Consider the following 54,652-nt stretch of genomic DNA (forward strand, 5'->3'; position numbering starts at 1 on the left):
GCTCATCCAGGGGAAACACGCCTTGTACTCGTAGCTGGCTGATCGCTGGGCTGACTCGGATATAGCCCCGGCAATAGGGGCGCAGCGCGGCAATGACCTGCTCGAGGGAGTCATCCAGCACGCTCAAGCGGCCGTTGAGCCAGTCGCCACGGTATGCCTGGTCCTGCGCCAGCAGTTCGATCCGCCCAGGATGCAGCAGTGCGGCCTGGCCTTGCTGCAAATCCTGTTCATGGCCGGTTCGCAGGCGCAGGCGCACCGAGTGTTCCTGTACCACGATCCGGCTCGCATCGGTTTCCTGGCTCACCAGGAAGCGTGTGCCCAGGGCCTGGACCTGGCCCTGGAGGGTTTGCACCCGCAGGGGGCGCCGGGAATCGCTGGCCACCTGGATCAGCAACTGCCCGTGACGCAGGACCAGCAGCCGTTGCTGGTCGTCGAAGCTCAGGTCCACGGCACTGTCGGCATCCAGGCTCAGGCGGCTGCCGTCGGCCAGGGTGAAATCCCGGCGCTGGCCGCGGCCGGTGCTGAGGTCCGCCAACAGGGTTTCACCATAAGGTGTGCGAGCGCCCAGCCACAGGCCGCTACCCAGCAGGCCGAGTCCGACCAGGCCGCGTAGCAGTTGCCGGCGCGAGGCGTGGGGGCTGAGCAGCAACTGCCGTGCTTCGCCCGCTTGCCCTGGCAGGCGCTGGTCGAGGGTACGCAAGGTATTGAACGACGTCCCCAGCTTGGCTTGCAGTTGCTGCCAGGCTTGGGCGTGGGCAGGATCGCTGGCCAGCCAGGCGGCCAGTTCCTGCTCCAGGCGTGGGTCGGCGTCGCCAGCGCGCAAGCGCACCATCCACTCGATGGCCTGCTCGATCTCCGGGTCCAGGCGTTGTCGGCTCACAGGCCCAGCTCACTCAGGTAGCACTGGCGCAAGGCCTGTTTCATGTAGCGGCTGACGGTGCGTTCGGACAATTGCAGTTTGTTGGCGATTGCCACATAGCTCAGGCCATCGAGCTGGCTGTAGAGGAAGGCGGTCTTGACGATTATCGGCAGGCCATCCAGCGCACGATCGATCGCCACCAGGGCCTCGATCAGCAGCAATTGTTCTTCGGGGGAGGGCGCGAGTAATTCCGGCAGGGCGCTCAGGCGTTGCAAGTAGGCCTGCTCCAACTGGCGCCGACGATGCCGGTCGAATACCAGGCGCCTGGCGATGGTGGACAGGTAGGCCCGAGGTTGTTCGATGCTGTCCGGGTCGACCTGGGCGCTGAGCAACTGGCAGAAGGTATCTGCGGCGGTGTCTTCGGCATCGGCACGGTTGCCCAGGCGTTTTTGAATGTGTTGCAGCAACCACCGGTGATGGTCACTGAAAAAGAAGCCCAGCTTGTTGCTCGAAGATGAGTGCACCGTTGGCCGCCGAGATGTGAGTGTGAATCGTTCTCAATAGTACAAGGGCGTCAAACAGGACTGCAATCGTCGCATGAGGGCACTATGGCCCTCACCGATTGGCACGGCATGAGAGGAACGGTTTCAGCTTTCACGGCCGTGGGCCGCGTCGGCCAGCTGCTGGGTATCGACCCGCACGAACAGTGAGTCGCCGATGGCCGTGAGCACGTCGCCGGCATACACCTCGCACACCACCCGGCTCTTGCGCGCCACTTCACCTTCGACCCGGGCCCGCAGGGTCAGGGGCACGCCCATGGGGGTCGGCTTGATGAACTTGATCCCCAGATTGCCGGTCACGCAGTCGATGCGCGGCAGGCTGCCCGGGGCCCGCTGTTCGTTGCGGTAGTGATAGGCCATGGCGGTCCAGTTGGAGTGGCAGTCCACCAGCATGGCGATCAGGCCGCCATACACCAGGTCCGGCCAGCCGCAGTACTTGGCCTCCGGCAGGTGCTCGGCGATCACGTGGATACCGTCCTCGTGCCAGTGGCTCTTGATGTGCAGGCCGTGGTGGTTGCTGCTGCCGCAGCCGAAGCAGACGCCCTCGGGCGCGGTGGTGTCTTGCAGGGAGAGATTGTGCATGGGGGATCCAGAGACATCTTTATTGTTGTGACCAGGTACGAGCGCAGTGCCAGGCGCTCCGAGGTTCGGCTCCGGCGAGGTCGCAAAGTGCCGAACCTGGGATTTGGCAGCTTGCGACCTTACTCTGTTTTACCGCTGGAAAAAACCGCCGAAAAACCGCTTGGCAGAGCCGGTGGCGTGAACTGCGGCACCTGCATTGCGCAGGCATTTGTCAGCGGCGTCGGTGGCGAGGAGCGGTAGTCCGTGACAGACAAGGGGCGGTCGGCTTCCTGTTCAAATGCAATAAGGCCGTTGGGAGGGATCCTGGCAGTGGTCAGGCTCCTGTAGCCGATATTCAGCCCAGCGCCGGCAGGCGTCAGGTCCAGGTTCAAACCGACACTCTGCACCGTTGTCGACAGGGTGTAATCGGTCGCTTGTGAACGGATCGAGACCCAGCCGATGTAACGATCCTCGCCGGCGCTGTCGATGTAGTGCAGTGAACAGGCACTTTGCGTACAGAGCAACAGTACGATGAGGGACCTAATTGATGCAGCCGGCATAGTTCTTGTCCCCACCGTTGAGCCTCGGCGCTTCCTGCGAGGCCTTGATCAGCGCTGCGGTTCCTGTGGCGAAGACATAGACATTGCGTGCTCCACCTATATGAGTCTTGGGGGCCACCGTGTCGGAGGTGGTGGTGTTGATGGAGACATTCGCGTAGACCGCCCCTACCTGGTCGTTGACGATAGGCAACTTGACTCCCACGCCACGCTTGTAGCCAAAGTTGATCCCGGTTGCGGTGGCCTCGCCCCAGCTCAGGTCGAGCAATGACCATGAGGTATAGGCTCCGAATATGACCGGGCCCACGGCAGGCGGCTGAGGGTCGTTCAGGCTCCTGATCTTTGCCAATGCCTGGGGCGCGACACTTGGGTTTTTCATCGCCGCACATTTTGCGGCGTCCCCGACGGCAACCACTTCGTTGATCACCACGTCGGTATACGCAAGGTCTATGTCGGATGTGCCAAGTACATCGAATGCACTGCCATCTTTCTTGGGGGGCGTGACGTTCAGCGTCGCATTCTTTACACCGATACCGGCTCCGTCGCTCGAGGCATCGATGCCCACGCGGGTATAGGTTCCAAAATACAGCGAGTGTGACGTGCAGCCCGTGAGGGCAAAGGCTGTAATGAGTGCAGTTATTTTCATCATGCACCTGCAAAGTAAGGTCCCGTTCCTGCGCCGCTTTGTTCTCGACATGACAAATACCTGGAAAGATCGTCGAGCAGGCGGCGCAAGGTTCTTGGCTCAGAGTTCCTTGAGGTAGGCCGAGGCGGCGAAACCGTCAATCAGCCCGTCGCCATGCAGATCGATGCTCGACCATTCCTGGTTGACGGCTGTGGCCACTACTTGTTGGCCGGATTTCAACCTGTCAACGACGCTGTAGCTCGTCCCGGGACCACCGCGAAGCATCAGGTCGCTGCGGGATATCACTTCATGGTTGAACGGCAGATGGACATTCAGAGGCTCGGGTGCAGCGTGGGCGAGGGTAAATGCGCCGAAGTCGCTCTGTTGTGGATTGCTCTGGTTGTAGTCGATACCGAGGCCGCACAAGATGGCCGAGGGGGCTCTTTGCAGGAGGTTGTAGGTACCCTTGGCCAAGGCATTTTGGGTACCGTTGAATTTTGCCGACATGGAAAGCCATATCAGCGAACACAGTTGAAGCTGAAACAATGTGCTGCCGGTTGCCCCGGAACCATAGACGCCCACACGATAGTCCGGCTGGCCGTTCGAAAGTTGGTTGAATGCCCGTTGCACACCCTGGAAGTACGGGACGATATGGCCGTGGATCTGATCGTCATCGGCGTCGAAGTCCACCGAAAAGTAGATGGCCGAGCCCTTGGGTTGGCCAATGTCATTCATCGCATAGCGGTAGGCTTTCAGACCTGCTTCGTAGCCTTGGTAATCAGAGAAGTCCCCGACGCTGTTCTGGTTTTGTTGAAAGACAACGGCGATGTTCATTCCCGCTTCACATATCGACTGTGCCTCTATAAGGGTCAGGCATTTGTCGGGAAATTTCTTCGAGTTACTGAAGTTGTAATATCGAATAACGGTTCCTATGTTGTTTTTCTGTAGGGCGGAAACTTTTGCAGTGGTGTTGTAAGGTGTGTCGACTATCAACATGGTGAACTCCTGTGTCGAAGTGTGCGACGAGTTTCCAGTGAAGCGTCTGATGGGACTGGCTAGTGTGTCTTTCTTGCAAACTAATTGCCGATGTGGTTAAGGTGCCCTGCTTTTTTGCATTGAACTTTCAAGGTTGTTCATTCGGTCTTTTAGTTCATCGATCCTGAGTTCGACTCCCTGTGGTGTTAATCCGGTAAAAGTTTGTTTTTTCGGTTGTTTGATAATGGTGCACGGCTGGCCTCCACAGAGGTTCTGCACAGTCGTCAGGTCAGGTACTGCAACCGGATTCGGCTTTTTAACCACTTCTCTGGCCTCGGCCACGCGCAAATTCACTTCAGGGCAATCCTGAGTGGGTTCGCCTATGTAGATGATCGCCTTGGCAAACGCGACCTGCGTATCGGCGGAAGACGTGCTGTTGAACTGGCTCAGGATCTTGTCTATGAGCTGAATGGCCGAGGAGCAGGTTATTTTTGCCGAGCCGTTGTCATTGGCAGCGCAGGGAAGTGCGATCAGAACAGGTAATAGGCATGAACAAACCAGCATCGACTTAGTCATGGGGTTGCTCCTTGGGTGGACTTAGTTGCTGAAGTGCCTCTTCCTTTGACCTGAAGCCAGGATGCTGCTGCACTGCAGGCGAACTGGCGTCCTGGGCAACCTGATGCGCTCCGGTTCCCAGGTAGCTGATGGTGGTAGTGGGCGAGGAATAGGAGTGTTCGGTTCGGGCGAGGATCGCGGTCACGATAATCACCGCGCCGATGAAGAGGCCGAGAATCCCTGGTGAGTAGGTCGACAGGGCGAAATTCCCGGAGAGGGCGGCTGTGTCCTTGAGGTCTCCGGAAAAGGTGGTGGCGTTCTTGTGGGCAAAGAACGAGACCGCCAGGCCGGCAAAGGCGATGGAAGCCCCCACCAGAATGCAGAGCAGGCGCAGCAGCGTCAGGTCGATCAGGGCAATGCAGGAAAAGATGAAATCCAGGTCGTTGCCGCCTTCAAGTTGCATGACGCCGACCAAGGTGGAAACGGTGTAGGCGACAAATGAAAGCAACAACATCAGGAACAATAACAAGCCACCTCCGGCACCAAACCAGATATAGCGTTGCCAATGATGAGTTTCGCTATTTTGGCTTTTGTCTGAAGAGGTGTTCTTTATTGCTCCAGCAGCTTCATGAGAGGCATCCATTATTTGGGGTTCTCCCTGGTGTGTGGCAATCGGCTATTAGCGGTTTAGTCGTGGTTTCGGCAGGCGTCAATGAGTGTTTAAAGTTATTTTTCTGGATGTAACATGAGTGGAACAACCAAATTGTTAGTTGGCTAATTTGTTTAAATTGTTGCTTTGCGTGCTAACTTGTTTTTGCGCATTGAAAGTTCTTGATCAGCTCGGCCGGTAGAGGACAGCACTGACGAGTTCGCTGTCGGATCGAGCGCTCTGAGTTGTGGATGTGACCCATGGCCAGTGTGAGTTGTCGCAAGAAACGGCTGAAACTGAGTGGATTTAAGGTCGTGCCCGGTCCAAGACAGGCTGATGCCGTAATGATATTCTTGCGCTGAATCGGTTCATCGTTTGTGCAAAAATATGCCCCCTGTGCTTTGCTTCAAATGGCCTGATCGGGTCCTTTGCAAGCGTGCGGGTGTCTCTGGCAAAACCGCCGAGCGTAATGTCAGGCAGTGTCCATCCACCTTCCTTGGTGGAATCCGACCCTTTTTCCCTGCTGGTTCCCGCGAAGGCGGGTACCGCCATTGCCCGTCGATTCGGCGCCAGCGGAATATGGAAAGGAGCAGGGTGGCTGCCTGTCGGCTGCGTCCCGTGACGAGCCCCGAGTAACAAGTGTCACTCATGTAGCTGAGCCAACAACGACAAGAAGTCAGCACCGGAGCGATATAAAACTGAGGTCGAGCGCGTTTCGTCGGCCTTGTGTGCCCACCCCCCAGTTCTCATGAATGCGTTCATCCGGGACCTGCGAAATGCCTGTTTCGCACCCTCCGGGATTCACAGGATCGAGGATCGGGCGGCGGATGGCGTTCTATCGTAGGTACTACAGAATGTTGAAGAAAGTGAACACGGCCCTCATCGGGCTGGCGATGTCGATAGGTCTGACGACCGCCCATGCGGCTGAGCCGAAGAAAGTGGATGTGCTGCTGATCGGCGGCGGCATCATGAGTTCGACCCTCGGGGTCTGGCTCAACGAGCTGCAGCCGGACTGGTCCATGGAGATGGTCGAGCGCCTGGATGGCGTGGCCGAGGAAAGCTCCAACGGCTGGAACAACGCCGGTACCGGTCACTCGGCCCTGGCCGAGCTGAACTACACCCCTGAAGGCAAGGACGGCAAGATCGAGATCGCCAAGGCCATCGAGATCAACGAAGCGTTCCAGATCTCCCGCCAGTTCTGGTCGTGGCAGGTCAAGACCGGCGTCCTGAAGAACCCGCGTTCGTTCATCAACTCCACGCCGCACATGAGCTTCGTCTGGGGCGATGACAACATCAAGTTCCTCAAGGCTCGCTACGAGGCCCTGCAAGCCAGCCCGCTGTTCAGCGGCATGCAGTACTCCGAAGACGCCGAGCAGATCAAGAAGTGGGTTCCACTGATGATGGAAGGGCGTGACCCGGCGCAGAAGATCGCTGCGACCTGGAGCCCGATCGGCACCGACGTCAACTTCGGCGAGATCACCCGCCAGTTCGTCGCCCACCTGCAGGCCCAGCCTAACTTCGCCCTGAAGCTGTCCAGCGAAGTAGAAGAAATCGAGCGCAACCAAGATGGCTCGTGGCGCGTGACCTACAAGAACCTCAAGGACGGTTCGAAAACCGAGACCGACGCCAAGTTCGTGTTCATCGGCGCTGGCGGCGGTGCCCTGCACCTGCTGCAGAAGTCGGGTATCCCCGAGGCCAACGAATACGCCGGTTTCCCGGTGGGTGGCTCGTTCCTGGTAACCGACAACGCCAGCGTTGCCGAGCAGCATCTGGCCAAGGCCTACGGCAAGGCTTCGGTCGGCGCGCCACCGATGTCCGTACCGCACCTGGACACCCGCGTGCTGGATGGCAAGCGCGTGATCCTGTTTGGCCCGTTCGCTACCTTCTCCACCAAGTTCCTCAAGGAAGGTTCGTACTTCGACCTGCTGACCAGCACCACCACCCACAACATCTGGCCGATGACCAAGGTGGGCATCGAGCAGTACCCGCTGGTGGAATACCTGGCTGGCCAGCTGATGCTGTCGGATGACGACCGTTTCGCGGCGCTCAAGGAATACTTCCCCAACGCCAAGCAGGAAGACTGGCGCCTGTGGCAGGCCGGCCAGCGCGTGCAGATCATCAAGCGTGACGAAGAGAAGGGCGGCGTGCTGAAACTGGGCACCGAGATCGTCGCTTCCCAGGACGGCAGCATCGCCGGCCTGCTGGGCGCTTCCCCGGGCGCTTCGACCGCCGCGCCGATCATGCTCAGCGTGCTGCAGAAAGTCTTCAAGGACCAGGTCGCCACTCCAGCCTGGCAGGAGAAGCTGAAGCAGATCGTACCGAGCTACGGCACTGCCCTGAACGACAGCCCTGAGCGTGTGGCCAAAGAGTGGGCCTACACCGCCGAAGTGCTGCAGCTGACCACGCCGCCACCAGTCAAGGGTGCGGCTCCTCAAGCGCCGGCCAGCATGGCCAAGCCTGAGAGCAACCCAGCGGCCGACATGGCGCTGTAAGCCCCGCTCCCGCCCGCGTTCGCCGGGCGGGACATCGCCGATGCCCTTGGCATCGGCTGGCTGTTCCGATTGCGGTGGCGTGTCGCCGCCGCAATGGGGCAGCAAATTCCCCAAGCCTTCCCAATCTTGCCTTGCCATGCGGCAGTGCGCCCCTGCGCCTGTGTGAAGGGGTATCATGGCGCGCCCGCTCCTGGCGGACATGCCCCAACCCTCGGAGTCACCACCCAGATGTCCAGCATCACCCTGTTCCAGGCCCCGCCCGCCGAAGCCATCCAGAGCCAGATCCAGCAGATGGTGGTGGACTACATCACCGACATCAGCGCGGTCGCCATCGCTCCCAGCAATCCGCTGTACAACCTCTACCAGTACGGCGTCGGCTACGAGGTGCACCTGTACCTGCAGGCCATGGACGGTTCCCGGGATCTTGCCGTGGAGCTGCTGGTGGCCGGCGACCCGCTGGACCCGGAGCAGGTACAGGGCTTCTTGCTCTACCTGCCGCTCAAGGACGACCCCGAGGCTTGCGCCGTGGCCTATATGGCGGTCCGCCAGGACCTGCGCCGCCAGGGTATCGCCCGGCAAATGCTAGCGGCGATGCGCGCACGCTATCCCCATGCCGAGCTGGCCTGCAGCCCGGCCAAGCTCCAGTGCTTCGAGGCCCTGGGGTTCCAACTGCTGGGCGCCCGCGGCCCGCAGCTGCTGATGAACACCCGCGAGCATGGCAGCGATGGCTTGCTGGCAGTGCTGGATGTGGCGCCGATCTACAACTCGGTGGAGGTGCGGCAGATCCATGCCTACCTGCTGGCGCAGCATGGGCGCAAGGCGATGATCGAGGCGGAGAAGAAGCGCGACCGCCACCTCGACCAATTGACCCGCCAGGCCCAAGCCCTGGTGCGCGAGCGCCTGGGCGAAGCGGCCTTGCATCGCTCGCGGGCACCGCGCCTGGTCTGACCCTGTTCCTGCAGATCTTGCGGCCCCTGCGCGTCCGTGCGCAGCCCGGGGCCATGGCTCCTGTAGCCGCTGTCGAGCCACGGCGAGGCTGCGCCAAGGCCCGCAGGGCCTTCGGATGGTGCTGGATAGAGGGGCTTGTGCCGCTGCTCTGGCCTGGATAATCTCGCGCAAACACGCAGAATCGGGCATCAACATGCAAAACCTGCATTCCTCCGCTGAACTGCCGTCCCTGCGCCGGCAAAAGATCCTCCTGCTGCTCGAGCGCGACGGCAAGGTTATGGCCGCCGAGCTGAGCCGGCATTTTTCGGTCTCCGAGGACACCATCCGCCGCGACCTGGCGGAGCTGGATGCCGCTGGCCTGGTGCAACGGGTCCACGGTGGCGCGCTGCCCCGGCCCAGGGACAGCGGCAAGGATTATTTCACCCGGGTGGGCGAGACCGACGCGGTGAAGATGCGCCTGGCGCAGTTCGCCGCACAGTGGGTGCAGGAGGGGCAGACGGTGTTGTTCGACTCCGGCTCCACCACCTTGCACATCGCCCGCTCGCTGCCCCGGGATATGGGCCTGACCGCGGTCACCGCCTCGCCGCTGATCGCCGTGGCCCTGGCCGAATACCCCAGGGTCCGAGTGATCCTGGCCGGCGGCCAGCTCAATCCATCGACATTGGCCGCCAGCGGCCATGAAGCGCTGCGGATGCTCCAGGGGATCAAGGCCGACCTGCTGTTCACCGGGGTCTGCGCGATCCACCCGGAGATCGGCATCAGCTCCCTGCATTTCGATGAAGTGCCGATCAAGCAGGCGATGTTCGACAGCGCCGCGCAAGTGATCGCCGTGACCACCGCCGACAAGCTCGGGGCCATGGAGCCTTTTGTCGTGGCACCCTGCAACCGTCTGCACCGGCTGGTTACAGAGCGGGAAGTGGCGAGCGCGGAGCTCGAAGGCTATCGACAGCAGGGAGTCGAGGTACTGCAGGTCTGACCCTTGGCAGTTACCAGAGCAGGGCTTCTACTTCGTCGAACCTGTCCGCCACTTTCAGGAACGTCTGCGCCCAGCCGCTGCTGAGGCTGACTTCCTGCAGCGGACCGGTGACGGCGAAGAGCACCGCCACACTCGACTGCTCGGGCAACCTTCCGGCCTGCAGGGTGGCGATCAGCCCACGCAACTCGGCGCTAGCCTGCTCCTGTCCGGTCCAGCTGGACCAGCAGAAATCGTTGTCGGGCAGCGACACCAGCTCCAGCGCGGCCTCTAGTACAAGGATCAGTGCTTCGCGGGACCGGCTGCGGTCCAAGCCCTGGTGCAGCAGTTGCTGGGTGCGATGCAGATCCATGGGTCAGCCTCTGGGGCAGAGGGTATCGGCTTGCTGGCTCATCCACTGCGCCATCTGCCGCAAGCGGCTGCTGAAACCGGCATCGGCGGGACTTGTTGCCGTGGCGAGCTGGCGGAACTCGTCGATGGGCAAGTGCATTTCGGGGTAGCGCCGCACAAACAGCTGGGCATGCTCATCCAGGCTGCGGGGCCAGCTCGGTTCCTGCTCCGGGCGCAGCAGGTTGGTCGCGCGAAGGAGCTTGCGCGAGGCCTCGCGTTGCAGGCGCAGGGTCTGCCCAGGGGTTGGCGCGTGGTCGATGCGCGTGGCGTAGTCGTTCAGCACCGCAAGAAAATCGCCGTTCACCGCCAGGGCTATTTCCCGGCTGGGCTTGAACGGGGCGAAGCGCTGGCGCAGGTCCTCGCCCAGCAGGCAGCGACAATGATGCTTGAGCCAATAACCCCAGCTGGGGCGATTCTCGCTGGCCAGGACTTGCTCCAGGTGGCCGATATCGAAATCGATCTTCGACACCTCGGGGTGCCGCGCCTGAAATTGCAGGCGCAGCTGTTCCAGCTCATCGAGCAGGCCCGGGGTAGGTGGCTGTCGCAGGATGAGGGTCAGGTCCAGGTCGGAGACCCCAACCCGGGCCTCGCCCCGGGCCACGCTGCCGTACAGGTAGAGGCTGTGCAGCGATGGCTGGCCCAGGCGGTGGCACAGCTCATCGAGCAGGGCACCGAACCCAGGTTGCAGGGGCGGCTCGGGAGGCAACTTGATCAAGCCTTCGGCATCGACGCCGAACGTACTGGGCATTTGCATGGGATGGCCTGCGAGAAAAAACCATCGCCAGTTTAACAGGCTGCGGCAGGTCGCTTGGCGCCTGCCGCAGTCTTGCATCGCTCAGTTCTTGAAGGCCGAGTGCTTGCGGCCCTGGTCACACAGGGCAAACACCACCACCAGCACCGCGGCAATGGCGAGGATGATCACCACGCCATCGGTGGAATGGGTGGCCGAGGCGGCCACCAGCGACAGTCCGCCCAGCGGGGCCAGGCCACCGGCGATGGCGGTGCCGATCTCGCGCCCGGTGCCGAAGCCCGAGGAGCGGGTCGCGGTGGGGAACTGTCGGCTGAGGAACGAGCCCTGGGGCGCGAACATCATCGGTGCCAGGATGCCTGTGCCGACCCCGATGGCGAGGTAGATCATCAGGCTGTCGCCGGTGTTGAGCAGGGCCAGGAAGGGGTAGGCGAACAGCACCGAGAACAGGCCGCCGAGCACCAGGACGGTCTTGCTGCTCCACTTGTCGCACAGCCAGCCGAAGAACGGCACGGCGACGATGGCCACCAGGCTGGCGATGGTCACCGACAGCGAGGTCACGTGCACATCGACATGCTTGTACTGGGTCAGGTAGGCCAGGGAGAAGGTCTTGAAGATGTAGCTCAGGGCGTTGTAGCCGATGGCCACGAAGAACACCACGGCCAGGCCCTTGAGGTCGTTCTTGAACAGTGCCTTGAGCGGCGAGGCCTGGGCCTTGCGGCTCTGCTGGTCCAGTTCCTTGAACTCCGGGGTTTCCGGAATGCTCTTGCGCACCCAAAGGCCGACGCCCACCAGCACGATGCTGCACACGAAGGGAATGCGCCAGCCGCCGGCCAAGAGGAATTCGTTGCCGTTGATGGTCAGCAGGTAGATGGTCAGCGACGACAGCAGCAGGCCCAGGTTCAGCCCCAGTGCCGGCCAGGCGCCCTGGCTGCCGCGCTTGCCTTCGCTGGCGTGCTCGTAGGAGGTGACCGCCGCGCCGGACAGTTCGGCACCGGCACCCAGGCCCTGGATGATCCGGATCGCCACCAGGATGATCGGCGCCCAGATGCCGATCGAGGCGTAGCTGGGAATCAGGCCGATCAGCGCGGTGCACACGCCCATCAGGCAGAAGGTCAGCACCAGCACCTGCTTGCGCCCGAACTTGTCGCCCAGGTAGCCGAACAGCACGCCGCCGAAGGGGCGGGCGACAAAGCCGATGGCGAAGGTGGAGAACGACATCAGCATGGCGCTGTTGGGGTTGCTGGTATCGAAGAAAATCTTCGAGAAGACGATCGCCGCCATGGTGGCGTAGAGGTAGAAGTCGTACCACTCCAGCATCGAGCCGAAGATGGTGGCCGCCGCGACCTTGCGCAGGCGTTTCCTGGTTTGCTGTGGGGTTTGCGCTGCAGTAATGCTGGGTTCAACTGCGGTCATCGGGTGCATCCTCTTGGATCATTGTATTTATTGTCGGGTGACGCGAGCACGCGATCCTGCCGGCGTCGTCGAGGCGCCGGGCAACGCGAGTGCCAGGGTGTTTCAGCCGGCCTGGAAGATCCGGTCGGCGATCATCGAGCCAATGGGAATCGCCGAGGTGGCGGCGGGCGAGGGCGCGTTGCACACATGCAACATGCGCGAGGTTTCGGCGAACAGGAAATCGTGGACCAGGCTGCCATCGCGCATCACCGCCTGGGCGCGGATGCCCGCTTCACAGGGCAGCAGGTCGCTGACCTCCAGGGACGGGCAATACTTGCGGCACTGCTCCAGGTAGCCGGACTTGAACAGCGAATTCTTCATCTCGGTCGTGCCGGAGCCGAGGTTCTGCCAGATGGTTTTCCAGAACCCGGGGAAGCTGGCGTATTGCGCGACATCGCGCCAGTTGATGGAGAACTTGCGGTAGTTTTCCCGGCCCAGGCCCAGCACCGCGTTGGGGCCAACGGTGACGCTACCGTCGATCATGCGGGTCAGGTGCACGCCGAGGAACGGCAGCTCCGGGTCGGGGATCGGGTAGATCAGGTGGTTGACGATGTCGTTCTTCGCCGCCGGCAGGCGGAAGTACTCACCGCGAAAGGGGATGATCTGGTGATCGATCCGCACCCCGGCCAGGGTCGCCAGGCGGTCGGACTGCAGGCCGGCGCAAGCCACCAGTTTCTTTGCCCGCCAGCTGCCGCCATGGGTGCCGACGCTGACGCTGTCGGCGTGCTCCTGGATGGCGGTGACGGTCTGGCCCAGGCAGATTTCGCCACCGGCGCGGCGGATCACCCGGGCCATGGTGTCGCACACCTCGCGATAGTCGACGATGCCGGTGGCGTCGAGGAACAGCCCGCCCAGGCCGACGATGTTCGGTTCGCGCTGGCGCAGTTGTTCGGCATCCAGGCGCTCGACCTTCAGGCCATTGAGCTGCGAGCGCTGGTACAAGGCTTCCATGCGCTGCACTTCCAGGGTATTGGAGGCCACCAGCACCTTGCCGCAAACCTCGAACTTGATCCCATGCTCGGTACAGAACTGCTTGGTGGCCTCGGCGCCGCGCTTGCACAGGTCGGCCTTGAGGCTGCCCGGCGCGTAGTAGATCCCGGCGTGGATCACGCCGCTGTTGTGCCCGGTCTGGTGCTTGGCCAGCACGCTTTCCTTTTCCAGGACCACCAGCGAAGCGCCGGGCTGGCGCTTGAGGATCTCCATCGCCGTGGCCAGTCCGACGATGCCGCCGCCGATGATGCAAAAGTCGTAGATCATGGTTCCAGGTGTCCGTATCAGTCTGGTTATCAGGTTGTCAGACTAAGTAGTCCGATAAAAACCGCAGGCTCGGCCTGCGGTCTGGCGTCAGTTGGGTCAGTCGAGGGTCGGCAACTCCAGGCCCAGGCGCTTGGCCGAGGCACGCAAATGGGCATCGGCACAGCCAGCGGCGGCCTGGCGGTCACCGGCGGCGATGGCCTGGTACAGCGCCTGGTGTTCCTGGGCCGCGTCGGCCGAGCCGCCCACCAGGCGCAGCGCCGAGTTTTCCCAGGCCGTCTTGCGGGCACTGGCCAGCTGGCTGCGCAGGAAGTCGTGGAAGGCCACGAAGTAATCGTTCTTGCTGGCTTCGGCGATGGCCCGGTGGAACGCTACGTCGGCCAGGGCCGCCGCTTCGAAATCACTGCGCTTGTCGTGCATTTCCTGTAGCGCGGCTTGCATGCGTTGCAGGTCATCGGCATCCCGGCGCTGGGCGGCGATCGACGCGGCCTGGGTCTCGATCCACAGGCGCATCTCGAACATCTGTGCCAGGTCCGCCAGGCGTCCCTCGCTCTGGGGGAAGCGGAACACCGTGCCGGCCGGGGTCTTGGAGATGTACGAACCCAGGCCACGGCGGGCGATCAGCACGCCATCGGCCTTGAGCTGGGCGATGGCCTCGCGCACCACCGAGCGGCTGACATTGAGCTGTTCAGCCAATTGCTGTTCGGTGGGCAAGCGCGACTCGGGAGCCAGTCGGCCGGAGTCGATCTCATTGCGGATGGCGTTGACGACCCGTACGACCAGAGAGTCGGGGCGCTGGAGTTCGAGCATGGGTAAACCTTTTAAGTCAGGTTGTCAGACAATAGCCGTGGCGAATTTTTCCTGTCAAGAAAAACCCGCGACAAGGCGCCGCATCAAGCCGTCAGGCGACAGCCGAAAATCAGGTCGTCGAAATCCTCGCCGCCTAGCTGGAAGGCCCGTTCGTCACGGCGCTGGAGGACGAAGCCGCATTTCTCCAAGACCTTGCAAGACGCCGCATTACCGTCGGTGACCGTGGCGATCAATTGCTTGATGCCCAGGGTGTGCCGGGCGTGCTCGATGACGGCGCGCAGGGATTCCACGGCCAGTCCCTTGCCTTGATGCTGCGGACGCAACAAGTAGCCGACCTCGGCCTCGGCGGCGTTGCTGTCGCTGATTCGCAGGCCGGTGAAACCCAGGCCCTCACCGCTGTGACGGTCGTTGATCAGCAGGCACAGCCAGTGGGTCGAATCCGTATTCCAGTGCGGTAGGCGCGAGGTGAAGCGCTCCTCGATCTGCGCTCGGGAAAGCGGGTCGCAGACATAGCGCAGGTTATCGGGGTCGCTGTGCAGGGCCAGGAACAGCTCCCAGTCATTGGCGGTGAGGGAGCGCAGGTGCAGGCGTTCGGTGTGCAGTTCCAGCATGGAGCGGTCCTTGTCCTCGGGTTGGGGGATGCCCTTACTCTACCGCTTCAGCGCCAGGGGTTAAGAAAACTCTGATCGCGCCAGAGTATTTTTCGCATAAGATCTCGGCCTGATTTCGCAAGGACGGGCAGGTAACCGTGAATTGGGATGATCTGCGGTTCTTCATTGCGGTCGCCAACGCCAGCAACATCACCGATGCCGGACAGGCGCTGAAGGTGTCGGCGGCCACGGTCTCGCGCAAGATCCAGATGCTGGAGCAGGCCTTGCACACGGCGCTGTTCCTGAAGACCACCCAGGGCTATTTCCTCACCGAGGCCGGCCGTGACTTGCTGCCCATGGCGCTCGAGACCCAGGAGCGCCTTGGCCAGATGGAGCGCCAGTTGGCCCGGCCCGGTGCGCGCATGGCCGGGGTGGTGCGCATCGATTGCCCGGAACTGATGGGCAGCCACCTGTTGATCCCGGCCCTGGCGGCGTTTCGTGCGGGTCATCCAGAAATCCGTTTCGACTTCGTCAATGCCGCGCACTCGATCAAGCTCACCCAGAGCCACAGTGACCTGGTGCTGCGCCTGCACCGGCCAGAAGCCGGTAGCAACTTCACCTTGCGCAAGGTCGGCGCGCTGACCCAGGCGCTGTTCTGCTCCCCGGGGTATGCCCAGGCCCAGGGGTGTCCGCAAGCGCCCGAAGACTTGGCCCGGCATGGCTTGATCGGCTGGAACCAGGCCCTGGAGCATATGCCCCTGGCCCGCTGGCTGGACCAGCTCAGTGGCGGCCAGCCGCTGTGGATGAGTACCGCCAACCTGCAGGCGCAACTCCAGGCGGTGCAGGCTGGCCTGGGGATCGCCGCCTTGCCGGCCTATATCGCCGAACCCCTGGGGCTGTGTCGGGTGTTGCCGGATGTCCCGGCGCATCGGGCCGATATCTGGTTGCTGCGCAACCTGGCGACCCAGGGCCAGGAGCGGGTCGAGCACGTGGTGCAGTTCATCGATCGGGTGCTGCGCCAGCATGGCCTGCAAGACCACTGAGGCGGTCGGCTCAGGCCAGGCCATTGCGCAGGAAGATCCACGCCGCCACCCCCATCAGTAGCAAGCCGAACAGCACATTTTGCGCCTTGAGCAAGCCCGGCCTGGCACGTAGCAGCGGTTGCAGGCTCGAGCCCAGGCCCGCCCAGAGCAGGTGGCCGAACAGGTTCACCGCGATCAGCGCGGCGCTCAGCGTCACCACCGCCAGGCTGCCGGCACTGGTGGCCGGGCTGAAGGTGGAGAACATCACCAGCAGTATGACCAACCCTTGCACGTTGCCCAATTGCAACACCACGCCATCGCGGAACAACAGCGCCTGTTCTGGCTCGCCGGGCTTGCGCAGTGGTCGCAGCAACAGGCGCAGGCCGAGCCAGAAGATGTACAGGCTGCCGGCGATCCGTAGGCCCCGCAGCAGTTGCGGTTGCTGCGCCAGGCTGTGGTAGAGCCCGAGGCCCACCAGCAGGGCCAGCAGGAAGTAGGTCAGGTCCAGGCCGAGGATGAAGCGCAGGGAGCGGCGCACGCCGCTGCGGGCGCCGGAACTGGCCACCATCAGGTTGCCGGGGCCGGCACTCAGGGCCATGGGCAGCATGGTGGACAACCACAATGACCAGTTGATGTCGTGGATCGGGGGCACGCGCGATTCCTTGGAGGCAGTGCGGATTGCACCGGCGCCAGCTTAAGGCGCCGCCGGGGCAGGGGTTACCGCCAGGAATGCAAAGCGGTTTTTCAGGCCTGTCCGGCCTGCTCCAGGGCATTGTGCAACCAGCTGCAGAAGCTGCGGGTCAGCGAGCTGCCTTCACTGTCGCGATGCACCAGCCAGGCCCAGGTCGGGCCGCGCACGCTCTGTTCGCACAGCGGCTGCAACTGGCCCTGGGCCCGGGCTTGCCGGGCCAGCAGTTGGCTGACCAGGGCAATGCCGTGGCCGGCGCAGGCGGCGTCCAGCAGCAATCCCGGGTCGGAAAAGTTCAGGCCGTTGTTGCGCTGGCCAACATCCGTGCCGCCTTCCACCACCCAGTGGCTCCAGTCCATTTCCCGTTCGCCGTGCAAGGTGGTGCGCAGCGCCTGGGGCTGCTCCAGCAGGGACGGGTGGCAGGCCGGATAGAGCTGGTCGTTGTACAGCTCCAGGTAGCTGCATTCGGCCTGGGCGCTGAGGTCGTCGCGGATCGTCACGTCGATGGTCTGGGTGGTCATGTCCGGCGGCTCGAAACTGGTGAACAGCCACAGGTCCACCTCCGGGTGCAGGCGGTTGAATTCGCCCAGTCGCGGTAGCAGCCAGTGGCGGGCGAAGGCCGGGCTGGTGTTGACCACCAGTTGGTTGGGCTTGCGGTACTGCTCCAGGCGGCGAATGCCCACGGCCAGTTGCTGCAGCAGCGACTGGGTGGTGCTGCGCAGGTCATGCCCGGCATCGGTCAGGGTCACGCTGCGCCCGCTGCGGTAGAACAGCGGCTGTTCGAGGAAGGTTTCCAGGCTGCGGATCTGCTGGCTGATGGCCGATTGGGTCAGGTGCAGCTCCTGCGCCGCCTGGTGGAAGCTGCCCAGGCGCGCGGCCGCTTCGAAGCCGCGCAGGGCGTTCAGGGGAGGCCAGTGTTTTAACATTATCGATAAGCACAGCTAATCAGAATTTCACTAAATCTATCGTTTGTTGCGGGATTTTCAAAGCCATAGCATGGGCGCCATTGGTTACACCGGTATTTGTTGGCTGATAACAAAACCTTAATCGAGAGGCGCGATTCCCATGCACAGCAATGACAGTCGAAACAGCGGTTGGCGGATGCCCGCCGAGTGGGTGCCCCACGCGGCGACCTGGATGGTCTGGCCCCATAACCAGGACCTGTGGGAGTCAGGCTGGGGCGTGACCCTGGCCGGCGTACAGGCGGATTTCGCCCGGGTGGCCAATGCCATCGCACGTTTCGAGCCGGTCAAGCTGGTGGTCGATCCTTCGGCCCTGGAGAGCGCCCGGCGCCACTGCGGCGCCAACGTCGAGCTGCTGGTCCAGGCCGTGGACGACAGCTGGTGCCGCGACTCCGGGCCGAGTTTCGTCTGCCATCCCCAGCACGGGCTGGCCGGTGTCAGCTGGCGCTTCAATGCCTGGGGCGGCAAGTCGGCCCATGAGCTGGACCGCAGCCTGGCCCGGCGCCTGCTGGATCAGCTGGGGCTGGACTGCTTCGGCACCCACCTGGCCAACGAAGGCGGCGCCATCCATGTGGACGGCGAGGGCACCCTGATCACCACCGAATCGGTACTGCTCAACCCCAATCGCAACCCGGGCCTGGGCAAGGCCGAGATGGAAGAGATCTTCGAGCGCCTGCTGGGAGTGAAGAAAACCATCTGGCTGCCCGGCGATCCGGACTACGTGACCGGCGACATGACCGATGGCCATGTCGATGGTGTCTGTGCCTTCGCCCGTCCCGGCCTGCTGCTGGTGGACGCCACCCATGACCGAGGCTCGGTGTACGCCGAAGTGGTGCGCGAGAACCGCCGTGCCCTGGAACTGGCCCGGGATGCCCAGGGCCGTGCCTTCGAACTGGTGGAGCTGTTCGAAGCCACTGCCGCGGTGGACACCCAGGCCGAGGTGTTCTGCGCTTCCTATACCAACTTCTACATCGCCAACGGCGCGATCATCATGCCGGCCTACGGCATCGAGGCCGATCAGGTCGCGGCCCAGGTCCTGGCCAAGGCCTTCCCCGGGCGGCAAGTGGTGCCGGTGCAGATCAACCACCTGGCCCATGGCGGTGGTGGCGTGCATTGCATCACCCAGCAGCAACCGCGCTGGCCACTGGAGGTGTCGGCATGAGCAACTTGACCGTCGCAACGTTGCAGATGCCCTGTACCTGGGACCTGGCGGACAACCTCGAGCGTGCCGAGCAACTGGTGCGCGAGGCCGCGGCCCGCGGCGGGCAGGTGATCCTGCTGCAGGAGCTGTTCGCCACGCCGTACTTCTGCATCGAACAGCAGCACCGACACCTGGCACTGGCCGAAGAGTATGGCCAGAGCCGCATACTCAAGCGCTTTGCCGCCCTGGCCAAGGAGCTGGGTGTGGTGTTGCCGCTGAGCTGGTTCGAGCGGGCCGGCACTGCCTACTTCAATTCCCTGAGCGTGGCCGATGCCGACGGACGCCTGCTCGGGGTGTACCGCAAGACCCACATCCCCAACGCCATCGGTTACCAGGAGAAGGAGTACTTCAGCCCTGGCGACACCGGCTTCAAGGTCTGGGACACGGCGTTCGGCCGCCTGGGCGTGGGCATCTGCTGGGACCAGTGGTTCCCGGAAACCGCCCGTTGCCTGGCCTTGCAGGGCGCCGAGGTGCTGCTGTTCCCCACGGCCATCGGCTCGGAGCCTGGCGCGACCGACCTGGATTCACGGGATCACTGGCAGATGACCATGCGCGGGCACGCCGCGGCCAACCTGCTGCCGGTGGTGGCGGCCAACCGCGTCGGGCGGGAAGTGGCCCGCAGCGACTCAGAGCTGCACATGCAGTTCTACGGCTCCTCGTTCATCTGCGACCACAAGGGCCGGCTGCTGGCCGAGGCCGACCGCGACAGCACCGGCATGCTCCTGCATGAGCTGGACCTGGCGGCCATGGCCGAGGAGCGGCGGACCTGGGGCATCTTCCGTGATCGTCGTCCGGAAATGTACGGGCCCTTGCTGAGCCTCGACGGCCAACACCTGCACTCACGCTGGAACCCTCGGGAGGCATGACCATGAACCGCATTGGCATATTGCGCCTCGGCGCGCTGGCTCTGGCATTGATGGCTGCGCAGGTCCAGGCCGCGCCTGAGGAAAAGACCCTGCGCCTGTACAACTGGGCCGATTACTTCGCCGAGGACACCCTGGCGCGTTTTACCGCCGAGACCGGGATCAAGGTGATCTATGACGTCATGGAAGGCAGCGAGGTCCTGGAGGCCAAGCTGATGACCGGCGGCAGTGGCTACGACCTGATCTTTCCCGGCGATACCGTGGCCGAGCGATTGATGCACGCCGGCAGCCTGCAGAGCCTCGACCCTGCCAAGCTGGCGCAGATGGACGACATCGAGCCCGGCCTGCAAGCCTTGCGCGTGCAGTACCCCAGGGCCAGCCAGGCCACGGTGCCCTATACCTGGGGCACCATCGGCCTGACCTACAATGCCGGGCAGATCGCCCAGCGCTTGCCCAATGCACCGGTCAACAGCCTGGACCTGCTGTTCAAGCCGGAACTGGCGGAGCATTTCGCCGATTGTGGGATCTCGGTGATCGACTCGCCCGACGAAGTCCTGGCGGTGGCGCTCAATTACCTGGGACGCGATCCGCGCAGCGCCAAGCCGGCAGACCTGCAAGCGGCTGGCGAGCTGCTGCTCAAGCTGCGCCCCTACATCCGCAAGTTCCAGTCGCAGCCGGTGACCGATCTGGTCAATGGCAACCTGTGCCTGTCCCTGGGCTACAGCGGCGATGTGACCCAGGCCCAGCGCGCCGCCGACGCGGCAGGCAAGAAGGTCGATTTCCAGTACCGCATCCCGCGTGAGGGCACCACGGTCTGGATGGACACCATGGCGATCCCCAAGGATGCCCGGCACCCGGAGTACGCCTATGCTTTCATCAACTTCGTCATGCGCCCGCAGAACATGGCGGCCATCAGCAATTTCACCGGCTACCCCACGGCCAATGCCAAGGCACGGCCGCAGATCGATCCACGGATGGTGGGCAACCCGGATATCTATCCTGATGCCGCGACCTTTGCCCGCCTGGTGCCGGGGCGCGATATTCCCCAGGCCGACATGCGGGCCCGAATGCGCATCTGGACCCAGTTCAAGACGGCTACGATAAAAGCACCGTGAGCCGTTCCACTTCATGCAATCCCCCTTGAGAGAAAGACCGATGTCGACCCGACGTACATTCATCAAACAGGCCTCGCTGCTGGCCGGTTTCGCCGCCGTGACTACCCTGGGCCTGGGCGCCCGTCGGGTCTTGGCCCAAGAACAGGAACAGGAGGACTGGGTCATGCCCGACGAAGGCGATCGTCACCAGCGGGCCTTCATGGCCTTCGGTGCCCAGGACGCGATCTGGGAAGACTTCACTGGTGATGTGCAGGAGGCCCAGGGCCGTATTGCCCGGGCGATTGCCGCCCATGAACCGCTGACCCTGTTCTGCCGCGAGCATGAGCGCGACCTGGCCGAGGAGCTGTGTGGCACTCGCAACGTCACCTATGTGATCACCGAGCTGGACGATATCTGGATGCGCGATATCGGCGCCAACTTCGTGCTCAACCCCCGCGGTGAGTTGGGCGCGGTGGACTTCAACTTCAATGGCTGGGGCAACAAGCAGCGCCATTCCCGGGATGCGCGCCTGGCACGAAAGGTGGCCGATGGCGCGCGCGCCACCTATTTGCGCAGCGAACTGGTGGGCGAGGGCGGCGGTATCGAGGTGGATGGCCACGGCACCGGGATCATGACCGAGAGCAGCTGGATCAACCGCAATCGCAACCCCGACTGGAGCAAGGCCGAGGTCGAGGCCGAGCTCAAGGCTTGCCTGGGGCTGCGCAAGATCATCTGGCTGCCGGGGATCAAGGGGCATGACATCACCGATGCCCACGTCGACTTCTATGCACGCTTCGCGGCTCCCGGGGTGGTGGTGGCCAACCTCGACAACGACCCGGATTCCTACGACCACGCGGTGACCCGCGCGCACCTGGAGATCCTGCGCAACGCCACCGATGCCGATGGCCGCAAGCTCAAGGTGCACACCCTGTCGCCGCCCTTGAATCCGCGCAAGAGCCGCTTCAGCCGGGACAACGAAGACTTCGCCGCGGGCTACATCAATTACTTCGTGATCAACGGCGCGGTGATCGCCCCGGAGTTCGGCGATCCCGTGGCCGACGCCAAGGCCCATGACTTGCTTAGCCAGCTCTACCCCGGGCGCGAGGTGGTGCAGCTGGATATCGATGCGATTGCCGCAGGTGGGGGTGGCATCCATTGCGTGACTCATCAATTGCCGGCGGCCTGAGCCTGGGCGAAACTTGAAAGTGGTCTGCTCTTGAATATGGAATTGGCCTGATAAGGCAGGCCGTTCTGCCCCTAAGCTGGCGCTCTTCGATACCCCCGCAAGGCCACGGTCTTGCGGTTTTTCATGAGGAGCGTGTGATGAGCGAAAAACAGCAGGCGGTAACAGTACGTGCGATTCGGCCTGAAGACCGCGAACAATGGCAGGCGTTGTGGCTGGCCTACCAGGACTTCTACCAGGTGAACCTTTCGGAGCAGGTGAGCCAACGCACGTTCGAGCGTTTCTTCGATCCCCAGGAGCCGGTGTACTCGGCGGTGGCGGTGCAAGGTGGCGAGTTGGTGGGGTTCGTCAACTCCGTGCTGCACCGTTCGACCTGGGCCACCACGGACTTCTGCTACCTGGAGGATCTGTACGTGGCGCCGCAGGTGCGTGGGGGCGGCACCGGCAAGCAGTTGATCGAGTGGGTCCAGGCCTTCGCCCGCCAGCACGATTGCGCCCGGCTGTACTGGCACACCCATGCCACCAACAAGCGCGCGCAAAAGCTCTATGACTGGGTGGCGGCCAATTCGGGGTTCATCGAATACCGGATGCCACTCTAAGCCCTCGCCGATCCTGGCGGCTCGTGCCGAGCTGGCGAGGCTGCGTCCGGGCGCGTAGCGGCCGTAAAAAGGACGATGCGGTCGATCAGCTGCGCCGCCAGGCCGACCCGGTGGCCGCCACGGCTACGCTGGCTGGTTGAACACCAGGGCCTTCAGGCCGCACTGCACGTCGGCATCGGGAAATTCCGGCGGGTTGTCCAGGCGCTGTTCGAAATGCAGCCCTGGCGCGGCTTCGGCCATGCCGTCCAGCAGGAACTCCACGCTGAACGCCGGATCGTTCATGCAGGCCAGCACCCGGCCCGTCGGCGTCAGCAACTCCGGCAGGCGTCGCAGCACTCGCACGTAGTCCTTGCTCAGCACAAAGCTGCCTTTCTGGAAGGAGGGCGGGTCGATGATCACCAGATCGTAAGGGCCGCCTTGCTTGACCTTGCCCCAGGACTTGAACAGGTCATGGCCGAGGAAACTCACCCGGCCCAGGTCGTGGCCATTGAGCCGATGGTTGTCGCGACCACGGCTCAGGGCCGCCCGGGACATGTCGAGGTTGACCACTTTCTCGGCCCCGCCGGCGATCGCCGCCACCGAGAAACCGCAGGTGTAGGCGAACAGGTTCAGCACCTTCATGCCCTGGGCATTGGCCCGCACCCAGTTGCGCCCGTAGCGCATGTCGAGGAACAAGCCGTTGTTCTGCTTGCTGCCCAGGTCCACCCGGTAGTCCAGGCCTTCCTCGGTGATGGTGCAGGACTCCACCGGCTCGCCCAGCAGCCATTCCCCCAGGCTGTCGGGCAGGTAGCGGTGTTGCAGCATCAGGCTGGTGGCGCCGCTGGCCTGCCACTGCGCGGTGGAGCCCAGTGCCACCAGCAGCTGTTTCAAGGCCGCCAGTTCCTCGGCTTGCACTTCCTTGAACAGCGACACCAGCACCACGCCTTGCAGCCAATCCACGGTCACCTGCTCCAGGCCCGGCCAGCAGCGCCCACGGCCGTGGAACAGGCGCCGGGTTTCCCTTGGGGCAATGGCCAGGGCATCGAGCAGGTGTTGGTTGAGGGTGGCGAGGGCTTGAGGGTTCATCGGCGCGACCGGCAATTTTTCGGGGCGGCATTTAACCACAATTGCCGGCCGGGCGCGGTTCAGTCCAGGTGTTCCGGGCGGCCCTTGGCTCGCCATTGCGCCAGCCGGCCAGCGAGCACCGGAGCCAGCAGGTCGTAGTTGCTCCAGCTGCTCTCCACCCGGTAGATCGTATCGGGGATTGGCGCCAGAAGCTGCTCATAGTCTTCAATGTAGCGGCCGTAGTTGCCCTTTCCCGTGTAGTAGGCAACAGCGAAGGCATTGCCTTCGGCGTTGAAGTCTTCGTCGTAGAGTTTTTCATCGAGCATCTTGAACAGAAACTCGCAGCCGTCGAGTTTGCGCGAACGTAGCTGCGCCAGTTCCTCGGCGGCATCTTCTTCAAGTTCTTCGCTGGCAAAGCCGTTGAGCAGCATCCAGGCCAGGAACAGGCCGATATGGGTGCCCCCGGCGCTCGGTGGCAGGTCGCTGGGAAAGTCTCCGCCGTAATGCCAGGAAGCGTCGTCGTATTTCATCGGGCATGGGTCCTTGTGTACATGCGATTCAAAGAAGGGTGTTTTCCCATTTCTCGGTGCCGGCCAGGCGCCGCTTGACGTTGTCGATCCGCCATTGCCCGGCCGCCAGCTTGACCAGGAACCGGTACTCGTAGCGCAGCCTGCGCGAAGCGGGATCGCGGATCAGCACTTCGGCCTGGTTCGGCTTGAGCCGCTGGCAGGCCAGCAGTTCGTTGTCCTTCGAGTAGGTGGTGGGCGAGCCATAGGATGAGCGGGTATAGGCCCTGTCGCGCAGGGTACAGAAGCGTTCCAGCAGTTGTTGGGGTTCGGCCCAGAAATCCTGATCCAGGCCGTTGCGAGCCTGGGCCTTGCCGCGCCGTTCCCAGGCTTCCAGGGCCAGGGTGTAGGCCCGCACCTGGGTGACCGGGTCGCTGCTGCTGTGGGCATCGGCCGGCAGATCCGGCCACGGCAGGTGCGGGGACGGTTGCGCTGGAGGCTGTTCCCCGGCACCGGCTTCTGCCAGCAACTGCATGATTCGCCCATGGCCTTTTTCTTCTGCCAGGGACCAGGCGTTGCGTTGCTGGAAGTCCAGGTGCTGGGGGTTGGCGCCGGCCTGGAGCAACAGGCTGACCATCTCCGCGTGGCCGCCCTGGGCGGCGTTCATCAAGGCGCTGCGCTGCAGGTCGGGGGAAGCCTGGTCCAGGGCCGCGCCGTGTTCGATCAGCAGCTTGGCGATGGCGCAATCGCCGTTGCCGGCCGCCCAGGACAAGGCGCTGTAGCCCAGGGCCTTGCAGGGTTGTTGCAGGTTGGCGCCGCGTTGCAGCAGCAGGGCCACGGCGGGCAGGCGCCCGGCGATGGTGGCGGCCAGCAGCGCGGTGCGGCCGGTGCCCTTGTGCTTCCATTCGATATCCGCGCCGGCATCCAGCAAGCGGGTCAGTGCAATGAGATCGCCGCGAGCGGCGGCTTTTTCCAGAAGGTGGGACAAGGTCGGGAATCCGTTCGATCAACTAAAAGACGCCAGGCAATGGTAACGCCGCAGTACGCGGGTTTGCCATGTCGGGTTCAGCGTGGACGCCTTGCAGAGCCCCGAGTAGGATGGCGCCTTCGCCCGCAAGCCATGCCAGGTGCTGCTGGGGCCAGAGCGTTTTGCCGTTGCCGACCGACCACTGTTCAAGCTGGAGTCCAGGATGTTCAACGCCATTGTGATCGATAAAGACACCGCAGGTTACCGCGCTGATTTGACGCAGTTGGAAGAAGCCCGGTTGCCCGTCGGCGATGTCAGCGTGCGGGTCGCGTACAGCACCCTGAACTACAAGGATGGCCTGGCGATCACCGGCAAGAGCCCGGTGGTACGGCAATTCCCCATGGTCCCGGGTATCGATCTGGCCGGTACGGTGGAGTCCAGTGCTCACCCCAGGTTCCGTCCTGGCGAGCAGGTGCTGCTCAATGGCTGGGGCGTGGGGGAAAGTCATTGGGGCGGTCTGGCGCAGAAGGCCCGGGTGCAGGGCGACTGGCTGATCCACCTGCCGCAAGCCTTCACTGCGCGCCAGGCCATGGCCATCGGCACGGCCGGCTACACCGCCATGCTCTGCCTGATCGCCCTGGAACGTAACGGCCTGCGCCCGGGGCAGGGCGAGGTGCTGGTCACGGGTGCCAATGGGGGTGTCGGCAGCTTTGCCATCAGCCTGCTGGCGCGCCGGGGGTACTCGGTCATCGCCGCCACCGGCCGCCCGGAAGAGGCCGACTACCTGCGGCAACTGGGCGCCAGCCAGGTGATCGAGCGTGCCGAGCTGTCGCAGCCGGGACGGCCACTGGCCAAGGAGCGCTGGGTAGCGGCGATCGATTCGGTGGGCAGCCACACCCTGGCCAACGCCTGTGCCGGCACTGCCGCCGATGGCCTGGTGGCCGCCTGCGGACTGGCCCAGGGCATGGACTTCCCGGCCTCGGTGGCGCCGTTCATCCTGCGTGGGGTCAGCCTCGTGGGAATCAACAGCGTGACCCGGCCCTATCAGGAACGGGTCCATGCCTGGGAGCGATTGGCCGCCGAGCTCGACCTCGCTCACCTGGAGCTGATGATTCGCGAGGTGGCGCTGGGCGAAGCCATCGAGGTTGCCCATGAGCTGCTCGCTGGCACGATCCGTGGACGGGTCGTGGTCGATGTGAACCGCTGATCCCTCGCTGGCCGCGTGTGCCCACGGTAGATCCGAGTGGGCGCCACGGCCGAGCCGCTGAACCGGACAACACCCGGTCGGCAAACTCCCCGGGCCCTTTGGTGGCTCTTTCGCGTTCCTGATTCGAGGTTGCACGTTCATGTCCATGGCTCCCCAGCGACCACTCTGGCAGGTGTACCTGATCTTCCTGCTGCCCATGGTGCTGTCGAATTTTTTGCAGTCGTTTTCCGGCACCCTCAACGGGATCTACATCGGCCAACTGTTGGGGACCCAGGCCCTGGCGGCGGTGTCGGGGATGTTTCCCATTCTGTTCTTCTTCATCGCCCTGGTGATCGGCCTGGGGGCCGGGGCCTCGGTGCTGATCGGCCAGGCCTGGGGTGCCCGGGAGCTGGACACGGTCAAGTCGGTGGCCGGCAGCACCCTGTTGCTCGGGGCCCTGATCGGCCTGGTGGGGGCGCTGCTGGGCATGCTCTTCGCTCGCCCGGTGTTGCAGGGCCTGGGCACCCCGGCGGACGTGCTGGATGACGCGGTGGGTTATGCCCGGGTGATGATGCTGATCCTGCCATTGCTGCTGGTCTTCGTGCTCTTCACCCAGTTGCTGCGAGGGGTCAGCGATACGCTGTCGCCGTTGCTGGCGCTGATCGTCTCGACCCTGGTGGGCCTGCTCTTGACCCCGGCGCTGATCCGCGGCTGGCTGGGCTTGCCGCCCTTGGGGATCCAGAGCGCGGCCTTCGCCGGGCTGGCCAGCAACATCATCGCCATGGGCTTTCTGGTCTGGCGCCTGAGGGGCCAGACCCATCCACTGGCCTTCGACCGGACGCTGTTCGCGGCGTTGAGACTGGACCGGGCGATCCTGGCCAAGGTGCTGCGCATCGGCCTGCCCACCGGGGTGCAGATGGTGGTGATCTCGTTGTCCGAGCTGGTGATCCTGGCCCTGGTCAACCGCCACGGCTCCCAGGCGACCGCGGCTTATGGCGCGGTGACGCAGATCGTCAACTATGTGCAGTTCCCGGCGTTGTCGATCGCCATCACCGCCTCGATCCTCGGGGCCCAGGCCATCGGCGCCGGGCGCCTGGAGCGGATCACCCCGATCCTGCGCACCGGGCTGCTGATCAACCTGTGCCTGACCGGAGCCCTGGTGCTGCTGGGCTATCTGGTTTCCCACTGGCTGCTGGGGTTGTTCATCATCGAGCCGACGGCCCTGGCCCAGGCCGAGCACCTGTTGCACATCATGCTCTGGAGTCTGCTGGTGTTCGGTTTCCAGGCCGTGGTGGGCGGCATCATGCGCGCCAGCGGCACGGTGTTGATGCCGGTGGCGATCTCGATCTTCTGCATCCTCGGGGTGCAGTTGCCGGCGGCCTACCTGCTGGATGCGCATTTCGGCCTGCAAGGGGTGTGGATGGCGTTTCCGGTGGCCTACCTGGTGATGCTGGTGTTGCAGACCAGCTACTTCAAGCTGGTCTGGCGGCACAAGCAGATCCAGCGCCTGATTTGAGGCACCGGGCTCAACGCTTGGCGGCACCGGCTTGGCGCCGGTCCTGCCAACCGGTGATCACCAGGTACAGCAACGGGCCGATGGAGACAAAGACGGCGGTCAGCAACAGATAAGGCAAAACCGAGACTAGCGCCCGGTCACGGGCGCGGGCATCGCGCAGCATCCACAGGCCGGCCAGGACGGCCATCAGGTACAGGTCGATCACCACCTGCGCGGTGTCCGGGCGCGACAGCAATTGCAAGCCGAACTGCAGCAGCGATTGCTCGGCCTGCATCAGGGTGAACAGGGTGTAGCCGCCGAAGGCCAGCAAGGCCAGGAGTGCAGGGTAGGGACGGGGCATGGTGTGGTTCTCGCTCAGTGGTGGGTGGGGACGGGAGTGGGGTCATGGCGACTCCCCAGGTCCAGCAGCAGGTACCCGAAGCCGGCCAGGGCACAGGCGTAGATCAGTACCTGGGACGGTAGCGAGCCGAACAGGTACAGCGGGTGCTCTTGCAGGCGGTAGTGCAGCCCGGCGTGGACCACGAAAAAACCGGCCAGTGAGCGTCGGCTGATGCGCCGGATTCGCGCTTGTCGGTGCCCGGCCAGTAGCATCAGGGCGGCGCACAGTGGCACGTGCAAGGCGATGAACCAGTCTCGACCCTGTGCCGGCTCCAGCGCGCGCAGGCCGTACAGCAGGCGCCATTCGGCCTGGGCCACGGCATCCAGTTCATGACCGGCGAACAGGGCGACGGCCAGTATCCAGAGGATGTTTTTCACGGTGAAACTCCTTGAACAACCCAAGGCAAACAGGCTAAGTGGCAGGCGCGTCACCACTCAATGACCCCTGAGGTCATAGACAGCAGCGGGCGGATCCGCTGTGCTGCTCCTCCGATTCCCTTTCAAGGACTGAACCACCATGAGCCACCCGATCCTGCCTGCCGGCCCCGGCCGACTTATCCGTGCGGCCCGTGCCGACGATGTGCCGGCCATGCTCCAGTGCGATCTCTATGCCCAGGCCCATCCGGCCCGGGGCCAAGCGGTCGCTCGGGCGGTAGAGTGTGGCCAGGGCTGGGTCGAGATGGTTGGTGATAGCGTCGCGGGTTATCTGCTGCTCCAGCATGATTTCTTCGACCATGGTTTTGTCTCGCTGGTGGTCGTGGCCCCCGGGCAGCAACGCCAGGGGGTGGCGCTGCGCTTGCTCGAGGCTGCGCAGCGAGCCTGTCGCACGCCGCGTCTGTTCATTTCCACCAACCAGTCGAACCAGGCCGCCCGCGGGATGATCGCCAAGGCTGGTTTCCGTCCCAGCGGGGTGATCGAGAACCTCGACGAGCAAGACCCGGAGCTGATCTTCTTCAAACCGGTGGGTTGAACCGGATACTGTTCATGACCCTGCATAGGACGGTGCTACCCGTGTCCCGAGATCTTGAGCAAACCCCGGCCCAGCCCCTGCCGGTGGGGTTGCAGCTGCGCCAGTTGCGACAGCAAGCGCGCCTGAGCCAGTTGGACCTGGCGTTGCAGGCAGGTCTTTCACAGCGCCACCTGAGCTGCGTGGAGACCGGTCGTGCGCAACCCAGCCAAGGGTTGCTGCACCGCTTGCTGGACAACCTGCAAACCCCATTGGAAGTGCGCAATCGGGTGTTTCTCGCCGCCGGTTATGCGCCGCGCTATGCCGCCTTGCCCCTGGATGATCCGGGGCTGGCGCCGGTACGCACGGCATTGCTGCATTTGCTGGAGGCGAATAATCCGGCACCTGCGATCGTCATCGACAGTGGCTGGCAGGTGCTGGCGGCCAATCGCGCCACCGAGGCGTTGTTCCAGTGGCTGGGCCTGCCACGACAAGCGGTTGCCGAAGGTTTCAACCTGCTTGCGGCTTTGCTGGCTCCCGGTGGTTTCGGCGATTGCCTGGTCAACGCCGCGGAGATCCGTCAGGTGGCCTGGCAACGGGCCAGCCGCGAGGCCGGGCAGGATCCCGGGCTGGCAGCGTTGCTGGCCAGCCTGCCGTGTCCCGAGGTGTCGGCAACGGCCCCGGACCTGGCCTCGCCATTGCTATTGACCCGGGTCGCCGGGCCTCACGGCGAACTGAGCTTCCTGTCGACCTTCACCACCTTCGGCATGCCCCAGGACATCACCGTTGCCTCATTGCGTATCGAACACCTGATACCGGCCGACGAGGCGACCTGGCAGGCGCTGACCCAGGCCTGTGCGCAGCAGGCTGCGGCGAACCTGGACTAGGTCGCCAGCGCCCGGCCTGGTTGGCGCACAACACCCCTCGGGGGTGCTACGGCGCCAGCGAGGACCATGCGGGTCAAGGTTGCGGCCACCGCTTCGATGTCTTGCTCGTGCGGCCCGTCTTTGCCGCGGATCAGGGCGATCTGCCAGCCCAGGGTGGGGTAGGTCTGCGTCGCCGAGCCGATGAACAGCAGCAGGTGTTCCGGAGCCACGGCCTGGATCAGGCCACGGGCCATCCAGTGGCGCAGGCAGGCGATTTCATCCTGGTTGCAGGCGTGCAGTTCGTTGCACCAGGCCTCTGGCAACTGTTGGGCACCGTGCAGCAACTCGCTGCAGAAAATCTTCGAGCGCAAGGGGTAGGCCTGGACGATCTGCAATCGAGCGGCGATGTAGGCTGCCAGCGCCGTGGCCGGTGCGACCTCGCGGGACAACAGTGACGATGCCTGTTGCAGGGGCGCGCGCAGGGGCTCGAGGACCTCGGCGTAGAGGTTTTCCTTGGTATGGAAGTAGTAATAGAGGTTGGCCTTGGGGACCCCGGCCCGCAGCGCTATGTCCAGGGTCTGGCAGGCACTGAACCCCTTGGCGGCGAACTCGTTGCACGCCGCCTCGAGAATCAACTGCCGATGGCGTGAGCGGGACCGGCGCTCCCGGCTTGCCGGGGCTTTGCTGGAGGTCGATGGGGGTGCTGCAGGTGTCGTCGCGGGCGATGGTTTGCCGGCGTAGGGCGAGGGGTGAGGCATGGGGCAATCCCGGGGTTCGATATTCGCAATATACAAAAGTATATAGCGAAACCGTCATCCCTGGCCCAAGGCTGATAGGGGCCTTGGGCCAGGGCCCGCTCGTGGAGGCGTTCAGGAGCTGCGCTGGCGCCACCAGCGGCGTGCCAGGCAGCCGTAGACCGAAACGTTGACCAGCAGCACCAGGCCGCCCAGCCACAGCTGGATGCCTGGAGTCAGGCCGCTGGGGTAGATCAGCGGGATCAGGTAGTGCTCGATGAACCCGGCCTCATAACCCTGCTGGCCGGCGGCATGGCGCAGGAGGTTTTCCCAGCGGGTCAACGGGCACTCCAGGTGGCCGACTTCCACGGCCACGCCCCAGGCTGCCGCAGGCAGGTGCAGCAGCATCAGCCGAGGGTGGCGGAGCACCAGCAGGCCGCCGAGCATGACGAAAACGATGAATGACAGGTGGAACAGCACCAGGCTGTCGGCGGCAATGCGGTAGAGCATGAAGAGTCCTTGTGGGGAGAGAATCCGTGTCGGGGGCGCCGGCGGCGCAATATACCGGTGTTGCGCTACCTATACTGCAAAAAGGTCGGGAGACCGGGCCCGACGCTGCGTTGCCAGGAGGTACCCATCTTGTGCTCTCCGACAGGGCTCTGTGCGTACGCAAGATCAGTGGGCGTCGGCCTCGCGCTGCTGATCCTGGCCGGTTGCGCCAGCCGCGTGCCCGAGCCGACGGTACAACCTGCGGTGGCCCCGGCTGTCTGGCTCCAGGTCGACAGTGAGCTGCTGGCGGCTTCGCGTTCCGCCACCGAGCAGGCCGAAGTCTACGCCCAGGGTTCCATGGAGCATTGGCGGACCCGGGTCTACCAGCAGACCGATGAAAACTTCCTGCCCTGGTTCAGCGGCTACTGGACCCAGGAATGGCTGTCGCTGAAGGTGGGCTGGTATTCGCTCAACAGCCGGGGCGACAGCGAGCAGGCTTCCAGGCGCCTGGCCGGTTACTTGCAGCAGCAATACCAGGAGCGAGTCCTGGAGCCGGTGGCACTGGAGATCGATGCCAGCCAGATCACTGCGCAAGCCATGGAATTCTATGTGCAGTTGCTGCGCCAGCAGGTGGCGTTGACCAGCCGCCGCCACCAATTGCCCGCACCGCAGCTGGACCAGCATCTGGAGCGGGTCACGGCCATCGACCTGGGCCCCGAGCCCGGCCAGCGAGCCAGCCTTCGGCAGTTGCTGCAAGTGGAGCCCATCGCCCGCTTGCCGGTCTATGGCGCGCTGTTGCACAAGCTCCAGCCGCCGGCGCGGGCCGAGCCGGCCAGCACGGCATCGGGCGTGCCCCGGGTGGCCGAGCAGACCAGCGAAAAACTCCAGGCCCAGTCTGCCGGGCGAGGCGTGGCCGGAGCCGTGGCAGCGGCCGTGGGACGGGTGGCGGGAGCGCTGATTTCGGTGGGGGTAGCCGGAGTCCGGGCGCTGGTGCAGGACAATGCGCGCCCGGACCTGCAGGCCGAGACCCGCCGCGATTTGGGAACTGCGTTCGACCAGGCCTGGCTCAAGCACCTGCATGATCCTGAGCACGGGGTCATGGCGGGGGTGTATTACCTGGGCCGGCAAATCGAAGGCCAGTTGCCGCCGCTGGAGCCCAATGGCAGTGATGCACAGCCGTGACAGGGCGTTCGTTAGCGCTAATCGAATGGCTCCATCAGGGCGGCGAGGGTCAGGTCGCAAACCTCACGAGCCTGCTGCAGGACCTGCTGTTTCCACTGCGTACGGTTGTCATAGAACGCATCGCGCATCTGGCGCTTGATCTGTTCGTGGCGCGTGCGCGAGGCCTGGGGGTTGCATTCCAGCCATTGCTCGGCGCGCAAGGCGTTGAGCACCTGAGGACCGGGCAGGGTGCCATATTCCAGGGTCAAACCGTTGTATTGGGCCTGGGGGCACTCTTGCATCACGGCCAGGTCCAGGGTGCCGTCGAGCTGGGCGGAGGTGGAGCTGCCGTCGAAGCTGTTGGTCACCTGCGGGCCCCACCAGTCTTGTGCCCGTTGCAGGTCGGCGGCGCTGGCGCGGCCCTTGTAGATGCGTTCGCCTACGCCATTGGGGCCAAGGCCGGTATGGATGTCGATCCAGCCGATGCGTCGACACCGTTGGGCGTGCTGGCGCAGGATTTGGCGGATTTGCAGGTTGCTCCAGGTGGGTTCCAGGCCGCTGAAGAACAGGCCATCGGGATGGCTATGCTGGCCGCGGGTGATGGCTTCCTGCAGGGCCAGGCGGCCATGGCGTGCGGCGAATAGCATCAGCCGGGCACTCTGACCGATGCCAGCCGGCCAGGTTCGGGGCAGCAGCAAGTGGTCGATGGCACGGTAGCCGGGATTATCTGGCAGGGGACGACTGAAGTCGAGGAAGTTGCGGTTCAGGTCGACGTTTTCATGGGTCGCCCGGCGCATCCAGGAAAAACCATAGGGGTTCAGTCCATGCAGGTACAGCACTGCGAGGCTTGGTGCCTCGGTACAGCGGGCCCATTGATCGTCGCCCAGTAGGTCGATCTGGATCGCTGAGCCACAAAAACCCTCGACTCCATGGCAGCCGCTGCTGATCACCATCAGGTCGCGCGCGTCGCTGGGGCCGGCACGACAGACATCGATGGCCAGGACTTCTTGATCACGGCCCTTGAGTGGATGGATGTGGGATTGCACTGGCAAGCCACGTTGCTCGCAGCCCCGGAGAAACTTGTCCCGGGCCTCGGCGTAGCTGTCGGAGAAACTCGCAAGATTCATGGAAAGGCTTCCTGGTAGGGATACGGGATCGCGAGGCACGTCGGTGTCCGACATGCCACGGGTACTGGTAGTCCCAGGGAGAATGAAGAGGGGGACCGCCAGGCGGTCGATCAGGCGCAGTCAGGCTGCTTGAGCCGGTGCCGGATTTGGCAGGGTGTCGTGGCCCCGGGCCAGGAGGCGTTCGCGAGTAACGCCTGGGGTGATGACCCAAAGCCCCAGCAAGGCACAGGCCAGGGCTGTCAGGCCGATACCGTTGAGCGCGGTTTCAAAACCTTGGGCGATGTCGTTATCGAACAGAACCACCAGCTTGCCCACGAGCCAGGGCGCGAGCATGCCGGACAAGGTCATGCAGCCCACATGGATAGCCAGCATGGCGCCACGCTGGCGAGTAGGGGAAATATATGAAGTGATGGTCATGCCGAACGCAAATACGCTGTTGAGCAGTACCGCGCCGGCGACATACAGCAGCAGCTTTGCTTCCAAGGCATTGAATACAGAACCCAAGGTACTCAAGGCCAGGCCGCCGAACATGCAACACAGCATCGGTAGCAGCACCAGGCTGTGCTGCACGCTGACTCCGCGCTTGAGCAGCCGCTGGGACAGGCCAGAGACCAGCAGGTTGAGCAGGATGATGCTGAAGGTGGCGGCGAACATGACATAACCGGTCTGCATCGGGTCGAGCCCCAGGCCTTTTTGCAAGTACACCGCCGACCAACTGAAGGAAAGAGCGTTGGGCAGATAGGCCACAAAGCACATCAGCGAGATCCATACAAAGGTGCGATTGAGCAGCAAGTGACGGTAGGAAATTGCCGGCTCGCTAGGTGGCACCTGCTCCGGCTGTTCGCCATGTCGCCCTTCGGCCCCGTAGCACAACCACGCCAACACCCAGCCCAGGCTCAACAAAGCCAGGGACAGGTACGCCGAGCGCCAACCGTAGTGGCTGATGGCGTAGGGCAGGGCGAGTGCGCCCAAGAGCCCGCCGAGCATGATCGATACTTGGATCAGCGAGGCCGGCAGAACCTGTTCCCGAGTACCGAACCATTTGAACGCCGCGTGTTGCGTCACCGCGGTGCCTGGCCCGCAACCCGCACCGAGCAGCAAGCGGCTGGCGGTCAGGGCGGCGAGGCTACCAGCGAAGGTCACCAGCAGTTGGGCACTGGTCCAAACCAGCGCCATGAGCGTGAGGATCCAGCGAGTCGGATAGCGGTTGGCGAGAAAGCCTACGGCGATCCCTGATATCGAGTAGAGAAAAAAGAAGGCGCTGCCGACAAAACCGAATTGCTCTGGCGTCAGTTGCAACTCTTCGATGATCTGTACGCCGGCGAAGGCGAAGATGGTCTTGTCCAGCACACTGATGACCATCACCGCCATCAGCAGCGCCATGATCAAGGCTCGGGGTCTTGCGGTAGCTATCGACATGGGGCGAGTTACCCTTGGTTGTTGTTATCGGGGTGTTGCAAGGCGGTTTCCACCAGTCGTGCCCAGAGGCTGGCGCCATAGGGCAGCGCCGCGTCGTTGAAGTCGTAGTTTGGGTTGTGCACCATGCAGCCGTGGGCGCCTTCGGTGCCGTTGCCCATGACGATGTAGCATCCCGGGCGTTGTTCCAGCATCGAGGCAAAATCCTCACTGCCAAGAAAGCCCGAGGGAATATCGGTCAGCAGGCTTTCGGGGCCCAGCAGGTCATGGACTACCTGTTGCAACAAGGCGGTTTGTGGGGCGGTATTGAGCAGGACCCCGATACGCTCGTCGTACTGGTAGTCCAGTTCCAGGGCATGAGCGGCTGTAACGCCGTGGGTCACTTCGCCTATACGTTGCTTGAGCAGGGCGCGGACCTTGGGGTCGGTGGTGCGCACGCTCAGCTCCAGGGTCGCGTAGTCGGGTATGACGTTGGCGGCCTGTCCGGCGTGTAGCGAGCCGACGGTGATGACCGCCACTTCGCCGGCCGGCACGTTGCGCGCGACGATCGATTGCAGGGCCAGCACCAGCTCGGCGGCGGCCACTACCGGGTCGCGGGCCTTGTGTGGCATGGCGCCGTGGCCCCCGATGCCCTTTAGACGAATATGCACATTGTCCGAGGAGGCGCTCATGGCCCCCGGTCGGGTCAGGAACACCCCCACCGGCAAGCCGGGCATGTTGTGCAGGGCGTATACCGCGTCACAGGGAAAGCGTTCGAACAATCCGTCTTCGATCATGCGCCGGGCTCCATCGAGGGTCTCCTCGGCGGGCTGGAAGATCAGGTTGATCGTGCCCAGGAAGCGGCGGGTCTGGGCCAGGTAGCGGGCGGCGCAGAGCAGGATGGCCGTGTGGCCGTCATGGCCACAGGCATGCATGGTTCCCGGCTGCCGGCTTTGCCAGGGCATGCCACTGGTTTCGTTGATCGGCAGTGCGTCCATGTCGGCACGGATTCCCAGGCTGCGAGGACTGCCGCCATTGCGCAGTACACCGACCACACCGGTGCCGCCGACGCCACGATGCACCTCGATGCCCCATTGCTCCAGGCATTGGGCGACTCGCTCGCTGGTGCGGTGCTCGGCAAATCCCAGCTCGGGGTGCTGGTGGAACTCCTGGCGCAGCCGGACGAATTCGTCCTGCCAGGCGAGAATCTGCGGAATCAGGGACGGGCAGGGCGCAGTCATGAAATGCATACCGGATGACGGGTGGAGGCCTGCAGCATGGCCCAGCGTCACAGCACTGAATAATCACCTCTGTGCATGCTTATCGGCTGTGGTTATCAAGGCTGCTGGGCGAGTGGTTCAGGCAAATGCCGGGATGCGGTTCGGCGGTGGGGCCACGGGTCCCTTGTAGACATAGATCAACTCATCGGCCAGGGCCTTGGCTTCGCGGGTCATCAGCTCCGGGTCGCGGCACACCAGGGAGATGTTCATTGGCGGTACAGGTTCGGCAATCTGCAGGATTTCCAGCTTCTGCATCAACATGGGGGCGCTTTCCAGCAGTCGCTGCGACCAGTAGCTGACCGCATCGCTGGTGATCGCCAGTTCGGCCAGGAGTACCACCGATGCACATTCGATGATCTTTTCCGGGGGCTGGATGCCGTGCTCCTTGAACATGACCCCGGCCATGGACTGCTCCAGGGAGTCTTGCAGTAGCCATTCCTGCTCCCGTAGTTCGCTCAAGTGCCGGGCGTTACGCAGGGGATGGTCCTTGCGTACGGCCAGCATCGTCGACTGGGCATAGAGTTCTTCCCAATGGAAACCATCTATGTTGCGTGCTGCAGGCAAGGAGGTGAGGACCATGTCCAGCAGTCCCTCGCGCAAGCCCTCCATGAGTTTTGAGGGCCGCAGCTCATGGATCTGTACCTGGACCTTGGGGTAGCGCTGGCGATAGCGATTGAGGCTGCTGACGAACTGCGGACTGGGGGTAACCGGTGAGACCCCGATGGAGAGCCTGCCGTCCATGCGCCCCTTGAGGGTATCGATCTCCTCGGTCGCGCGGCGTACCTCCTCCAGTATCAGTCGTGCCCGGCGTACCAGGCGTTCACCGTATTCAGTGGCAGTAATGCCGCGATTGGAGCGCAGCAGCAGAGGTACTCCAAGTTCCGCTTCCAGCTCCTTGATGCTTTTGGACAGCGCAGGTTGCGATATATGCAGCAGGCGTGAGGCCTCCTGAATGCTGCCGCTTTCGCAGATAGAAACCAGGGCGCGCAACTGATGCAGCTTCATGGCGAGATTCCGGCGAGGGATGGGAGCTTGAATCTAAGCCATAAACCCTGTCATAGGGGATGGGAGAGCAGCCAATCTCCGTATTCGTGCCTACGAAGCGGCGTCTGGGCGCGGCAACCGCAAACCTGGGTCTGGCGCCCGCTGCGCGGTCGTGCGCAGCGGGCGGCTGGGTGTCAACGAATGCCCGTGGCGCGTAAAGCCGATGGCGTGAACTCCTTGCGACTGAAGGGCAGGTTGAACTGGTAGCTGTTCTTTTCCTCGTTGCGCAGGGAGTTCACGGCATAGCGTCCGGAGAGCACATCGTAGTGGGCTTCGGCGGCGAAGGAAGGCACCTTGACGTCGTAGAAGAAGCTGGCATGCCCTTCAGCCACGCGCCACAAGGCACCTCGGCCGTCGTAGGCGTCGGTGATCGCTGCTTGCCAGCTGTCTTCGTCGATATAGATGTCGCGCCTGGAGTAGACATGGCGCTGGCCCGGCTTGAGGGTTGCCTGCAGGTGCCAGACTCGGTGCAGTTCATAGCGGGTGTGCTCGGGGTTCAGGTGGCCGGCCTGGACGATGTCGCCGTACTTGAGCCTGGGAGATTCCAGGCGATAGCTGTTGTAGGGAATGTACATCTCCTGCTTGCCTACCAGCTTCCAGTCGAAACGGTCCGGCGCACCATTGAACAGGTCGAAATCGTCGAGTGTGCGCATGCCCTCGGCAGCCGGGCTGTCGTAGGCGATCTGCGGCGCCCGGCGTACTCGGCGTTGGCCGGCGTTGTACTGCCAGGCCATGCGTGGCTCCTTGACCTGGTTGACGGTTTCGTGGACCAGCAGCACGCCCCCGGCCAGTCGTGCAGGCGAGAGGAACTCTTCGCGGTAGTAGTTGAGTATGTTGGCCATCTCGGCGGGCTGATAATCCGTCAGGCCGCTGGGGTAGGCCAACTCCTGCTTGACCACGCTGGGGGTGAAGCTGCCGTTGGCCTGGGGCGAAGCCTGCATGACGATGCGCTTGAGGCTTTCCCCGCGGTAGCGGCCGATGTGGTTCCAGATCACTTCCAGGCCATCCTTGGGAATCGGGAAGGGCACCGCGCCCGGGCTGTAGTTCTCCAGGCCGTTGCCGCCCTCGACCAAGCTGGTATGCATGGCGTTGAGCCGGGTGGCCTCAAGACTCTTCTGCGGCAGGCTGACGCTGCGGTGGCTGGGATAGACCGGCATCCGGTAGGTCTGTGGATAGCGCTTGAACAGGGCCAGTTGGCCGGGGCTGAGCTTGGTTCTGTACTGCTCCAGGTTCTGGGGTGTGATGGTGAACAGCGGCTTGTCTGTCTCGTACGGGTCTTTAAGGAAGCCGTCGGCGTCCATCTTGCCGGTGCTGGTAGGCAGTCCGCCGGTCCAGGCCGGAATACTGCCGTCGGCATTGCCGGCGCGCTCGGCTCCTACAGGCGTCAGGTCCTTGTCCAGGCGTGCGGCCTGGTCGTTGGGTACCGCCGCCATTACCGAGCCCGTTAACAGGCTCAGAATCAGGCCGCCAATCTGCAACAGTCGTGGATGTTCCATGATTAACCTCTTGAAGGCAGGGCCTAGAAACTCACACCCAGGCTCAGGGCGAGAAAATCTCGGTCGGTATTGGTGTTGTAATCGCCGCCAAAAAAGTCGGTGTAGCTCAGGCTGGCTGTGTACTTGGACATGAAGTCGGCATCCAGGCCGATGCTCAGGGCCTTGCTGCCCTCGTTGAAGGTCGGGCCGTAACCCTCGACATCATGGGCGAACGACAGGTTGGGCTTGAGGTTGGCCCCGGCGATGGCATCGTTGAACTCCAGTACCGCGCGCAGGCGATAGCCCCAGGAACTACGAGTGTAAAAACCCTTGTCGGTACACTGGCGCGGATTGGCCGAATTCAGGGCGCGACAAATGTCATTGCCAGAGACCCCGAGCAATGCAGCATTGCCAGCGTTGGCCAGTTCGCCATTGCCGTAGGCACTGTTGCGACCGAAGCGCAGGCCTGAGCCATCGCTGCTGTCCAGGCCGCCGATGTGGGCGATGCCGGCTTCGCCCACCAGGGTCAGGCGATCACCCCCCAATACCTGGTCGAAGGTCTGGACCGCGGTGAGCTGTGCCTGGGTATAGGGCAGGCGCTTGTAGCCTTGGATTCGCGAGCCGTAGGCCGAGCTGGCCCAACCGCTGTCGAAGATCGGCAGGCCGGCATTGATCGCCGGGTGGACCGCGGCAGCTCCGAGGGTGGCCGCTGTGGACACGTCGGTACTGTTGAGGGACATGGGCATGTTCGGTCGGTAGCTGATTTCGCCGGATACCGCGGTGCTGCCCAGGTTGGTGGCAAAGCTCAGGCCATACAGGCGGATGTCTTCGGGGTATTCCAGGTAATAGCGTGCGGTGCTGACGCCTCCTTGGCCGATAAGCCCGCCGACCGGGTCGAGAAAGGCTCCCTTACCTACCAGCCAGGCGCTTTCCGGGGTGCGGCTGTGGTAGTTGAGGGCATAGAAGCCGAACTCGGTCTCGTTGAGCTCCGGCACTGTCCAGCGCAAGGCCACGCCGAACTGGCCACCGTCCCGTGCATCGCGGTCGCCCAGGCGCGGTACGTAACCATAGCTGGGAGCGGTGCGCTCCAGGTCCGTGCCGTTGATGGTCATGCCCAGGTCGCAACCCTTGGCCACCACGTCGCTGCCGAAATAGGTACCACAGTTGTCCAGCACGGTCTTCTGCCAGCTCAACTGGTAGAAGGCCTCCATCGACAGGTTGTCGCTCAGGCCCTGGTTGATGTAGAGCATGTTGACCGGAATCAGGCCTTCCTTGAGCTCAGAGCCAGGACGGCGCAGGGCGGCGACGTCAGCAGGGTTGATGGCGTTGATTGAGTTGCCGATGAAGGTGCTTTCGCCCCAACTCACCACCTGCTTGCCGACCCGGATACTGCCCGGCAGGTCGGCGATGCTGTAGTTGTGATAGAGAAAGGCATCGAGAAACTCTGCCCCCGAGGCTCGGGCGGCACGGTCTCGACCGTGGTCATCGATATCGTAGAGGTGCTGGTGCTCGTCCTTGAGTTCGAAGTCGTACCAGTACTTGCCTCGGACAAAGACTCCGCTGTCGCCGTAGCTCAACTCCAGGTCGTGGATTCCCTTGAAGATCTTCGAGAAGGTTTCGCCCTTGCGAAAGTTCAGGCGCCCATCGTCACCGGTACGGGTGGAAGCGCTGCCACCATTGGCCACGCCGATGAACGCCTTGTCGGCATCGCGCAGGCCCCAGCTGGCACCGATCGACAGGGATGAGTCGAAGCGACCACTGATTTCTCCCAGCCGGAAATCTTCGGCCTGGGCCGGCAGGGCCCAAGCCAGGGCCAGGGCAACGGTCAGGTGACGGGGTTTTAAATGATGAGGTTTCAGAGGCTGGGGATACATGGTCCCCGGTTTTCTTATTTGCACCATGCTGCTCTCCACCTAGACGGCCGGTACCTGCGAGCACTGTCGCGGGAGACCGGTCGTGGTCCTTGAGGGCCCCGTTAAACGGGGTCCGTGGCATGGTAGGGAGCTTTCGGCGTCCTGCCTTCTAGGAAATTCTTATGCCTATAGCCAAAGGTGAAGCACCCGCCGGCGGCAAGGGGGCGCCAGGCTTGATACCCGTCAGTTAAGCGAGGCGATCCCCCGGTAGGAGCAAGCCTTGCTCCTACCCTTTTCTTAACTGATCGGCATTAGCCGCCAGGCGGGTCGAGTGGTGAGAGAGCAGGCTCCCTCACCACAGAGGGTTCAGCTCACCACGCGATAGCAGGGCACGTAGGCGGCGCCGCCGGGCAGCTTCATGCGGTGCTGCTCGACGAAGGCTTTGAGCAGTTGGTCCAGCGGCTGCATGATCGTCGGGTCGCCATGGATGCTGTAGGGGCCTTTCTGCTCGATCAGGCGGATGCCCTGGTCCTTGACGTTACCGGCGACGATGCCGGAGAACGCCCGGCGCAGGTTGGCCGCCAGTTCGTGGGGAGGCAGGGCATGGCTGAGCTGCAGGTTGGCCATGTTCTCGTGGGTTGGATCGAACGGATGCTGGAAGCCTTCGTCGATCTTCAGCAGCCAGTTGAAATGGAAGGCGTCGTTGCGCTCGCGGCGGAACTGCTTGACGGTCTTCAGGCCCTCGGTCATCTGCCGCGCCACTTCGGCCGGGTTGTCGATGATGACCTGGTAGTGCTGGCTGGCCGCCTCGCCCAGGGTCGCCAGGACGAACGCATTGAGTTGCTCCAGGTACGGCGCGGCGCTCTTGGGGCCGGTGAGGATCACCGGGAACGGCAGGTCGCGGTTGTCCGGGTGCATCAGGATGCCCAGCAGGTACAGGAACTCTTCGGCAGTGCCGGCGCCACCGGGGAAGATGATGATGCCGTGGCCGACCCGGACGAAGGCCTCCAGGCGCTTCTCGATGTCCGGCAGGATCACCAGTTCATTGACGATGGGGTTCGGCGCCTCGGCGGCGATGATGCCCGGCTCGGTCAGCCCCAGGTAGCGGCTGCTGCTCATGCGCTGCTTGGCGTGGGCGATGGTGGCGCCCTTCATGGGGCCCTTCATCACGCCGGGGCCACAACCGGTGCAGATGTCCAGCTTGCGCAGGCCCAGCTCGTGGCCGACTTTCTTGGTGTACTTGTATTCGTCGGTGTTGATCGAGTGGCCGCCCCAGCACACCACCATCTTCGGCTCTACGCCGGGGCGCAGGGTGCGGGCATTGCGCAGCAGGTGGAAGACGTAGTCGGTGATGCCCTGGGAGCTTTCCAGGTCGATGCGCTGGCTGTCCAGCTCATTGGCGGTGTAGACGATGTCGCGCAGGGCGCTGAACAGCATTTCCCGGGTGCTGGCGATCATCTCGCCATCGACGAAGGCATCGGCCGGGGCGTTCAGCAGCTCCAGGCGCACGCCGCGATCCTGCTGGTGAATGCGTACTTCGAAATCGTGGTAGGCGTCGAGGATGGTCTTGGCGTTGTCGACGTGGGCGCCGGTATTGAGGATGGCCAGGGCGCACTGGCGGAACAGCGTGTAGATGCTGCCGGAACTGGCAGCGCTCAGTTGCTGCACTTCACGTTGCGAGAGGGTCTCCAGGCTGCCTTTCGGGCTGACCGAAGCATTGATCACATGTCTTTGCGGCATTCATCCATTTCCTGAAAGCGGCGCCACCGGACCTGCGGTCGCAGGTGGCGCACAAGAGCGGGGCAGTGAGCAGGATCGCCCGGTTCGGGCGGCCTGGTTGGCAACGGCTGGACAAGACAGCGCCACTCGCTGCACGGGTGTTCGCTGCTTGAATCTACCTCATGACGAACCGCCGTGGCGGGAAAAATGATGAGGCGTGCCCTTGCCCCCGGGTTTCGGGCGCATCACAGGAGGCTGGCGCGCCGTGGATCGATCACCGGCGAGGCACCGGCCTGGGCCAGGCGCTGCAGCAGCTCGGGGTAGCCTTCGGCCTGGGCCCAGGTGTGTTCCGCGGCGGTCAGGCCCACCAGTTGCAGGAAGTCGAAACGCCCGGAGAGTAGTTGCTGGGTCCCGGGAAAACCCGGCGCGGCGATGAACAGCACGCTCTCGACCAGGCTGCCGGCACCGTCGATGGGGTTGCCCAGGCGCATGCGGTCCCACTCGTCCAGCAACGGCCGCTCGCCGAAGTGGCCGGCAGATAGCAGCAGTTGGTAGGCGCAGAAGTGGCGCAGCAGGTACAGCGCCCATGGTGATTGTTCGCGGGTTTCCAGCAGCAGCTCGCGGCCCATGCCGGACCAGCCGTCCGGCTCGGGCTGCTCCGCGTGCCAGGCATTGGACAGGCCCGAAGTGACGTACAGCCAGCTGTCGCGCTGGGCATTGGGGGGCGACTCGAAGACCCCATGGGTCAGCCAGCGCGGGTCGACTTCGGCGTCGCGGAACAGGCTCGGGTCCAGGGGGTAGATCCCGGGGCCGAGGTCACCGAACAAACTCCGGTAGACCTGTTCTTCGCGCTGTTCCCAGGCCGCTTCGAACCATGAAAAGTCTTGGGTATCCGACATCTTGAAACGTCCTTGAAAGCAGAGGGCGGCCCACTGTGGGCCACCCGGAAATCAGGTAAAGGCCTGCTGTAGCAGTTGTGGCAACACTTGCCCGGCCTTGCCCACCAGGTGGTATTCCCCTAGGGCGCTGCCGGGTTGCGGCTGCGGGTTGATATGCACCACGCAGGCGCCTTGCTGCAGGGCCAGCTGGGGAATCTGCGCTGCCGGCTGCACCAGCCCGGAGGTGCCCACCGACAGCAGCAGGTCGCACTCGCGGGCCGCCTGGAAGGCGCGCTTGAGGGCCGCTTCGGGTAGTGCTTCGCCGAACCACACCACGCCAGGGCGGATCTTGCCGTTGCAGCCGGTGCAGCGTGGTGGCTCCAGGCAAGCGCCCGTCTCCGGCACCGAGGGCATGGGCAGTTCGCCGGTGAAGGGCCGGTTGCAGGCAAAGCACTTGGGCGTGTGCAGGCTGCCGTGCAGATGCAGCACATCGACGCTGCCGGCGCGTTCGTGCAGGTCATCGACGTTCTGGGTGATCAGGGTCAGGCGCGGCAGGCGCCGGCCCAGTTCGGCGATCGCCAGGTGGGCCGGATTGGGTTGGGCCGCGAGCACCTTCTGGCGCCGCCATTCGTACCAGCCCCAGACCAGCGCCGGGTCGTCGCGAAAGGCCTGGACCGTGGCCAGGCGCGCCGGATCGAAGTGTTCCCAGAGGCCGGTCAGGGCATCGCGAAAGGTCGGGATGCCACTTTCCGCCGAGACTCCGGCGCCGCTGAATACCACCAGGTGCCTGGCCTGGGCCAGTCGCTTGGGATCGAACTCCATGGAAAGAACCACCTCCGTTTTCAACCACGGCGCCACTTGGGTGGCGCGTGCGGGGCTGGCATTATCCGCCGACGGTCGCGGCAAGTGAATTTATCTTCGCGCCTTCGCTCATAAGTGTGTCGGCGGCTTGGCTCGCCCATCCAACCTGCCAGGGAGTGTCATCCATGTATTCAGCTTCGCCCATCGATAGCGACGCCTGCAGGCGCTTGATCCTGGTGGTGGAGGACGAGCCGACGGTGCTGGAGTTCCTGTGCGAGATCCTCGAGGACGAGGGCTACGCCACCCAAGCCCTGGACAGTGCCGACCAGGCCTGGGAATTCCTCCATGAACGGGCCGCGGATGTGGCGCTGCTGCTGACCGATATCACCATGCCTGGCCGGCTCAATGGTGCAAGCCTGAGCAACCTGTGCGGCGAACACTGGCCGGGAATGCCGATCGTGGTGATGTCGGGGTACGAGACTCCCGAGAGTTCCGGGGTGCGCTATCCGGTGTCGTTCATCCGCAAGCCCTGGACCATCGGGCAGGTCCTGGATTGCGTGGAAGGCGCGTTGAAATCGGCCCAGGGTTGAGGCGTTGCGCCTCACCCCGGCCAATTGCCGGTGTTACTCCTTGACGCTCATGAACTCCCGCGCCCAGACGATGTACTCCTCGGGCTGGGTGTAGGTGTGCGCCAGTTCGGTGGCGCTCAGGTCCGAGGCCTGGGTGAAGATCTGCCGCTGTTCGCGCAGGCAATCGTAGGTGGCCTTGATCGCCGCAAAATAGGCGGCGTGGCCGTCCACTGCGATCTTCACGCCCAGCTGGGCCAAACGTGCGTCGTCGCGCAGCGCCGGGTTGCCGTAGGTCACCAGCATCAGCGGCACGCTCAGGTGCTCGGAGATCTGCTCCAGTTGTTCGAAATCGCGGATGCCGACCATGCAGATGGCATCGGCGCCGGCGCGCTCGTACTGCTGGGTACGGCTGATGATTTCCTGCACCGGCAGGATCCCGGCGTTGGTCCGGGCGATGATCGCCAGTTCAGGATCGACCCGGGCTTCCAGGGCCGCGCGGATCTTGCCCACGCCTTCGGCGACGGATATCAGGTCAGTGGACTTGCGGCCGAATTGCGCCGGCAGCAGGGTGTCCTCGATGGTCAGCGCAGCGATGCCGGCGCGCTCCAGCTCGACCACGGTGCGCATCACGTTGAGGGCGTTGCCGTAGCCATGGTCGGCGTCGGCGATCACTGGCAACTGGGCTACGCGGCCGATGCGGGTGGCCTGTTCGGCGAACTCACTCAGGGTGATCAGGGCGAAGTCGGGGGCCGCCAGGACCTGCAGCGAGGCTACGGAACCACCGAGGATGCCCACTTCAAAACCCAGGTCGGCGGCGATCCGGGCGGACATCGGGTCAAATACAGAAGCGGTGTGATAGCAGGAAGATGAGGCGATCAGTTCACGGAAACCGCGGCGCAAATCTTGATGGGAAAGCCTGGACATAACAGCTCCGAGATAGGATCGAGAGATCGACCTTCGGGTCGAATCGAATTTTGCAATCAGTTCCCTTGGCGAGCCGATGATCGAAAGGCTCGCAGCGAAACGTTAGTTGGGCAGATGAAGGTGAAGCAGGGGGGTAGCAAGGCGTCTTTATCCCGCTTGATTGGATGAAACGGCGGGTTTGTTATGCGAGGCCGACATAGCAGGACGAGGCTAACACGCTCCCGGGCCGTAGAGGATGAGGAATTTGCATAGCATTATGCCGGACTGGCATTGGCAATTTTTTAGCAACTTAATGTTACAAGTGTTCCGCAGGGTGCCGATGGACTGTGGCCGTAAGGTACCGGGCGGCTCCAGGGGCTTGTCGGTCCAGGGCAAATCACGGAAGCTGCCGCACCGCAAAATGCGCTCATTCAGCGGTGCAACGTACTTATTTCAGGGATGCAGGTAATGACGCTCAGAGTGTTGGTGGTCGGTGGTTATGGCAATTTCGGCAGCATCATCTGCCGCTACCTGATCCACCGCCCCGGCGTGCACCTGCTGATCTCAGGACGCGACCCGTCCCGCCTGGCGGCCAAGGTCGAGGCCCTGCGCGCCGAGGGCGGGCAGCCCTGCGAGGGGTGGTGTGGGGATGCCATGGGCGAGGAGTGGGCACCGGCGCTCAAGACCCTGGGCATCGATTGGGTGATCCACACCGGCGGACCGTTCCAGGGCCAGTCCTATGCCGTGGCCCAGGGATGCATCGAGGCCGGGGTGAACTACTGCGACCTGGCCGACTGCCGGCAATTCGTGGGGGGTATCGGCGGCCTCGATACCCAGGCCCGAGCGGCCGGAGTGACGTTGCTCAGTGGTTGCAGTTCGGTGCCGACCCTGTCGTCGGCGATCATCGACGAGCATCGCCAGCGCTTCGCCCGTATCGATCGCATCGAGCACGGTATTTCTTCCTCGGCGAAGATGCCCGGGGTGTCTACCATCCTCGGGGTGCTGGCCTATGCCGGTCGGCCGATCCAGCAGCTCAAGGACGGTCAGCCGCACCCGGTGATCGGCTGGCAGGGGCTGGCCTTGCGCACGTTGCCAAGGCTGGGCACACGCTTGGTGGCCAATGTCGATGTGCCGGACCTGGACCTGTTCGCCGCCCGTTATGGCGCCCATACCCTGTCGTTCAAGGCGGGTGCCGGGCTCAAGGTCGCCGGGCTGGCCAACGCCTTGCTGGCCCAGGCGGTGAAGCTGGGGCTGGTGCGCGATCCGGCGCCCTGGGCCGTACGGTTGCATCGCTGCGGGACCTGGTTCGAGTGGCTGGGCGATGGCTTGAGCGCCATGTATGTCGACGTGCATGGCCTGGGCCAGGATGGCCAGCCGCTGTCGATGGCCGCGCAACTGACGGCCACCCATGATCATGGTCCGGAGATTCCCAGTTGTGCGGCGGTGGCGGTGATCCTCAAGGTGCTCGATGGTCAGGCGCTGCTCCCGGGAGCCCGCGCCTGCATCGGCGAGGTCAGCCTGGAGCAGTACCTGCGGGCCATCGACGATCCGCTCCACTTGCAGATGCAGGTTGAGTTCTCGCGTTAGCCGGGCTGGGCTTTTTCACCATAGAAGCGGCTTGGCCAGGTCCTTCCAGAACAGCCAGCGTTGTACTTCATGGTGCGCGCCGGTGCCGATCTGCCAGTCCGGGCGCCCGCAGTCCAGATTGATGCGCACGATGATCCCGGCGAAGGTGGCGGCCACCAGGGTCTTGCCATCGGGGCTGATGTCCATGGCGCACAGGGTCGAGCCGACGTAGTGCTGCCAACGCTCTTGGCCGGTCTCGCTGAAGGCCCGCAGGTAACCGTAGGCATCGCCGATGATGAACTCGTCGCCCCGCGAGGTTGCGGCGTATACCCGGGCGCCATCCTGCAGCACTGGGGTGCGCGGATCGTCGCTGTAGAAATCGGTGGCCAGCCCCGGCAGGTCGGCCACCGCGACGCCCAGGCTGGCGCCGCTGTAGAAGTGGCAGGCATTGAGCAGCAGGCGGTCGCCGCGCTGGTTGAAGCAGGCGAAGTGCGGGTATTCGCTGCCGGGTCCGATCTCGGCCACTGGCTGCAATTGGGCATCGAACACCAGGTGCGAACTGCTTTGCTCGCCCACGGCGATCCACTGGCCGTCCGCCGAAATCGCCCCGTGCTCCATGTCCAGGTCCAGGTTCAGGTCCTCGGCGGTGACTCCCTTGGCCAGGTCCTGGCGCAGCTCTTCCAGGCTGCGCAGCAGGCGGGTGGCGCCACCGGCGTGGAGGACGAAGATGCCATCGGCACTGACCAGCAGCACCCGCTGGCCGTCGGGGAAGGGGATCAGTTGGCTGGGCGTGGCGCGCTCGCGCAGTTCCAGGTCCGCGGGCAACCCGGCGAGCCGCTCGGGCCAGGCGAAGCTCGCCACCTGTGGGCCGTCCCAACCGTCGGTGACCTGGATGTCTGCGGCCCGGGCCCAGGCGAAGTAGCGCCGCTGCGGGCAGGCGCCGAAGTACTCCACCTGGTCCAGGGGCCGGACACGATCGTTATCGATGTGCACCACCGAGCCCGCCTCGTAGGGCGCGCCGATCCGCGCCAGCAGACTGCCGTCGGCCAGCAGGGCCAGGGCCGGGATCATCTGGCCCTGGTTCTCCAGGTGTGGCGTCAGGGGGAAGTGCGCCGGCGGCCAGGCCTGGCGAAAGGCTTCGCGTGCGACGGGATCATGGGGGCCGGCATTGCTCGCTTCCAGGGCCGCCTGCCAGGCGGGCAGCAGGTGCTTGGTGGCTGGCAGGCTGGGCTCCTTCAGGTTATCCCAGCCTTCGCGCATGCCGGTCTCGACATAGCGGTTGATGTCCTGGGCATAACGGTGCACGGCACGGTGCCATTGCTCCTGGGCGTTCTGTTGGGGTGGGGGGCGGGACATGCGCGTGGACTCCTTGTGGCGCGGGGTAGGCAAGTTGACCCTGGAATGGACCTTGAAAACCAGTGGTTTATCCGCGGCTCGAGGATTTTCCTGGTGCGGTGATCATTCAGGCCGCGTAGGTGCTGACCCGGTTGCGTCCGGCGCGCTTGGAGGCATACAGCGCCTGGTCGGCCCGCTCGATCAGGCAGCGATGGTCGCGGGCCGTGTGATCGAGGCAGGCGATGCCCAGGCTGATGGTGAAGGCAATGGTTTGGCCGTTGTGCAGCACCTGCTGGTTCTGCACGGATTGACGCAGGCGTTCGGCCAGGGTGCGGGCGCCTCCCAGGTCGGTGCGTGGCAAGACAATGGCAAACTCCTCGCCGCCATAGCGTCCGGCCACGTCGCTGTCGCGCAGGTGCTGGTGGATCAATTGCGAAAGACACTTGATCACGGCATCGCCCGCCTGGTGGCCGTAGCGATCGTTGATCGATTTGAAATGGTCGATATCCAGCATCAGCAGGGCGATGGCGTTGTCATGGTGTGCGTATTCGAATTGCAGGCGCTGCTCCCAGTGCCCACGGTTGTAGAGTTGGGTCAGGTGGTCGGTACGCGACAGTTGTTGCATTTGATTGTTGGCCTTCTGCAAGGCAAGGCTGTTGATCGCCACATCGGTCAGGTCGTAGATCACCAGGCACACGTGATCGATCTCACTGTTGGCCGAGCGCAACGGCAGCAGCGTGGTGTTCTGGTACATGAACTCGCCCTGGCCGGTGATCGGCTGGTAGTTCTTGAAGTGCACCAGGTACGGACGCTGTTTCCAGATGGTGAAGGCGGGGGTGCCAAGGGCCACCACTCGCCCCACCTTGCGGGTGAACCAGGGTTTCTCGACTTCCGGGAACAGCTCGAAGAACGAGCGATCGATGGCCTGTTTGGAGGCCACCCCGGAACGGTTCTCCATGAAGCTGTTCCACACCTGGACCCGGCATTCGAGGTCCAGCACGACGATTCCCACGTCGATGCTCTGGACCACCGCCAGCAGCCAGTGCAGCTCGCTGAAATTCATTTGTCTGGGCATGGTTCAACTCATCAGGTAGGCCAGCTTCTGTTCCAGCAAGGCCAGCGAGCCTTCGGTGAACAACAGCAGCAGGTCGAAGTGGATGTTCTGCTCTTCCAGGCTGTAGCTGATCTCCACTGCCTGGGTGTTTTTCCAGCGCTGCTGATTGAGCACGATCAAATCGTCGATGCTGGTCTGCTCGCCGAGCACCTGGGGGTGGCCCACGGAAAAAAACATGTCCAGCTGGTCGGCGATGCTGCTCAGGCAGGCGCCGATCAGCACGCTGGACAGGTCGATCAGCACTTCCATTTCCTGGTAGGGGTCGGTGCCCTGTTCCATCAACTGCGCAATGTCGGCCACCGAAGAGTCGTAGAACATCAGCAGGGCCTCGCCGGCGATGCCGCTGCCGATGTAGCTCTGGCAGATGGCCGTCAACTGTCGCGAGCGATTAGCGTCCGCCAGGAGCATTTGCAGCTCGCCGGCCTCCAGGACGTTGACGTGGGGAATCGGCAGGTGCACGAACACATCCAGGACCTTGGCGATCAGCGCCGCGGCGTAGCCCATGGAGACGTTCACGGTCTCGCGAAAGGCATCGCGAAAGGTCACCACCGGTGCCGGGGACGGATTGGGCACCGGCTTGCAGCGTCCGTTATCCAAGAGTTGCAGTTCATTGAGCAGGCTGCGCAATTGCTGGGGGTCGAAAGGTTTCTTGAGAAAGGCCCGGGCGCCCAGCTCGCGGGTACGACGTACGGCTTCTTCCTGGATGTCGCCGGAGATGACGATGATCTGCGTGTCGATGCCTTCTTCCTGCACGGCACTCAGTACCTGGTAGCCATCCATCACCGGCATCGTCAGGTCCAGCAGCGCCACTTTGCCCAGGCCCCGGCGCAGGGCTTCCAGTCCTTCGCGGCCATTGCAGGCCTGGGTCACGGACACTCGCCATTCGCCAGGCAGGGTCTGCAGCACCTGCTTCCTGGCCATGCTCGAGTCATCGCAGACGAGGAGGGGAATCATCGGGATCGGACGCTCATTCGAAAAAATCCGCAGGTGGATAGTGTTCGGGAATGTAACGAGTTGCCGTTTGTATTGTGTTTGTTACAGGCTGTCCGTGCCGCGCCGAACTATAGAGCGGCAGATAATGAAAGAACAAGCAGCGGGTAATCGAGTTGTTTGTTCCAGATCATTGTTCAATGAATTTCCAGTACCTGGAATGGCAACTTAAGATGCGGGTTCAACTTTCAATGGGTGGGCACTTGGTTTGCCGGGGCGTGCTATGAGAGTCAGTAAGTACGGGGGTCTGGTCAGTTTTCAAGGTGTCTTGCGACTGTTTTCTGGCGTTTGAAAAATGACGCGTTGTAAATAACTTTTAATTGATCGTTAAATAACTTCTTATTATTTGTGGTGACTTCGTGTTCGTATAGGTTGGTGTGGAACGAGTCAGTGTTCGAATGAACGGTCGGTCAGGCGCGGGGGATGAAAGTTAAGGGGTCGAGTTGCCCACCTGCCACAACCAGCCTGCCAATATGCAACAAGAACTTACCGCGCAGCCTGCTCCAGGGGCTTGCCTGATCACTGGGTCCCTTGATTTGCGCTGCCTGTAGGGAGCCTGGGGGCAAGCGTGGGCGAGCGGCCAAAAAAATGTCAGATTTTGAGTAGCGGCCTGGACCTTTTCCCGCAATGCGCAATCATTACTGCGTGGAAAATATAAGGAGAGACGCATGTTCATTCGGTCATTGACCCTCGCAACTCTGCTCGCTGTCGCAGGCCCCGTCCTGGCTGCCGACAACGATGGCCCACTGACCCAGGACCTGGGCAAATCACGGCCATTGATCGTGATCGCCCCCAGCAGCGTCGACCCGACCCTGGTGAGCTTGAAGAAGTCCCTGGAAGAGCCCGCCAATCGCCAGGCCTTCAACGAACGCAACATGGTCCTGTACACGGTGCTCAATACCATCGGCCAGCGCGATGGCAAGGACATCGATCCGCAATCCACCATGGCCCTGATTCGCAGCCTCAAGTTGGGCGCGGGGGCCCAGACCAAGGTGATCCTGGTGGGCAAGGATGGCGAGAAGAAGCTGGAGCATTCAGGGGCCATCGAACTCAAGGAAGTGTTCAGCGCCATCGATCAATTGCCGGCGACCGAGAAGCAGGCGGCCGCCCCGGCCCCAGCGCCGGAACCCCAGGCCAAGCCAGCCAATGCCAAGGCTGGCAAGCAGGCCAAGCCCGCAGCGGCGCCCCAGGCCCTGGACGACTGAGCCAGGTGTCAGCACCTGCCGGGAGCTGGCTGCGTTAGCCCCCGGCATTGCTCCGCGCAGCGGGATGTTTCCCGCAGGCGCTCATGGGCGATCCAGCAACTGGCGCAATGCCTGGACGATCGTCCGTACCTCGTCCTCATCGATCACCAGCGGTGGCAGCAGGCGGATGGTCTTGCCCCGGGTGACGTTGATCAGCAGCCCATGATCCCGGGCGGCAGCCTGCACCAGGTCCGGAGCCGGACGCCGCAGTTCGAGTCCGATCATCAAGCCCAGGCCTCGAATCTCCAGCACTTGCGGATGCCCCGACAGTACCTCGCGCAACAGCTTGAGCAGCAACGCGCCCTGGCGTTCGGCGTTGGCCAGCAGGCCCTGTTCCTCGATGATCTCCAGTACCGTGCAGGCCACCCGGCAGGCCAGCGGATTGCCGCCGAAGGTACTGCCATGACTGCCGGGGGTGAACAGTTGCGCGGCCTTGCCCCGGGCCAGGCAAGCGCCGATGGGGATGCCGTTGCCCAGGCCCTTGGCCAGGGTCATCACGTCCGGCACCACGTCTTCGTGCTGGCAGGCGAACCAGCGGCCGGTGCGACCGATACCGCTCTGGATCTCGTCGAGCATCAGCAGCCAGTTGCGCCGGGAGCACAGCTCGCGCAGTGCCTTCAGATAACCTGCTGGTGCCAGCTGGATGCCGCTCTCGCCCTGGATCGGCTCCAGCAGCACCGCGCAAATGCGTGCGCCATGGCGGCTGGCGGCCTGCTCCAGGGCCGCCAGGTCACCGAAGGGCACCTTGAGGAAATCCCCGGGTAATGACCCGTAGCCCAGGCGGACCGCCGGCCCGTCGCTGGCCGACAGGGTGCCCAGGGTGCGGCCGTGGAAGGCGTTCTCCATCACCACCACCAGCGGTTGCTCGATGCCCTTGTACCAGCCATGCAGGCGCGCCAGTTTCAGTGCGGTTTCGTTGGCCTCGGCCCCGGAGTTGTTGAAGAACGCCCGGTCCATGCCGGCCAGCGCCGTCAGCCGGCCCGCCAGTCGCTGCTGCCAGTCGATGCTGTACAGGTTGGAGGTGTGCAGCAACAATCCGGCCTGCTCGCTGATGGCGCTGACCAGGCGCGGGTGGGAATGGCCGACACCGGTCACGGCCACGCCGGCGATGGCATCCAGGTATTCGCGGCCGGCCTGGTCCCAGAGGCGGGTGCCCAGGCCTTTGCTGAAGTTCAGGGACAAAGGCTGGTAGGTACTCATCAGGGCGGCGCTCATGGCGGTTCACTTCCATCACGGGTGGGGGTGTCGCCAGTATCGTTAGCCAGCCAGGCTAGATAAACTCGGAAGATCTTTAATCATCTTAAAGCAGGAGTTGATAATGGATCTGTTCCAGGCCATGTCGGTGTACGTCAAGGTGGTGGAGGCGGGGAACATGACCGCCGCCGCCCGGGAATGCGGCCTTTCCACCACCATGGTGGGCAATCACCTGCGGGCCCTGGAGCAACGCCTGGGGGTGCGCCTGCTCAATCGCACCACCCGCCGCCAGCGCCTGACCGAGTTCGGCACCGAGTACTACCAGCGTTGCCTGGCGGTGCTGGGCCTGGTGGCCGACTCCGAGCACTTGGCGGAGCAGGCCCAGGGCACGCCGTCCGGGACCTTGCGCATCACCGCACCGGTGACGTTCGGCACCGAACGCCTGGCGCCGGCCCTGAGTGAATTCCGTCAGCGTTGCCCCGAGGTCAAGGTCGAGCTGAACCTGGCCAACCAGCGCTTCGACCTCACCGATGGCACCTTCGACGTGGCCATCCGCCTGGGCAACCTGGACACCAATGCACTGATTGCCCGGCCATTGCAGGACTACACCCTGACCATCTGCGCCGCGCCGCAATACCTGGAGCACCATGGCACGCCGCAGGTGCCCGAGGACCTGGCGCAGCACAACTGCCTGGCCTTCGCCTTTCCGGCGGGAGACGAGTGGAGTTCCACCGCGACCCAGTGGCCCTTGCACGGGCCCGAGGGGGATGTGCTGATACCCGTGTCCGGCTCATTGCTGGCCAACACGTCCTCCGGCCTGCATCGCGCGGCGAGGGGAGGGCTGGGGATCGTGATGATGCCCGATGCGCTGGTGGAGGAAGACCTGCGCCAGGGGCGGCTGGTGGCCGTGTTGCAGGACTACCAGCTGCCTTTGCGGGCGATGCACCTGCTCTATGCCCAGGACCGTTACCGGCTGCCCAAGCTGCGCAGTTTCGTCGAGTTCGCCCTGGAGAAGTGGGGGCGCCCCTAGCTCGCTTCGTGGGCCAGCAGCATCATCGCCGCCGACAGGGTATGGCCGTCGGTGATGCGCCCGGCGGCGATCATCGCCAGCAGTTCCTGGCGGCTGACCCACAGCACCTTGTCCACTTCGCCATCGGTGGCGCCGGCCTGCTGCTCGGCGATTTCCACCTGGCACACGGCAACGGCACTGGCGATCAGCGAGGTGTTGCTGTGCAGCAATCCCAGCTGGCGCACCTGCGATGCCTGCCAGCCGGTTTCCTCCAGCAGTTCACGGGCGGCGGCATCACAAGGGCTTTCGCCGGCGTCGATGGCCCCTCGTGGAAACTCGATGGACTGGCCGCCGATGGCCCGGCGCCTGAGGTCGGCCAGCATTAGCCGGCCATCGGCCAGGGTCGGTATGGCGACCACGCCGTTCACCGCCTGGGCCTCCTTGATGATGAAGTAGCCCTGCTCACGGACCACCCTGAAATAGGGGGTTTCCAGCAGGCACTGGTTATCGGGGTTCGAACTCATGTGGGTCACTCCAGGAAGCAGCGATCGAACAGGTACACCTGCTCGGGTTTGAGGTTGTCCAGGGTCGCCTGGGGGCGGCCACCGTCGCCGCTCTTCTTGCGCCCGGTGTCGCGCAGGTAGCCGGCTTCGCTCATCTTCAGCAGGCGTTGGCGGATGCTGGTCTTGAGCACCGGGCGTTGCAGCACGATAGAGAAGATCGCCACGGCCTCGGGGGCACTGAATTCGT

General features: G+C 63.7%; 57 protein-coding genes (2 of these 57 cut by a window edge). 18 read left to right on the forward strand and 39 right to left on the reverse strand.

All coding sequences use genetic code 11. The features are described from left to right. The 8 genes from I9018_RS11490 to I9018_RS11525 form a co-directional block, all read right to left on the reverse strand. Positions 1–880, reverse strand: partial view of a FecR family protein gene (locus I9018_RS11490; protein ID WP_241109491.1) — the 5' portion only. The gene continues 92 nt to the left of window position 1, outside the view; only the first 880 of its 972 coding nucleotides appear in the window; the start codon lies at positions 878–880; the stop codon falls past the left edge of the window. After that, on the reverse strand, positions 877–1,383 hold the full coding sequence (locus I9018_RS11495; RefSeq protein WP_241109492.1) for a sigma-70 family RNA polymerase sigma factor: 507 nt from the start codon (positions 1,381–1,383) through the stop codon (positions 877–879). The genes I9018_RS11490 and I9018_RS11495 overlap by 4 nt, the downstream gene beginning before the upstream one ends. Before the next feature lie 123 nt (positions 1,384–1,506). Beyond that, positions 1,507–2,001 carry a hotdog domain-containing protein gene (locus I9018_RS11500; RefSeq protein WP_241109493.1) on the reverse strand — a complete coding sequence of 165 codons (495 nt, stop codon included), beginning with the start codon at positions 1,999–2,001 and terminating at the stop codon, positions 1,507–1,509. Between the two features lie 119 nt (positions 2,002–2,120). Continuing rightward, positions 2,121–2,540, reverse strand: coding sequence for a hypothetical protein (locus I9018_RS11505; RefSeq protein WP_241109494.1), 420 nt, complete (start codon positions 2,538–2,540; stop codon positions 2,121–2,123). Next, a complete protein-coding gene (locus I9018_RS11510; RefSeq protein WP_241109495.1) occupies positions 2,521–3,183 on the reverse strand; it encodes a hypothetical protein in 663 nt (220 codons plus the stop codon). The genes I9018_RS11505 and I9018_RS11510 overlap by 20 nt, the downstream gene beginning before the upstream one ends. Before the next feature lie 99 nt (positions 3,184–3,282). Continuing rightward, positions 3,283–4,158: a glycoside hydrolase domain-containing protein gene (locus I9018_RS11515; protein ID WP_241109496.1), complete on the reverse strand. Its 876-nt coding sequence runs from the start codon at positions 4,156–4,158 to the stop codon at positions 3,283–3,285. Positions 4,159–4,254: 96 nt separating this feature from the next. After that, entirely contained in the window at positions 4,255–4,713 is a 459-nt protein-coding gene (locus I9018_RS11520; protein WP_241109497.1) for a hypothetical protein, read from the reverse strand. Then, positions 4,706–5,335 carry a hypothetical protein gene (locus tag I9018_RS11525; RefSeq protein ID WP_241109498.1) on the reverse strand — a complete coding sequence of 210 codons (630 nt, stop codon included), beginning with the start codon at positions 5,333–5,335 and terminating at the stop codon, positions 4,706–4,708. The genes I9018_RS11520 and I9018_RS11525 overlap by 8 nt, the downstream gene beginning before the upstream one ends. An 860-nt stretch (positions 5,336–6,195) precedes the next feature. Here I9018_RS11525 and mqo point away from each other — a divergent pair. From mqo to I9018_RS11540, 3 genes are all read left to right on the forward strand, one after another. Then, positions 6,196–7,833, forward strand: coding sequence for a malate dehydrogenase (quinone) (mqo, locus tag I9018_RS11530; RefSeq protein WP_068586898.1), 1,638 nt, complete (start codon positions 6,196–6,198; stop codon positions 7,831–7,833). 228 nt (positions 7,834–8,061) lie between these two features. After that, complete coding sequence (locus I9018_RS11535; protein WP_241109499.1) at positions 8,062–8,781, forward strand: GNAT family N-acetyltransferase; 720 nt, start codon at positions 8,062–8,064, stop codon at positions 8,779–8,781. 193 nt (positions 8,782–8,974) lie between these two features. Continuing rightward, entirely contained in the window at positions 8,975–9,757 is a 783-nt protein-coding gene (locus I9018_RS11540) for a DeoR/GlpR family DNA-binding transcription regulator (RefSeq protein ID WP_241109500.1), read from the forward strand. Between the two features lie 10 nt (positions 9,758–9,767). On the opposite strand, the gene I9018_RS11545 is transcribed toward I9018_RS11540, so the two are convergent. The 6 genes from I9018_RS11545 to I9018_RS11570 form a co-directional block, all read right to left on the reverse strand. Continuing rightward, a complete protein-coding gene (locus I9018_RS11545; protein ID WP_241109501.1) occupies positions 9,768–10,106 on the reverse strand; it encodes a hypothetical protein in 339 nt (112 codons plus the stop codon). 3 nt (positions 10,107–10,109) lie between these two features. Next, positions 10,110–10,898: a nucleotidyltransferase domain-containing protein gene (locus I9018_RS11550; protein WP_241109502.1), complete on the reverse strand. Its 789-nt coding sequence runs from the start codon at positions 10,896–10,898 to the stop codon at positions 10,110–10,112. Positions 10,899–10,979: 81 nt separating this feature from the next. Continuing rightward, positions 10,980–12,308 (reverse strand): MFS transporter, encoded by a 1,329-nt coding sequence (locus I9018_RS11555; RefSeq protein WP_241109503.1) that lies wholly within the window; start codon positions 12,306–12,308, stop codon positions 10,980–10,982. A gap of 102 nt (positions 12,309–12,410) precedes the next feature. Continuing rightward, the gene (lhgO, locus tag I9018_RS11560) at positions 12,411–13,604 is read right to left on the reverse strand and encodes an L-2-hydroxyglutarate oxidase (protein ID WP_241109504.1); all 1,194 of its coding nucleotides are present in this window, start codon (positions 13,602–13,604) and stop codon (positions 12,411–12,413) included. 96 nt (positions 13,605–13,700) lie between these two features. Further along, positions 13,701–14,411 carry a FadR/GntR family transcriptional regulator gene (locus I9018_RS11565; RefSeq protein WP_053136270.1) on the reverse strand — a complete coding sequence of 237 codons (711 nt, stop codon included), beginning with the start codon at positions 14,409–14,411 and terminating at the stop codon, positions 13,701–13,703. A gap of 83 nt (positions 14,412–14,494) precedes the next feature. Further along, positions 14,495–15,022 (reverse strand): GNAT family N-acetyltransferase, encoded by a 528-nt coding sequence (locus I9018_RS11570; RefSeq protein ID WP_241109505.1) that lies wholly within the window; start codon positions 15,020–15,022, stop codon positions 14,495–14,497. A 137-nt stretch (positions 15,023–15,159) separates the two neighbouring features. On the opposite strand from I9018_RS11570, the gene I9018_RS11575 reads away from it, so the two are divergent. Beyond that, positions 15,160–16,044 carry a LysR family transcriptional regulator gene (locus tag I9018_RS11575; protein WP_241109506.1) on the forward strand — a complete coding sequence of 295 codons (885 nt, stop codon included), beginning with the start codon at positions 15,160–15,162 and terminating at the stop codon, positions 16,042–16,044. Between the two features lie 10 nt (positions 16,045–16,054). On the opposite strand, the gene I9018_RS11580 is transcribed toward I9018_RS11575, so the two are convergent. Beyond that, positions 16,055–16,675, reverse strand: coding sequence for a LysE family transporter (locus tag I9018_RS11580; protein ID WP_241109507.1), 621 nt, complete (start codon positions 16,673–16,675; stop codon positions 16,055–16,057). 92 nt (positions 16,676–16,767) lie between these two features. Further along, positions 16,768–17,637 (reverse strand): LysR substrate-binding domain-containing protein, encoded by an 870-nt coding sequence (locus I9018_RS11585; RefSeq protein ID WP_241109508.1) that lies wholly within the window; start codon positions 17,635–17,637, stop codon positions 16,768–16,770. A 139-nt stretch (positions 17,638–17,776) separates the two neighbouring features. Between I9018_RS11585 and I9018_RS11590 the strand changes: the two genes are divergently transcribed. The 5 genes from I9018_RS11590 to I9018_RS11610 all read left to right on the forward strand — a co-directional run bounded on the left by I9018_RS11590 (position 17,777) and on the right by I9018_RS11610 (position 22,613). Next, on the forward strand, positions 17,777–18,835 hold the full coding sequence (locus I9018_RS11590) for an agmatine deiminase family protein (protein ID WP_241109509.1): 1,059 nt from the start codon (positions 17,777–17,779) through the stop codon (positions 18,833–18,835). Continuing rightward, the gene (gene aguB, locus I9018_RS11595; RefSeq protein ID WP_241109510.1) at positions 18,832–19,740 is read left to right on the forward strand and encodes an N-carbamoylputrescine amidase; all 909 of its coding nucleotides are present in this window, start codon (positions 18,832–18,834) and stop codon (positions 19,738–19,740) included. Before I9018_RS11590 ends, aguB begins: the two co-directional genes overlap by 4 nt. Positions 19,741–19,790: 50 nt before the next feature. Further along, complete coding sequence (locus I9018_RS11600; RefSeq protein ID WP_228022324.1) at positions 19,791–20,852, forward strand: extracellular solute-binding protein; 1,062 nt, start codon at positions 19,791–19,793, stop codon at positions 20,850–20,852. Positions 20,853–20,892: 40 nt separating this feature from the next. Next, positions 20,893–22,017, forward strand: coding sequence for an agmatine deiminase family protein (locus I9018_RS11605; RefSeq protein ID WP_241109511.1), 1,125 nt, complete (start codon positions 20,893–20,895; stop codon positions 22,015–22,017). Positions 22,018–22,154: 137 nt separating this feature from the next. Continuing rightward, positions 22,155–22,613: a GNAT family N-acetyltransferase gene (locus I9018_RS11610; protein WP_124346417.1), complete on the forward strand. Its 459-nt coding sequence runs from the start codon at positions 22,155–22,157 to the stop codon at positions 22,611–22,613. 123 nt (positions 22,614–22,736) lie between these two features. Here I9018_RS11610 and I9018_RS11615 read toward each other — a convergent pair whose 3' ends face one another. From I9018_RS11615 to I9018_RS11625, 3 genes are read right to left on the reverse strand one after another with little or no spacing between them, the layout of a single operon-like run. Continuing rightward, positions 22,737–23,678 carry a class I SAM-dependent methyltransferase gene (locus I9018_RS11615; RefSeq protein ID WP_241109512.1) on the reverse strand — a complete coding sequence of 314 codons (942 nt, stop codon included), beginning with the start codon at positions 23,676–23,678 and terminating at the stop codon, positions 22,737–22,739. Between the two features lie 59 nt (positions 23,679–23,737). Further along, positions 23,738–24,187 (reverse strand): hypothetical protein, encoded by a 450-nt coding sequence (locus tag I9018_RS11620; RefSeq protein ID WP_241109513.1) that lies wholly within the window; start codon positions 24,185–24,187, stop codon positions 23,738–23,740. Positions 24,188–24,215: 28 nt separating this feature from the next. Continuing rightward, positions 24,216–25,151 carry an ankyrin repeat domain-containing protein gene (locus I9018_RS11625; protein WP_241109514.1) on the reverse strand — a complete coding sequence of 312 codons (936 nt, stop codon included), beginning with the start codon at positions 25,149–25,151 and terminating at the stop codon, positions 24,216–24,218. Between the two features lie 202 nt (positions 25,152–25,353). Between I9018_RS11625 and I9018_RS11630 the strand changes: the two genes are divergently transcribed. Further along, positions 25,354–26,337, forward strand: a complete 984-nt coding sequence (locus tag I9018_RS11630) for an MDR family oxidoreductase (protein WP_241109515.1) — start codon at positions 25,354–25,356, stop codon at positions 26,335–26,337. Between the two features lie 139 nt (positions 26,338–26,476). Further along, a complete protein-coding gene (locus tag I9018_RS11635; protein ID WP_124346421.1) occupies positions 26,477–27,832 on the forward strand; it encodes an MATE family efflux transporter in 1,356 nt (451 codons plus the stop codon). A 10-nt stretch (positions 27,833–27,842) separates the two neighbouring features. Here the strand turns inward: I9018_RS11635 and I9018_RS11640 are convergent, their stop codons facing one another. Together I9018_RS11640 and I9018_RS11645 are read right to left on the reverse strand one after the other, a co-directional pair. Beyond that, positions 27,843–28,172, reverse strand: coding sequence for a DUF2834 domain-containing protein (locus I9018_RS11640; protein WP_241109516.1), 330 nt, complete (start codon positions 28,170–28,172; stop codon positions 27,843–27,845). Positions 28,173–28,186: 14 nt separating this feature from the next. Further along, on the reverse strand, positions 28,187–28,588 hold the full coding sequence (locus tag I9018_RS11645; RefSeq protein WP_241109517.1) for a DUF6713 family protein: 402 nt from the start codon (positions 28,586–28,588) through the stop codon (positions 28,187–28,189). 139 nt (positions 28,589–28,727) lie between these two features. On the opposite strand from I9018_RS11645, the gene I9018_RS11650 reads away from it, so the two are divergent. Further along, positions 28,728–29,180, forward strand: coding sequence for a GNAT family N-acetyltransferase (locus I9018_RS11650; RefSeq protein WP_241109518.1), 453 nt, complete (start codon positions 28,728–28,730; stop codon positions 29,178–29,180). Between the two features lie 41 nt (positions 29,181–29,221). Then, positions 29,222–30,043 (forward strand): helix-turn-helix transcriptional regulator, encoded by an 822-nt coding sequence (locus tag I9018_RS11655; protein ID WP_241109519.1) that lies wholly within the window; start codon positions 29,222–29,224, stop codon positions 30,041–30,043. Here I9018_RS11655 and I9018_RS11660 read toward each other — a convergent pair. Together I9018_RS11660 and I9018_RS11665 are read right to left on the reverse strand one after the other, a co-directional pair. Next, entirely contained in the window at positions 30,040–30,780 is a 741-nt protein-coding gene (locus I9018_RS11660) for a TetR/AcrR family transcriptional regulator (protein WP_241109520.1), read from the reverse strand. The two genes, I9018_RS11655 and I9018_RS11660, sit on opposite strands and share 4 nt — an antisense overlap. A 111-nt stretch (positions 30,781–30,891) precedes the next feature. Continuing rightward, positions 30,892–31,266, reverse strand: a complete 375-nt coding sequence (locus I9018_RS11665) for a DUF2784 domain-containing protein (protein ID WP_241109521.1) — start codon at positions 31,264–31,266, stop codon at positions 30,892–30,894. A gap of 168 nt (positions 31,267–31,434) precedes the next feature. Between I9018_RS11665 and I9018_RS11670 the strand changes: the two genes are divergently transcribed. Then, positions 31,435–32,427 (forward strand): hypothetical protein, encoded by a 993-nt coding sequence (locus I9018_RS11670; RefSeq protein ID WP_241109522.1) that lies wholly within the window; start codon positions 31,435–31,437, stop codon positions 32,425–32,427. 17 nt (positions 32,428–32,444) lie between these two features. Here I9018_RS11670 and I9018_RS11675 read toward each other — a convergent pair whose 3' ends face one another. The 9 genes from I9018_RS11675 to I9018_RS11715 form a co-directional block, all read right to left on the reverse strand. Further along, entirely contained in the window at positions 32,445–33,533 is a 1,089-nt protein-coding gene (locus I9018_RS11675; RefSeq protein ID WP_241109523.1) for a M14 family metallopeptidase, read from the reverse strand. 120 nt (positions 33,534–33,653) lie between these two features. Beyond that, entirely contained in the window at positions 33,654–34,952 is a 1,299-nt protein-coding gene (locus tag I9018_RS11680) for an MFS transporter (protein ID WP_241109524.1), read from the reverse strand. 8 nt (positions 34,953–34,960) lie between these two features. After that, positions 34,961–36,169 carry a M20 aminoacylase family protein gene (locus tag I9018_RS11685; RefSeq protein WP_241109525.1) on the reverse strand — a complete coding sequence of 403 codons (1,209 nt, stop codon included), beginning with the start codon at positions 36,167–36,169 and terminating at the stop codon, positions 34,961–34,963. 117 nt (positions 36,170–36,286) lie between these two features. After that, on the reverse strand, positions 36,287–37,213 hold the full coding sequence (locus I9018_RS11690) for a LysR substrate-binding domain-containing protein (RefSeq protein ID WP_068586842.1): 927 nt from the start codon (positions 37,211–37,213) through the stop codon (positions 36,287–36,289). Positions 37,214–37,386: 173 nt separating this feature from the next. Then, a complete protein-coding gene (locus tag I9018_RS11695) occupies positions 37,387–38,748 on the reverse strand; it encodes a DUF1329 domain-containing protein (protein ID WP_241109526.1) in 1,362 nt (453 codons plus the stop codon). 23 nt (positions 38,749–38,771) lie between these two features. Then, entirely contained in the window at positions 38,772–40,601 is a 1,830-nt protein-coding gene (locus tag I9018_RS11700) for a DUF1302 domain-containing protein (RefSeq protein ID WP_241109527.1), read from the reverse strand. A gap of 345 nt (positions 40,602–40,946) precedes the next feature. Continuing rightward, positions 40,947–42,320 carry a nucleotide 5'-monophosphate nucleosidase PpnN gene (gene ppnN / locus I9018_RS11705; protein WP_068586823.1) on the reverse strand — a complete coding sequence of 458 codons (1,374 nt, stop codon included), beginning with the start codon at positions 42,318–42,320 and terminating at the stop codon, positions 40,947–40,949. 224 nt (positions 42,321–42,544) lie between these two features. Continuing rightward, the gene (locus I9018_RS11710; protein ID WP_124346427.1) at positions 42,545–43,198 is read right to left on the reverse strand and encodes a suppressor of fused domain protein; all 654 of its coding nucleotides are present in this window, start codon (positions 43,196–43,198) and stop codon (positions 42,545–42,547) included. A 51-nt stretch (positions 43,199–43,249) separates the two neighbouring features. Further along, a complete protein-coding gene (locus I9018_RS11715; protein WP_124346428.1) occupies positions 43,250–43,999 on the reverse strand; it encodes an NAD-dependent deacylase in 750 nt (249 codons plus the stop codon). 164 nt (positions 44,000–44,163) lie between these two features. On the opposite strand from I9018_RS11715, the gene I9018_RS11720 reads away from it, so the two are divergent. Beyond that, positions 44,164–44,568, forward strand: coding sequence for a response regulator (locus tag I9018_RS11720; RefSeq protein ID WP_068586816.1), 405 nt, complete (start codon positions 44,164–44,166; stop codon positions 44,566–44,568). A gap of 33 nt (positions 44,569–44,601) precedes the next feature. Here I9018_RS11720 and I9018_RS11725 read toward each other — a convergent pair whose 3' ends face one another. Next, complete coding sequence (locus tag I9018_RS11725) at positions 44,602–45,471, reverse strand: oxaloacetate decarboxylase (RefSeq protein ID WP_068586813.1); 870 nt, start codon at positions 45,469–45,471, stop codon at positions 44,602–44,604. A gap of 447 nt (positions 45,472–45,918) precedes the next feature. Here I9018_RS11725 and I9018_RS11730 point away from each other — a divergent pair, with 447 nt between their 5' ends. Beyond that, complete coding sequence (locus tag I9018_RS11730) at positions 45,919–47,037, forward strand: saccharopine dehydrogenase NADP-binding domain-containing protein (protein ID WP_241109528.1); 1,119 nt, start codon at positions 45,919–45,921, stop codon at positions 47,035–47,037. Positions 47,038–47,052: 15 nt separating this feature from the next. On the opposite strand, the gene I9018_RS11735 is transcribed toward I9018_RS11730, so the two are convergent. From I9018_RS11735 to I9018_RS11745, 3 genes are all read right to left on the reverse strand, one after another. Then, positions 47,053–48,372, reverse strand: a complete 1,320-nt coding sequence (locus I9018_RS11735) for a hypothetical protein (protein WP_241109529.1) — start codon at positions 48,370–48,372, stop codon at positions 47,053–47,055. Between the two features lie 106 nt (positions 48,373–48,478). Beyond that, positions 48,479–49,426, reverse strand: a complete 948-nt coding sequence (locus I9018_RS11740; protein ID WP_068586803.1) for a sensor domain-containing diguanylate cyclase — start codon at positions 49,424–49,426, stop codon at positions 48,479–48,481. A 3-nt stretch (positions 49,427–49,429) separates the two neighbouring features. Further along, positions 49,430–50,419, reverse strand: a complete 990-nt coding sequence (locus I9018_RS11745) for a response regulator (protein WP_241109530.1) — start codon at positions 50,417–50,419, stop codon at positions 49,430–49,432. 704 nt (positions 50,420–51,123) lie between these two features. Between I9018_RS11745 and I9018_RS11750 the strand changes: the two genes are divergently transcribed. Next, positions 51,124–51,660 (forward strand): DUF4174 domain-containing protein, encoded by a 537-nt coding sequence (locus I9018_RS11750; RefSeq protein ID WP_241109531.1) that lies wholly within the window; start codon positions 51,124–51,126, stop codon positions 51,658–51,660. 81 nt (positions 51,661–51,741) lie between these two features. Here the strand turns inward: I9018_RS11750 and I9018_RS11755 are convergent, their stop codons facing one another. After that, positions 51,742–52,914, reverse strand: coding sequence for an aspartate aminotransferase family protein (locus tag I9018_RS11755; protein ID WP_241109532.1), 1,173 nt, complete (start codon positions 52,912–52,914; stop codon positions 51,742–51,744). Between the two features lie 103 nt (positions 52,915–53,017). Here I9018_RS11755 and I9018_RS11760 point away from each other — a divergent pair, with 103 nt between their 5' ends. Further along, the gene (locus I9018_RS11760) at positions 53,018–53,923 is read left to right on the forward strand and encodes a LysR family transcriptional regulator (RefSeq protein ID WP_022643810.1); all 906 of its coding nucleotides are present in this window, start codon (positions 53,018–53,020) and stop codon (positions 53,921–53,923) included. On the opposite strand, the gene I9018_RS11765 is transcribed toward I9018_RS11760, so the two are convergent. Together I9018_RS11765 and I9018_RS11770 are read right to left on the reverse strand one after the other, a co-directional pair. Continuing rightward, positions 53,920–54,426, reverse strand: a complete 507-nt coding sequence (locus I9018_RS11765) for an NUDIX hydrolase (protein WP_022643811.1) — start codon at positions 54,424–54,426, stop codon at positions 53,920–53,922. The two genes, I9018_RS11760 and I9018_RS11765, sit on opposite strands and share 4 nt — an antisense overlap. 5 nt (positions 54,427–54,431) lie before the next feature. Continuing rightward, positions 54,432–54,652 carry the 3' end of an NUDIX hydrolase gene (locus tag I9018_RS11770; protein ID WP_241109533.1) on the reverse strand. 487 nt of this gene lie beyond the right edge of the window, so only the last 221 of its 708 coding nucleotides appear in the window; its start codon lies off the right edge, out of view — the gene reads right to left on this strand; its stop codon occupies positions 54,432–54,434.

This window comes from Pseudomonas sp. MPFS, assembly GCF_022537035.1.
GTDB lineage: Bacteria > Pseudomonadota > Gammaproteobacteria > Pseudomonadales > Pseudomonadaceae > Aquipseudomonas > Aquipseudomonas sessilinigenes.

Bases quoted from the DNA above. Each gene is read 5' to 3' on its own strand.
- I9018_RS11510 (WP_241109495.1), bottom strand. From the start codon at position 3,183: ATGAAAATAACTGCACTCATTACAGCCTTTGCCCTCACGGGCTGCACG.
- I9018_RS11545 (WP_241109501.1), bottom strand. From the start codon at position 10,106: ATGGATCTGCATCGCACCCAGCAACTGCTGCACCAGGGCTTGGACCGC.
- I9018_RS11735 (WP_241109529.1), bottom strand. From the start codon at position 48,372: ATGTCCCGCCCCCCACCCCAACAGAACGCCCAGGAGCAATGGCACCGT.
- I9018_RS11660 (WP_241109520.1), bottom strand. From the start codon at position 30,780: ATGCCTCACCCCTCGCCCTACGCCGGCAAACCATCGCCCGCGACGACA.
- ppnN (WP_068586823.1), bottom strand. From the start codon at position 42,320: ATGCCGCAAAGACATGTGATCAATGCTTCGGTCAGCCCGAAAGGCAGC.
- I9018_RS11600 (WP_228022324.1), top strand. From the start codon at position 19,791: ATGGCTGCGCAGGTCCAGGCCGCGCCTGAGGAAAAGACCCTGCGCCTG.
- I9018_RS11610 (WP_124346417.1), top strand. From the start codon at position 22,155: ATGAGCGAAAAACAGCAGGCGGTAACAGTACGTGCGATTCGGCCTGAA.
- I9018_RS11500 (WP_241109493.1), bottom strand. From the start codon at position 2,001: ATGCACAATCTCTCCCTGCAAGACACCACCGCGCCCGAGGGCGTCTGC.
- I9018_RS11605 (WP_241109511.1), top strand. From the start codon at position 20,893: ATGTCGACCCGACGTACATTCATCAAACAGGCCTCGCTGCTGGCCGGT.
- I9018_RS11515 (WP_241109496.1), bottom strand. From the start codon at position 4,158: ATGTTGATAGTCGACACACCTTACAACACCACTGCAAAAGTTTCCGCC.
- I9018_RS11765 (WP_022643811.1), bottom strand. From the start codon at position 54,426: ATGAGTTCGAACCCCGATAACCAGTGCCTGCTGGAAACCCCCTATTTC.
- I9018_RS11740 (WP_068586803.1), bottom strand. From the start codon at position 49,426: ATGCCCAGACAAATGAATTTCAGCGAGCTGCACTGGCTGCTGGCGGTG.
- I9018_RS11505 (WP_241109494.1), bottom strand. From the start codon at position 2,540: ATGCCGGCTGCATCAATTAGGTCCCTCATCGTACTGTTGCTCTGTACG.
- I9018_RS11715 (WP_124346428.1), bottom strand. From the start codon at position 43,999: ATGGAGTTCGATCCCAAGCGACTGGCCCAGGCCAGGCACCTGGTGGTA.
- I9018_RS11665 (WP_241109521.1), bottom strand. From the start codon at position 31,266: ATGCTCTACCGCATTGCCGCCGACAGCCTGGTGCTGTTCCACCTGTCA.
- I9018_RS11570 (WP_241109505.1), bottom strand. From the start codon at position 15,022: ATGCTGGAACTGCACACCGAACGCCTGCACCTGCGCTCCCTCACCGCC.
- I9018_RS11525 (WP_241109498.1), bottom strand. From the start codon at position 5,335: ATGGATGCCTCTCATGAAGCTGCTGGAGCAATAAAGAACACCTCTTCA.
- I9018_RS11540 (WP_241109500.1), top strand. From the start codon at position 8,975: ATGCAAAACCTGCATTCCTCCGCTGAACTGCCGTCCCTGCGCCGGCAA.
- I9018_RS11730 (WP_241109528.1), top strand. From the start codon at position 45,919: ATGACGCTCAGAGTGTTGGTGGTCGGTGGTTATGGCAATTTCGGCAGC.
- I9018_RS11615 (WP_241109512.1), bottom strand. From the start codon at position 23,678: ATGAACCCTCAAGCCCTCGCCACCCTCAACCAACACCTGCTCGATGCC.
- I9018_RS11695 (WP_241109526.1), bottom strand. From the start codon at position 38,748: ATGGAACATCCACGACTGTTGCAGATTGGCGGCCTGATTCTGAGCCTG.
- I9018_RS11725 (WP_068586813.1), bottom strand. From the start codon at position 45,471: ATGTCCAGGCTTTCCCATCAAGATTTGCGCCGCGGTTTCCGTGAACTG.
- I9018_RS11550 (WP_241109502.1), bottom strand. From the start codon at position 10,898: ATGCAAATGCCCAGTACGTTCGGCGTCGATGCCGAAGGCTTGATCAAG.
- I9018_RS11675 (WP_241109523.1), bottom strand. From the start codon at position 33,533: ATGAATCTTGCGAGTTTCTCCGACAGCTACGCCGAGGCCCGGGACAAG.
- I9018_RS11630 (WP_241109515.1), top strand. From the start codon at position 25,354: ATGTTCAACGCCATTGTGATCGATAAAGACACCGCAGGTTACCGCGCT.
- mqo (WP_068586898.1), top strand. From the start codon at position 6,196: ATGTTGAAGAAAGTGAACACGGCCCTCATCGGGCTGGCGATGTCGATA.
- I9018_RS11720 (WP_068586816.1), top strand. From the start codon at position 44,164: ATGTATTCAGCTTCGCCCATCGATAGCGACGCCTGCAGGCGCTTGATC.
- I9018_RS11635 (WP_124346421.1), top strand. From the start codon at position 26,477: ATGTCCATGGCTCCCCAGCGACCACTCTGGCAGGTGTACCTGATCTTC.
- I9018_RS11755 (WP_241109532.1), bottom strand. From the start codon at position 52,914: ATGAGCGCCGCCCTGATGAGTACCTACCAGCCTTTGTCCCTGAACTTC.
- I9018_RS11555 (WP_241109503.1), bottom strand. From the start codon at position 12,308: ATGACCGCAGTTGAACCCAGCATTACTGCAGCGCAAACCCCACAGCAA.
- I9018_RS11520 (WP_241109497.1), bottom strand. From the start codon at position 4,713: ATGACTAAGTCGATGCTGGTTTGTTCATGCCTATTACCTGTTCTGATC.
- I9018_RS11690 (WP_068586842.1), bottom strand. From the start codon at position 37,213: ATGAAGCTGCATCAGTTGCGCGCCCTGGTTTCTATCTGCGAAAGCGGC.
- I9018_RS11745 (WP_241109530.1), bottom strand. From the start codon at position 50,419: ATGATTCCCCTCCTCGTCTGCGATGACTCGAGCATGGCCAGGAAGCAG.
- I9018_RS11585 (WP_241109508.1), bottom strand. From the start codon at position 17,637: ATGTTAAAACACTGGCCTCCCCTGAACGCCCTGCGCGGCTTCGAAGCG.
- lhgO (WP_241109504.1), bottom strand. From the start codon at position 13,604: ATGATCTACGACTTTTGCATCATCGGCGGCGGCATCGTCGGACTGGCC.
- I9018_RS11750 (WP_241109531.1), top strand. From the start codon at position 51,124: ATGTTCATTCGGTCATTGACCCTCGCAACTCTGCTCGCTGTCGCAGGC.
- I9018_RS11700 (WP_241109527.1), bottom strand. From the start codon at position 40,601: ATGTATCCCCAGCCTCTGAAACCTCATCATTTAAAACCCCGTCACCTG.
- I9018_RS11760 (WP_022643810.1), top strand. From the start codon at position 53,018: ATGGATCTGTTCCAGGCCATGTCGGTGTACGTCAAGGTGGTGGAGGCG.
- I9018_RS11590 (WP_241109509.1), top strand. From the start codon at position 17,777: ATGCACAGCAATGACAGTCGAAACAGCGGTTGGCGGATGCCCGCCGAG.
- I9018_RS11620 (WP_241109513.1), bottom strand. From the start codon at position 24,187: ATGAAATACGACGACGCTTCCTGGCATTACGGCGGAGACTTTCCCAGC.
- I9018_RS11680 (WP_241109524.1), bottom strand. From the start codon at position 34,952: ATGTCGATAGCTACCGCAAGACCCCGAGCCTTGATCATGGCGCTGCTG.
- I9018_RS11565 (WP_053136270.1), bottom strand. From the start codon at position 14,411: ATGCTCGAACTCCAGCGCCCCGACTCTCTGGTCGTACGGGTCGTCAAC.
- I9018_RS11685 (WP_241109525.1), bottom strand. From the start codon at position 36,169: ATGACTGCGCCCTGCCCGTCCCTGATTCCGCAGATTCTCGCCTGGCAG.
- aguB (WP_241109510.1), top strand. From the start codon at position 18,832: ATGAGCAACTTGACCGTCGCAACGTTGCAGATGCCCTGTACCTGGGAC.
- I9018_RS11535 (WP_241109499.1), top strand. From the start codon at position 8,062: ATGTCCAGCATCACCCTGTTCCAGGCCCCGCCCGCCGAAGCCATCCAG.
- I9018_RS11640 (WP_241109516.1), bottom strand. From the start codon at position 28,172: ATGCCCCGTCCCTACCCTGCACTCCTGGCCTTGCTGGCCTTCGGCGGC.
- I9018_RS11650 (WP_241109518.1), top strand. From the start codon at position 28,728: ATGAGCCACCCGATCCTGCCTGCCGGCCCCGGCCGACTTATCCGTGCG.
- I9018_RS11710 (WP_124346427.1), bottom strand. From the start codon at position 43,198: ATGTCGGATACCCAAGACTTTTCATGGTTCGAAGCGGCCTGGGAACAG.